Here is a 56,108-nt window from a genome sequence, read left to right on the forward strand (position 1 = left end):
GATGATGATCGCCATCATCGGCACCGGGCGCGGGACGCGCCTGAGTACGCGTACTCGGCTTCGGCGCCGCGGGAAGGTCCCGGGGGTAGGGTGACCGTTCGAGATCTTGGCGGCTTCCGGCGTGACGGGGACGGTAGTGGCGGGACTGGCGCGACGGGTACGGCTGTGGTGGCCGTCGCTGCTGGCCGCACACCCCGCCCGTGCGGTCGTCGTGGCCTTCGCCCTGGTGATCCTCGTCGGCACCGCGCTGCTGACCCTGCCGATCGCCTCGGCGGACGGCGGCGCCACCGGAGTCGAGACCGCGCTGTTCACCGCCACCTCCGCGGTGTGCGTCACGGGCCTGGTCGTCGTGGACACCGGCACCTACTGGAGCGGCTTCGGCGAAGGCGTCATCCTCGCCCTGATCCAGGTCGGCGGCTTCGGCATCATGACCATGGCGTCCCTGCTGGCCCTGCTCGTCTCCGGACGGCTGCGGCTGCGCATGCAGCTGACCGCGCAGGCGGAGACCAAGAGCCTGGGCATCGGAGACGTACGACGCGTCCTGCTCGGCGTCGCCGGCACCACCCTCGTCGTCGAGCTCACCGTCGGCGCCCTGCTGGCCCTGCGGTTCCGCTTCGGATACGACGAGGACATCGGCAGCGCCGTGTATCTCGGCTACTTCCACGCCGTGTCGGCCTTCAACAACGCCGGCTTCGGGCTGCACGCCGACAGCCTCACCCGCTACGCCCAGGACGCCTGGGTCAGCCTGCCGGTCGCGGCCGCCGTGATCCTCGGCGGCATCGGCTTCCCCGTCCTCCTGGAAGTCCTGCGCCACCGCCACCGCAGGCGCACGACCGGGCGCCGCAACTGGACCCTGCACACCAAGCTCACGGTCATCACCACCGCCGTGCTGCTCGGCGCGGGCACGGTCCTGACCTGCCTGCTGGAGTGGTCGAACGCGGGCACGCTCGGCTCGCACACCGTGCCGGAGAAGATCCTCGACGGCTTCTTCCACTCGGCGATGAGCCGCACGGCCGGCTTCAACGCGGTCGATGTCGGCGCGATGCACGCCTCGACGCTCCTGACGACCTGCGTCCTGATGTTCATCGGCGGCGGCAGCGCCGGAACCGCCGGCGGCATCAAGGTGACCACCTTCGCGGTGCTGGCCGCCGCCATGTACGCCGAGGTGCGCGGCGAGCCGACCTCGTCCATGCTGGGCCGCAGGCTCGCCCCGCACACCCTGCGCCAGGCGCTGACCGTGGCCCTGCTCGGCGTCGGCCTGGTCATGGGGGCCACCCTCTTCCTGCTCACCCTCACCGACGAGCCCACGGAGGCGGTGCTGTTCGAGGTCGTCTCCGCCTTCGGGACGGTGGGTCTGTCCACCGGCATCACCGCCGACCTGCCCGCCGCCGGGCATCTGCTGCTGACCCTCCTGATGTTCATCGGCCGCCTCGGCCCGATCACCCTGGTGTCGGCGCTCGCTCTGCGGGAGCGCACGCGCCGCTACGAACTGCCCGAGGAGCGACCCGTCATTGGTTAACTACCTGCACGCACTGCGCCAGCGGCGCCGCAAGCGCCTCGCCGACAGCTTCACCAGGGTCACCGGAGACCAGCGGGTGGCGGTCATCGGCCTCGGCCGCTTCGGCTACTCCCTGGCCAGTGAACTGATGCGGCGCGGCTGGGACGTCCTCGGTCTGGACACCGACGCCCGGCTCGTGCAGAAGTACAGCGACAACCTCACCCATGCCGCCGTCGCCGACTGCACCGACCCGGAGACCCTGCGCCAGCTCGGTGTCCACGAGTTCACCAGCGCCGTGGTCGGCATCGGCAGCTCCGTCGAGGCGAGCATCCTGGTCAGCACCAATCTGCTCGCGGCCGGCGTGCCCAACATCTGGGCCAAGGCGATCAGTAGGCAGCACGGCCAGATCCTGGAACGCCTCGGCGTCCACCACGTCGTCCTGCCCGAGCACGAGATGGGTGAGCGCGTCGCCCACCTCGTCACCGGCCGCATGCTGGACTTCATCGAGTTCGACGACGACTACGCCCTGGTCAAGACCATCGCCCCGGACGTCGCCACCGGCGTGCCTCTGGGCCGCAGCCAGGTCCGCAGCCGGTTCGGCGTCACCGTCGTCGGCATCAAACGTCCCGGCGAGGACTTCACCTACGCCACCGCCGAGACTGTCGTCCAGAAGGGCGACGTCATCGTCGTCACCGGTAAGACGCACGCGGTGGAGTCCTTCGCGGAACTCGCCTGATCGGGATGCTGCTGCCGAGGGCCGACAGGATGCCGCCCTCGATCGGGGTGGAGTCACCACCAGGGTGAGGACCAGCAGGGCGCCGACGACCCGCACGGAGAGGGCGACCGCCAGGCCCGGCACGATCACGAAGAGGAAGGGCAGGGCCCGCACCGGCACCCCGCGGGCCTCGGCGAGGTCCGGATCGGGGCTGCGGGGTGTCGACGGCGACGACCTGGCCGGTCAGCAGGCAGGTACAGCGGCACGGGCCCGGTGACGGCCACGGCCTCGCCGCTGCGCTCCGCCTTGATCCGTCGGCCTCGGCCAGGGCCACCGCGATGCGGTCGGCGACCTTGCCGACGGTGGGGAGGTCGTACCAGACGTGCTCGTTGAGCCTCGCCGCCCGCGGGGGCGGTCGGTCCGAGACCTCGACCGCGTCGATCACCTGGGCGGAGGAGTTGCCGGCGCTCTCGAGCATGCGGTCGACGAAGTCGTCGTATCCGCCGCCGTTGTCCAGGACCACCTCGGCCTTGGAGAGCACCAGCTGGTCGCGGGTGTCAACCTCCTAGGAGTGCGGGTCCTGGTCGGGTCGCCGGCGATCCGCGTGACGATGTCGCCCTACAGGCCCGTGGAGGCGACCACGGTCACCTCGGCGCGGCGGCCGCCTTGCCCGCGGAGTCCGATGAGCTGCCGCAGGCCGCCGGCAGGCGCCGGCCGGCAGCGCCGGAGGGCGGGCCGGGGACGTGGACATGGATCCTCCGGAGTTCGGGTCGCCCCTGGTTGACCGCTGGTCAGCCGGTGGTCGGCGACGACGAAACCCGCAGGGAGGGAGCCGGGCCGGTCGGGAAGCGGGTCCCCGACGGAAGTTCCTCGGGTGCCTCCTCCAGATGCTGCGCGGTGGTGCCGCCCGGTCCGCCGCTCGGCGCGCCCGCTCCGGTGGACAGCCAGGACCACGCCCCGAGCGCGACGGTGATCACAGCGGCTGTGGCGACGACCCGGCCGATCCGCCGAAGCCTCTCCCGGCCGTCCAGATCGCGCCAGGCCGGGCCGGCCCACGGGTCCTCCGGCTGCCAGAGGTCGCCGACCGCGTCCGCCGCGCGGTCGGCCGCCCGCTCGGCGCCGAGCGGCCCGGGACGCCCTTCCTGCGCCCTCTCGCGCGCCGAGGGCTCCCTGGGGGCCGACGTACGGATGGCGTGCTCGCTGTCCGTCAGGAACTTCAGCCACACGTCCTCGGCGCCGGACGGTGTGCCGTCCGGTTCCCCGGGTGTTCGCCCGCCGTCCGGCTGTCGATCGGTCACGGTCCTCACCTTTCCCTCTGCGTCAGGCGCTCCCCGCCGGCGGCTTCGAGGCGGACGAAGGAGACGGCTCGGCCCGCCTCACAGTACGACGCCTCGCCGTTGTCGGTGGGCAGACCCATGAACGCGCACAGCCGACAGGCCGTCCGGGGGTGCCGGCGAGCGTAGTCCGCCATGATCCCGGCGCCCTCGTCGGGTGTCGGAAAGCGGGCCGTGACGGTGTGCCGGCTGTTGCCGCTCTGGATTCAGGGTCTTCGGCTGCGCGCGCAGATTCCGGTACCAGTCGGCCTGCGGCCCGAAAGGGACTTCGCACCCGGCGAGAAGCTCCTGCCGTACACCGACGGCGTCACCGAGGCCCGCGACGAGCACGGCCTCTTCTACCCCGTCGGCGAGCGGGCGCACCTGCTGAAGGATCCCGACGCGCACCGCGCCCTGGAGTCCCTGCGCGCGGACATCGCCCAGCACACCGGCGGTCCGCCGCACGACGACGCGGCGATGCTCCTGCTGCGCTACCACGGTCACGGAGGCGGCACCACGGTCGTGGACAGGGAAGAACCGCTTCCCGGCGGGTGAGTGGGCGCGGGCCCCGGCGCGGTAGAAAGGACACATGCCGGAGCGTGAGACCCCCGCGGGGGCGCTGGACGATGTCGATGCGGTGACCCGTGCCGTGCTGTCCGCGTCCCGCCTGCTGGTCGCGGTCTCGGCCCGCTCCCTCTCCGCGGTCGAGGAGCGGGTGACACTGCCGCAGTTCCGGATGCTGGTGGTGCTGTCCACCCGCGGCACCGCCAAGCTGGTCACGCTCGCCGATCTGCTCCAGGTGGCGCCGTCCACCGCCATGCGGATGGTCGACCGGCTGATCGCGGCCGGACTCGCCGAGCGGCACCTCAACCCCGGCAACCGCCGTGAGACGCTGCTCCAGCTCACGGACGAGGGACGGCGCACGGTCGCCGACGTCACCGCCCGGCGCCGCGCCGAGATCGCCGCGATCGTGGCCAGGCTCGACCCCGCCCAGCGACTGGCCCTGGTCGAGGCCCTGACCGCCTTCAACGGGGCGGGCGGCGAGCCCCCCGCCCCGGCGGCCGACGACGCGGAACCGCACCCGCTGGGCTGGGCGGTCGACGTCCCGGCGTCCCGCGGCACATGATCCCCTGATTCCGTGTCCCGTCCCGTCCGGGCTCATTTGCATTGTGCAAGAATTGAACAGACGGTCATGCGAACACGTGGGGGGACACCGGCACATGGCGGACGCGTTCGGAGAGCGGCGTACGAGATCGGCGGGACCGGGGCTCGGCCCCTGGGACTGCCCGCAGCCTCCGGGGCGCTCGCGGGGGAGGACCGCTCCGGTGGTCGTGCACCAGCCGACCGGCGCGGGTGGCCGGCAGGTGTCCGTCGGGGGGCGGCCGGTGGGCGTGGCACGCAGCGTGGCGGACGTCCTGACCGTGGTACAGCGGGTCGGCATCGACCTCGACCACGAGGAGGCGGGGAGGACCCCGCTGATCGAGTGGCGCGGAGGAGGGCCGGCCGTCTGGCCGCAGCCCTGCGCCGCCACTCCCTGAACGACGTCGACGCGATCGCCGTGGAGCGGTCAGACCGCGACCTCCGACCTGCGGAAGGTCTGCCGGTACGCCGAGGGCGGCACGCCGATCGCGTCGGCCAGGTGCTGCCGCAGTGACGCGGCCGTGCCGAACCCGGAGCGCTCCGCCACCTGGTCGACGGGCAGGTCGGTGCTCTCCAGAAGCCTGCGGGCCTGCTCCACGCGCTGCCGGATCAGCCATTGACCCGGCGTCATGCCCACCTCGTCCCGGAACCGGCGCGAGAAGGTCCGGGTGCTCATCCGGGCCCGCTCGGCGAACTCGGCCAGCGTGATGGGGCGGTGCAGCTCCCTGAGCGCCCACTCGCGGGCCGTGGCCGTGCCGGAGTCCGTGGGCGGGGGCACCGGACGCTCGATGAACTGCGCCTGCCCGCCCTCACGCCACGGCGGGACGACGCACAGGCGCGCCACATGGTTGGCGACCTCGCTGCCGTGGTCACGGCGCACCAGGTGCAGACACAGGTCGATGCCGGCCGCGACACCCGCGGCGGTGAGCACATCGCCGTCGTCGACGAACAGCACATCGGGATCGAGCCCCACCTGCGGGAAACGGGCCCGGAACGCCTCGGCCCCGTGCCAGTGGGTGGTCGCGGGGCGGCCGTCGAGCAGCCCGGCAGCCGCCAGGACGTACGCGGCGGAACAGAACGAGACGATCCGGGCGCCCGGCCGCAGCAGGGCCAGCGCGTCGGCCAGCGGAGCGGGCAGCCAGTCCTGGTCCGCCTCGTCCGGGCCGCAGGTGAACGGCGGGATCACCAGGGTGTCGGCGGTCGCGACGACCTCGGCCGTGTGCTCGACGGCGACCGAGAAGTCGGCGCTGGTACGCACGGCACGCCCGTCGAGGCTGCAGGTGACCACCTCGTACAGCGGCCGGCCGTCGGCGTCGACGGCCGTGTCGAAAATGCGGGCCGGAATGCTCAGTTCGAACGGATAGACGCCTTCGAGCGCCAGAACCACGACACGATGCATGGCGAGATCCTTGCACATGTTGGCGATCCGGACACTCGATGGGGTGACCCGTCCCCGGCAGAGTTGATCACGCAAGCCACTTCAACCAGGCCCTGCTCCAAGGGCTTTGACCTGTCAGGAGACAGACATGCGTGCCATCAGCCAGGACGTGCTCGGCGGACCCGAGGTCCTGAAGGTCGTCGAGGTCGACCGCCCCGAGCCGGGCATCTCGGAGGTCCTGGTCCGGGTCCACGCCGCCGGCGTCAACCCGACCGACTACTGGCACCGCCAGACCGGCGGACTGTACGACCGCCCGATACGGCTGGGCTGGGACGTGTCCGGCGTGGTGGAGGCCGTGGGGCTCGGCGTGACCATGTTCCGGCCCGGCGACGAGGTGTACGGCATGCCGCGACTGCCGCAGCCGGCCGGCACGTACGCCGAGTACGTCGTCTCCCCGGCCCGCCACCTGGCCCGCAAGCCGACGAACCTGACCCACACCGAGGCCGCCGCGGTACCGCTGGTGGCGCTCACGGCATGGCAGTCGCTCGTCGACACCGCCGACGTCCGGCCGGGACAGCGGGTGCTGGTGCACGCGGCGGCGGGCGGCGTGGGGCACCTGGCCGTGCAGATCGCCAAGCAGCGCGGCGCGTATGTGATCGGCACCGCCAGCGCCGCCAAGCACGACTTCGTGACCGGCCTCGGCGCCGACGAGGTCATCGACTACACCCGGGAGGACTTCGCCGAGACCGTCCGCGACATCGACGTGGTCGTCGACACGATCGGCGGTGAGTACGGCCCGCGGTCGCTGCGCACGCTGCGCCCCGGCGGCCTCGTGGTCTCGCTCGCCTCGCCCGAGGAGGCCGCCCTCGCCGAGGCCGCCGAACCGCTGGGCCTGCGCGCCGGCTTCACCATCGTCGAACCGGACCACGGCGCCCTCAAGGAGATCACCGCGCTCATCGAGGCCGGCCGGCTGCGCGCCGTCGTCGACACCGTGCTGCCCCTCGAAGAGGCGGCCAAGGCCCACGAGATCGGCGAGCGGGGACGCACGGCCGGCAAGATCGTGCTGACGGTCGCCGGCTAGGTGCGCCGTCCGGGACGTCGGTGACGGGCGACCCCGCGGCGCCTGCCCGGGCCCGGCGCGCGGGCGCGGGGTACGCCGTGATTGCCGGGAGGCGCCCCGGGTACCCAGGTGGGGCGCCGTCCGGCGGCGTACGCGACGACCCCCGCTGGTGGTGTGGCGATGAAGCTGTCCTTCCTGCAACCCCTGACCGAGCCGGGTCCCTGGGCCGGCGTCTACCTCGACACCTCCCGGGACATCGACGATCCCGACCGGGCGATCGCCCTGCGCTGGCGGCACCAGCGGGACGTCCTGCGCGCCGAGGGCGCCGACCCGGACACCGTCGCCGCCCTGGGGGACGCCGTCGGAGCGGACCGCGAACTGCCCGGCCGGCACGGACAGGCCCTCTTCGCCACCCGCGGGCACCTCGTCCTCGCCGAGCCGCTGCCCGAACCGCCCGAGCGGGACTCCGCCCGGTTCGGCAGCCTGCCCGACGCCCTGCCCCTCGCCGTCCAGCACGCACCCGACATCGCCTACCTGGCCGTGGCCCTCACCCGCGACGACCCCCTCCTGGAGGCCATCGGGGAGAACCGCCCGGTGCACGACATACTGCTCGCCTACGAGCCCGGCCGGTGGCCGATGAGCAGGGTCGCCCCCGGGCAACGCACCACTCACCTGGCACGGCTGGAGGACTGGCAGGAGGCAGCCCGCCGCTTCGCCGGGGAACTCGCGGACGCGGCCGACCGCTGCCGCGCCGAGGCCGTCGTGCTGCGCCGGGACGCGCACGACGCATGGCTGTCCGGCCTGCTGGTCAACCGGCTGCCCCGGCACCTCCAGAACGCCACGGTGGTCGTGGAGGACGAGCAGGACACCGACATCGGCGCCGACACCGGCCGCGGACTGATCGAGGAGCACCTGGCCGGGGTGCTGCACGGGCGGCTGAGCAAGGGCGACCAGCGCGTCGTGGACGCCTTCCTCGCCCAGCGCGCCCGCCACCGCACCCGGTCCGAAGGCGTCCGGGCCGTCGTCACCGCCCTGCAGCGCGGCCAGGCCCAGGCGGTGCTGCTCAGCCTGCCCACCCGGCTCCCGGAGCGGCTGTGGACGGGCTCGGAGGCGGGCCGGCTGGCCCTGTCCGCGGCCGAGCTGGAGGCGTACGGGGCGAGCGCCGTCGCGGAGGAGCCGGCCGGCGCGGTCCTGCTGTCCGCCGTCCTGTCCACCGGGGCCGACCTGGTCGTGCTGCCGCCCGACGAGGCAGCTCTGGCCGACGGGCTGGGCGCCGTGCTGCGCTACCACGACATCGCCGACCTGGCCGCCGTATAGGCCCGCGGCGGCGTGTTCCACCGCCGGGCCGCCGGCGCGGCGCCGCGGTGATCCCGTCCGCGCCGAGCGGTGCCGGAGCCGGTGTGGCGCGGCCCTACCGCTCGGGAGGCGGACCGGGCTCGGTGAACAGCGTGCCGAACTCGTCGGGCAGACAGCTCCGCAGGTCGGCCTCCAGGCTCGTGTCGTCGGCGGTGACCCGGGAGAGCACGATCTGCGACAGGAAGAGAGCCTGCTCCGGCGTCCCGCCCGCGGGACGGGCGACCTCGGCCAGCAGATCGGTCAGCCGCCCGGCGGAACGCTCCGTCGGACCGGCTCCGCCCGACACCAGGGCGATGTGCTCGTGCGTCGGCACGGCCTGGCGCAGATGCTCCCGACGCGGTTCGTCGAGACGGCGGCTCACCGCCGCGAGGACGAGGTGAACGGCCGCGTCGGCGGCCTCCGTGTCGTCCAGTCGCGCCCGCGCCGACACGTCTTCCACCAGTTGCTGATGGCTGATCATGTTGCCTCCCGCTGGTGCGGCCGGAGCGCTGCCCGCGGAGTGCGGACCGCACCGCCGGCCCCCTGGGACTCCGCTGCGCCGAGTGCCCGCCTGCTCGGCACGTACACGGCCCACCGTGGCCCGTACCGTCAGGGAACCCGTCGGCGGCTCAGCGCGGGCTGCCGGCCCGCCCCCGGGTCGCGGACGTCAGCCACGCCGTGACCCGGCTGACGTCGGACTGGGTGACGATGCCGACGAGCCGGCCGTCGGCCGCCAGGACCAGGCCACGGCGGGCGGGACTGGCGTCGAGCTCGGTCACCAGGTCCACCAGCGGGTCCTCGGGGGCGGCGGTCGGAATGTCGTCGAGGGGCGTCATCACCGCCGCGACCGTCGTCACGCCGCGCTCCGACACGGGCACCAGGCCGGCCCGATTGACGCCGACCACCCCCGTGGGGCGGCCCATGGGGTCGATGACCGGGAAGGCCGAGTGCCGGTAGAGCCAGTGGGGGCCGGTCAGGAACTCCTGGACGGTCGCCGTGTCCGGCACCGTCACCGGATCGGCGGTCATCGCCTCCCGGACCGGCACGGAACCGAGCAGCTCCCGCAGCTTGGCCTGCCCGCCCTCGGCGGTCGCCATGGCGATCATGAACCAGCCGATCAGCATGATCCACAGGCCGTCCACGGCCGCGCCGGCGAACACCAGGTACACCCCGGCGGCGACGAGCAGCCAGCCGAAGGCGCGGCCCGCGCCGGTGGCGACCGCGGTGGCGCGCAGCCGGTTCCCGGTCCTCCACCACACGACGGCCCGCAGCAGCCGACCGCCGTCCAGCGGCGCGGCCGGCAGCGCGTTGAACACCGCCAGCAGGATGTTGATGGCGGCCAGCCAGGCGAGCACCTCCACCAGCGGACCCGCCCCGAACGCCTGCCCGAACAGGAAGGTCAGCAGCCCGAACCCCACGCCCAGGAGCAGACTGACCAGCGGCCCGACGCCGGCGATGCGCACTTCGGCCGCCGGGCTCGGCGCCTCGCTCCTGAGCCGGGCCGCGCCGCCCAGCAGCCACAGCGTGATGTCCTCGACGGTCACACCGTTGCGGCGTGCCACGATCGCATGGCTCACCTCGTGGGCCAGCAGCGACAACAGGAACACCACCGCGGCGCCCAGACCCAGCGCCGTGTACAGCCAGGCGGAGCGCCCCGGGTGCGCGTCCGGCAGACGTCCGGCGCCCAGCCCGAAGACGATCAGCGCGAAGATGAACAGCACGCTCCAGTGCACACCGACGCGGATCCCCGCCACACGCCCCAGCGTGAACGTCGCCTTCATCGCGCACACCTCCCGTGCCGACGCCCCGGCGACAGCACCCCGTCACCCGTTCGGCCCCTCGGACTACGGCGAGTACCCGGCCGGCACCCGCCCAAGCTCCGCCTCTCCCTGATCACCGCGGGCGGAAGCGGGGCCGCGGACCTACGGTGGTCGAAGAGACGCAGGACGCCGAGCGGTACGCCGAGGAGGCAGTGATGGACGAGCACTTCGTGTGGGTGACCACGCGCCGCCTGCGGGCGGGCACCCTGGAGGACTTCCGGAGGGCATGGCAGCCGGAGCCCGCCCCCGAGGGCCTGCACCGCGCCTTCGCCTACTGGTCCGAGGACGGGCAGGAGATCACCGGCGTGTCCTTCTGGTCCTCCCGGGAGGACTGCGACGCGTGGCGCACCTCCGAGTCGGAGACCCGCCGGCGTGCGGCCATGGCGCCGTACGTCGTCGAGGAACGGGAGGGCTTCTACCGCGGCCGCGAACTCGGCGTCCCCGGGACCGACCAGTGACGGTGTCCGGCCCCGCGTCGCCGATGTGCGGATACCCTCACATATTGTGATGTGCGTCATAGTGGCTCTACTGTGAAGGCCACAGAGGTTGCCTCCCCGATGGGCCGAACGGCGGCGTGTGACCAGGCAGCCTCCAGGTGAGGGAAGTGGTCCTGGTGTCCGTCGCCTGGGACGACATCGGCGGACTCGTCGATGCTCACGAGCGCTTTCTGGCCGGCGCACGCGTCGAGGCGGATGTCCGTTCCTCGGTGCTCGACTCGTGGAAGCGCTGCCGGTCCGCCGGACTGGAGCCGCACCGCCTGCTGATCCCCTACACCCCGGACGTGACGCTGGGCGACCGGCTGCGCCGCGCCGCCGAACCGGTGCTCAGGAAACTCGCCGACTCCCTCTGCGACGTGAACATGGCCATCGTGCTGTGCGACGCCCGCGGGCGCATGGTCCAGCGGTACGTCGGCGACCGGCGGCTGCGCGACCGTCTGGACGAGGTGCGGTTCGCCCCCGGCTTCGACGCCTCCGAGCAGGCCGTCGGCACCAACGGGGTGGGCACCGCCCTGGCCGGCCGCACCCCGATCTACGTGGTCGGCCGTGAGCACTTCGCCGACTGTCTGCAGCCCTTCGCGTGCGCGGGCGCACCCGTACGCGACCCGCTGAGCGGACGCGTGGAGGCCGTCGTCGACCTCACCTGTCTGCGCGACGAAGGTGACCCCGCGATGCTGCGGCTGGTGCGCGAGGCCGTCCACACCATCGAGGCGCGACTGCTGGAGCACGCCACGGAACGCGAACGGGCGCTGCTCGCCGCGTACCGGCGGGCGAGCGGCGACACGGACGGCACGGCCGCGCACTGGCCGTCCCAGCCCGACCATCCCTCCCTGGACCACTGGTCCGGCTCCGACACCTCCGGCCTGGGCCGGATCGACCTGGCCGTCCTGCGGGAGCGGGCCGAGGAACTCCTCGCCGCACCCCACGGCACCTTCGACGAGGTGCCCCTGTCCAGCGGTCGTACGGCGACGCTGCTGCGCCGCCCGGTCGCCGGCCCCTCGGGCGAGCTGGGCGTCGTCGTCGAGGCGCGCGTCGTCGGTGACCTGCCACCGGCCCCCGTAGCCGTCACGCCCCCGGTGCGGACCGCCCCCACCGCCGCTCCGGCCGTCCCCCGGACAGCCGGGGCACCCCGTCGAGAACCGCGGCCGCCGACCGGCGGGCGCGACGACGCACAGGCCAAGGGCGCCGACGGCTGGCTGCTGCTCGTCGGCGAACCCGGCGTCGGACGGCTGGCCGTCCTGGCCCGCCGACGGCTGGAACTGCTGCACGACGCGAGCGTCCGGATCGGCACCGCCCTGGACGTCCCGCGTACCGCCGACGAGCTGACCGAGGTGACCGTCCCCCGGTTCGCCGACGTCGCCGCCGTCGACCTGCCGGACTCGGTCCTGCGCGGTGAGGAACCGGGCCGGCTCCTCGCCGACACACCGCTGCGCCGGATCGCGCTGCGCACCGTCCACCGGGAACCGTTCCTGTACGAGATCGGCGAGGCCGTCCAGTACGTCCCCGACACCCCGCAGGCCCGCTCCCTGGAATCCGGCCAGGCCGTCCTCGAACCCGTCCTGGCCGAGGCCGCGAGCTGGGTAGCCCAGGACCCGGTGGGCAGCGAGCGGGCCCTCGCGGCGGGCATCCACTCCCTGATCACCGTGCCGCTGCGCGCCCGCGGCGTCACCCTCGGCCTGGTGAGCTTCTACCGCTCCGGACAGCCCGCCCCCTTCGAGGACGACGACCTGTCCCTGGCCCAGGAACTGGCCGGCCGCGCGGCGATCTGCATCGACAACGCGCGCCGCTACACCCGCGAACACCACACGGCACTCGCCCTGCAACGCAGCCTGCTGCCCCGCGGCCGCCCCGAGCAGAGCGCCGTCGAGGTCGCCTGCCGCTACCTGCCCGCGCAGGCCGGAGTGGGCGGCGACTGGTTCGACGTCATCCCGCTGTCCGGCGCCCGTGTCGCCCTGGTCGTCGGCGACGTGGTCGGGCACGGACTGCACGCCGCCGCGACGATGGGCCGGCTGCGCACCGCCGTGCACAACTTCTGCTCCCTCGACCTGGCACCCGACGAGATCCTCACCCACCTCGACGACCTCGTCGGCCGGCTCGACCGGGGCGAGGGCTGGGCGGCGAAGAACGCCCCCGACTCCGGCATCGTCGGAGCCACCTGCCTGTACGCCGTCTACGACCCGGTCTCCCGGCACTGCACCCTCGCCCGAGCCGGGCACCTGCTGCCCGCCGTCGTCGGCCCCGACGGCACCGCGGACTTCGTGCAGCTGCCGTCGGGACCGCCCCTGGGACTCGGCGGCATGCCCTTCGAGACGGCCGAGCTGGAGCTCGCCGAGGGCAGCCAACTGGTGCTGTACACCGATGGGTTGATCGAGGACCGGCACCGGGACATCGACTCCGGCCTGGCCCGGCTGCGCGCCGTCCTGGCCCGCGCCGGCCGCCCGCCCGAGGACACCTGCGAGGCGGTACTCGAAGCACTCCTGCCGGCCCGGCCCAGCGACGACGTGGCTCTGCTCGTCGCCCGCACCCGCGCCCTGGGACCGGACCGGGTCGCCCAGTGGGACCTGCCCACCGACCCGGCGGTCGTCTCCGGTGTCCGCTCGGCGGTCACCGACCGGCTCGCCGACTGGGGCCTGGACGACCTGGCCTTCACCACCGAACTCGTCGTCAGCGAACTGGTCACCAACGCCATCCGCTACGCCTCCGGCCCCATCCAGCTGCGCCTGCTGCGCGACCGCGCCCTGATCTGCGAGGTCGGCGACGGCAGCGGCACCTCACCCCGGCTGCGCCGCGCCCGCACCGAGGACGAGGGCGGCCGCGGCCTCTTCCTCGTCGCCCAGCTCACCGAACGCTGGGGCACCCGTTACACCCCCCACGGCAAGATCATCTGGACCGAACAGCCCCTGCCCTGACCCGAACAGCCACTGCCCTGACCCGAACAGCCCCTGCCCTGAGACGACCGCTCCCGCCGCACGTCACGTCTGCTCGTCCGACTCGCCACGCGCCTTCGCCACCCGCCGCAGCCGGTGGTGACGCGCCGGACCCTGCCGGGTGACCACGTCCCCGACCATCGTCCGTACGACGTCCTGCAGCCCGTGCCACGGGTGGTGCCGGGCGGGCCCCGCACCCGGATCCTCCCGCAGCTCCTTCAGCAGCGACCAGCACAGCACCAGCATGACGGCCACGAACGGCAGCGCCACGAGGATCGTCGCCGTCTGCAGCGAGCTGAGCCCGCCCACCACCAGCAGCACCGCCGCCACCGACGCCATCAGCACGCCCCACATCACCACGAGCCACGACGGCGGGTGCAGCGAGCCCCGGCTGGTCAGCGAACCCATCACCAGCGACGCCGAGTCGGCACTGGTGACGAAGTAGGTCATGACCAGGACCATCGCCACGAACGACGTGACCGTGCCGATGGGCAGCGCGTCCAGCATCGTGAACAGCGACGCCTCCGCGCCCTCCTCCACCGCGCTCGCGAGATCCGCCTGCCCGGTCGACTGCAGCCGCAGCGCCGAGCCGCCCATCACACAGAACCAGACGACGGTCGCCCCGCTCGGCACCAGCAGCACACCGATGAGGAACTCGCGGATGGACCGGCCGTGCGAGATGCGCGCGATGAACGTCCCTACGAACGGCGCCCACGACAGCCACCAGGCCCAGTAGAAGATCGTCCAGGCGCCCAGCCAGTCATGGTCGGAGAAGGCACCGGTGCGGGTGGCCATCGGCAGCAGGTTCTGCAGATAGCCACCGACGGACGCCGGGATCGTGTCCAGGATGTAGACGGTCGGACCGAACAGGAAGACGAACACCATCAGACCCGCCGCGAGCACGATGTTCAGCGTCGACAGCCACTTGATGCCCCGGTGCAGCCCGGAGAAGGCGGAGACGACGAACGCCGCCGACAGGGCCGCGATGATGACCAGCTCCGTGTTGCGGGTGGCGTCCACCCCCACCGTGAGGTCCAGCCCCTTCGCGACCTGGAGCGCACCCAGTCCCAGACTCGTCGCCGTACCGAAGACGGTCGCGAAGACCGCGAGCAGATCGATCACCTTGCCCTGCCACGACGCGGCCCGCCGGGCCCCGATGAGCGGCACGAAGGCGGCGCTGAGCCGATTGCCGCGCCCCTTTCGGAAACCCGCGTACGCCAGGGCGAGGCCCGCGATCCCGTAGATCGCCCACGGGGTGAGCGTCCAGTGGAAGAACGAGTACTCCATCGCCGTACGCGCGGCCCCGGGCGACCGGGCCTCGGCACCGCTCGCCGGGGGCGGCGACAGATAGTGCGTGAGCGGCTCACCGACGCCGTAGAACATCAGACCGATACCCATGCCCGCGCTGAACATCATCGCGATCCAGGCGAGGTTGCCGAACTCCGGCTCGGCATCGTCCTTGCCCAGCCTGATCCGGCCGAACCGGCTGAACGCGATCACCAGGCACAGCACCAGGAACACGTCCGCCGCGACCACGAACAGCCAGCCGAAGTTGTTCAGGGCCCACGACAGACTCGTGGCGGACACGCTGTCGAAGTTGTCCTCGCCCAGCCAGGCCCACAGGACCACGGCCACGACGGCGGCCATCCCGACACCGACGAGGGCGTGGTCGGGTCCGCCCGCCACAGGAGCGCCGGTCGGTTCCGCCGGCTGAGGCTGTTCAATCGGTTCCCTGCTCATGAGGCCCCACTATGGTGGGAAATATCGTCGCAACTGGGCGTGGCGCGCCGCCTGACGCCCCGTAACCGGCCGTTCTGCGAGACCCGGGTACCGGACACCCGACGAGGTAATCCTGACGTACCGTCAGAGCCCGCGGCGGACACCGCGGCCGGGCTAGCCTCGGCACATGTTATTTAGTCGCAGTCATGACAAGGCTGACGCCCTGCCGCGGGACCCCCGAGCCGACGCCTACCCGATGCCGCCCGTGCCCCACGGGTGGTACGCCCTGCTCCGCAGCGCCGAGTTGAGACCGGGAAGGGTCGTCAGCCTGCACTACTTCGGGCGCGCCCTCATCGCCTTCCGCGGAACCGACGGCCGGCCGACCGTGCGGGACGCGCACTGCCCGCACTACGGCGCCCACCTCGGCGTCGGCGGCGCAGTCGTCGACGGCACCGTCCAATGCCCGTTCCACGGCTGGCGGTTCGGCACGGACGGCCGGTGCGTCGAGGCCCCGTTCGCCACCCGGACTCCGAAAGTGTCCCTCGGCGGCTTCCCGGTCCGCGAGCACAGCGGCCTCGTCTTCGCCTACGCCGGACCGGGCGAGCCGTCCTGGGAGGTGCCGGAGATCCCGGAGACCATGTCCCGGGACTTCGCCAGGCCGATCGACGACACCCGCCGAGCGCGCATCCACATCCAGGAGATGCGCGAGAACATCGTGGACGAGTCCCACTTCCACTTCATCCACGGCCAGAGCCAACCCCCCGTCCAGAACCTCGTCCCCGACGGTCCCTTCGCCGAGGTCCGCGGCCGGATCCGCCGCCGGGTCCTCGGCTGGGACATCGACAACACGTTCGACGCTTTCATGTATGGACCGGGCGTCATGGTGGTCCGTGCCCACGGCCCCGTCCTCTCGGTGACCGCCGTCGCCCTCACCACGCCCGTCGACGACCGCACCAGCGAGCTGCGGATGCTCTTCTACGTCCGCAAGCACTCCCGACTGCCGTTCCTCACCCCGGCCCTCAAGCTCGTCTTCCGCGCCGAAGCCCTGGGCGAGGTCCGCGAGGAGGTCCGTATCTGGGACCACAAGATCCACCAGCCGCGCCCGGTCCTGCTCCCGCACGAGAAGGGCATCAAGGCGCTGCGCCGCTGGTACGCCCAGTTCTATCCGTCCCACACGCCGGCCGAGCAGCCGCTGGAACTGCCGACGCACCAGGGAAGACCGGCGTGAAGCACTCCGGTCCCGACGTGCTCGCCCTCGCCGACGCACTCACCGGCGCGCAGTGAGATCGACGGCTTGGTCACGGGCCGGCTCACCCAGGCACCGTTCCGCACCGACCGCGCGTACGGCAAGGTGCTACGGCGGCTCTGCGCGGACCGGGTGAACGAACTCCTGGTCGGCGCCTTCGAGGTCGACGAGCCGGTGGACCAACAGCGGACTACTGCCGTCCCCGAGGGAGGCGGTCACCCCGACCGTCTCCCGGTGGATGCTGCCTCCCCGTGCCCCGCGCACGGACTGGGACCCCGCCTCCGACCACCAAGATCACCGCGTGCAGAATGACCGTATGCCGATATCGAACACGCCGATGACGACGACGATCGACGACGCACCCCTGCTCAGCGGCATCCTGGCCCGAGCCTTCGACGACGACCCGATGATGCGCTGGTTCTTCCCCGACGACGCGTCGCGCGAGGCGGCGCTGGGCCGCTACTTCGCCACGATCTTCGCCCGTCAGTACGTCCACCACGGTGTGTGCGAGCGCACCGAGGCGGCCGCCGCGTTCTGGGTGGCCCCGGAGGCACAGGCGAAGGCCGTACCCGACGCGGAAACCGTCCAGCAACTCCAGAACATCCTCGGCGACCGGGCCCCGCTGTTCGGGGCCGCCGTCGAGACGGCCGCCCGGCACACACCGCAGGAACCGCACTGGTACCTGGCCGTGATCGGCGCCGACCCGGCCGCCCAGGGCCAGGGACAGGGCGCGGCCCTGCTGCGCTCGGGACTGGCCAAGGCCGACGCGGCGGGCCGACCCGTCTATCTGGAGTCCTCCAAGCCCTCCAATGTGCCCTTCTACGAGCACTTCGGCTTCACCGTGCGCGAGGAACTACGGCTACCGGGGGAAGGGCCCACGCTGTGGGCCATGTGGCGCGAACCCGGGCAACGCGCCTAGCGACGCGGTGACGAGCCGGTCGGCGACCCACCGCGCCACACCGGCGCGGTGGGGGACCGGCAGAGCGAGGGCAAGGGCTCCTGCTCGCCGTCGGGACGGTCAGCGGCGCCGCAGCGACGGGTCGAGCAGCGCGGGCGGAGTGTCGTACTTCTCGTGCGCGGCCAGGTCGGTGCCGGGAGCGACGATGTCGTCGATCGCGTCGAGGACGTCGGCGGAGAGCACCGTGTCCGCGGCGGCGAGCTGGGCGTGCAGATGGTCCGTCGTGCGGGGGCCTATGAGCGCGCTGGTCACGCCGGGATGCGCGGTCACGAAACCGAGCGCTAGCTGAATCAGCGTCAGCCCGGCCTCGTCGGCGACCCCGGCCAGCCGCTCGACGGCGTCGAGCCTGGCCCGGTTGGCGGGCAGGGTGGTGTCGAAGCGTTCCGGCATGAACGCCGAGCGGCTGGTGGTGATGGCCCGGCCCTCGCGGACCGCCCCCGACAGCCAGCCGGACGCCAGCGGACTCCAGACGAGCACACCGAGCCCGTACTGCTCGGTCACCGGCAGGACATGAGCCTCGATCCCGCGCTGGAGGATCGAGTAGCTGGGCTGTTCGGTGACATAACGACCCAGGTGATGCTCACGGGCCGCCCACTGGGCCTGCACGATGCGGTAGGCGGGGAAGGTCGAGGAGCCGAAGTACCGGATCTTCCCGGCGCGTTGCAGATCGGTCAGGGCCGACAGCGTCTCCTCGTCACTCGTGTTCGGGTCCCACCGGTGGATCTGGTAGAGATCGATGTGGTCCACGCCGAGCCGGCGCAGACTGTCGTCCAGCGCGGTGACCAGCCAGCGGCGCGAACTGCCCCGGTGGTTGCGCTCGTCGCCCATCGGCATGTTCGCCTTCGTGGCCAGCACGATGTCGTCACGGCGTCCGGCGACGGCCTTGCCGACCATCTCCTCCGACTCACCGTCGCTGTACATGTCCGCGGTGTCGATGACGTTGATCCCGGCCTCAAGGGCGGCGTCCACGATGGCGGTCGCCTCCTCCTGGCTGGTGCGCCCGATCCGGCCGAAGTTCATCGCGCCGAGCGCGAGGGAGCTGACCTGCACACCGGTGCGGCCCAAGGTGCGGTACTGCATGACCGTGTTCCTCCGAAGTGGCTGAAGCGAGGGTGGCGACGCATGGTTGGTGACGGGTCCCGGCTCTGGCATCATGAGCAAACGGAACCTCGTTCCGTTTCGACGATACGGAACGGCGTTCCGCTTTGGCAAGCTCGGCACAGGCTCGGCACGAGCTCGGCACCAGAAGGAGTCGCACGGTGAGTGACAGCGGCGAGGGCGCGGGGCGCGCGACCCCGTCCCGGCGCAAGGACGCCCGGCGCAACAAGGAGGCCCTGCTCGACGCGGCGGCCACGGTCTTCGTCACATCGGGCGTGGACGCGCCGGTACGCGACATCGCGGCCGAGGCCGGCGTCGGAGTGGGCACGATCTACCGCCACTTCCCGACACGCGCGGATCTCATCATCGCCGTCTACCGGCACCAGGTCGACGCCTGCGCCGAGGCCGGCCCGGCCCTGCTCGCGAGCGCCGCCACCCCGTACGCCGCTCTGACGCAATGGATCGACCTCTTCGTCGACTTCCTCGTCACCAAGCACGGACTCGCCGGCGTCCTGCAGTCCGACAACGCCGGTTTCGACGCCCTGCACGCCTACTTCCTCGACCGCCTCGTGCCCGTCTGCGCCCAGCTGCTCGACGCCGCGTCCGCCGCCGGCGAGATCGGCTCCGGCATCGGCGCCTACGAACTCATGCGCGGCGTCGGCAACCTCTGCATCGGCGCGGACACCGACCCCCGCTACGACGCACGCCGACTGGTCGAACTCCTCGTCGCGGGGCTGAGCCGCCCCCACTAGGCCGTGACGCCCAAGTCACAAGCCCAGACAGACATCACGGGCGGCACTACCCACGGTCGGTAAAGTCCACGTCGAGGAACAGCAGCGGCCGACGCCCGTTGTCAGACACTCGTGTCATCCTCGGATCATGGCGCATTCAGACACGGTCGAAGAGCGGTACGAGGACGAGGAGTCGACCTCCACCCCGGCACCCACCACCCCCGCCGAGTGGGACCGCCTGATCGAGGAGTGGGACGGGATCCGGCACGGCTACTCCTACGGCGATGCGCCGAGCACGGTCATGGCATGCGCCCGCAATCTGCGGGCGAGCGTGGCGAACGGCGGACCGGACACCGCCCTGTGGACGCTCGGGCTGGTGCTGATAGGCCCGTACGTGATGTACGCCCGCCCGGACGCGGCGGCCGAGGCCCGCGTGCTGGAGGCGATGGGCGCGGTCGTAGGGGCGCTGGGGGATCAGCCCTGCGCCCATGCGGCCCACCCGTGCGACGACATGCCGCTCGACATGGAGCTGGACAACTTCCGTCATGTCCTGGAGATGCTGGCCCACCCGGAGCGGGACGCAGCGCATGAAGCGGACCTGGCCGATGACGACCTGTGGCCCGAGGAGGACTCGCAGCCCTGGTACGAAGCGCTGATGACGCGCGAGATATGGGCGTGCCCGCGGAATCTCGCCGGCTTCGCCCGCGCCTTCACCGAGTGAGGGGCGACCGGGTCACCGGCTCGCGGACCATGAACACGTCCACCGGACCCTCCGCCTCGACCCTGAATCGGTACCGCTCGTACAGCCGCTGGGCCGCACTGCCCTGCAGGCCGGGGTCCAGGTAGAAGTGCTCCGGACCTGCGGTCGGAAGTCGCGCGGCTCAGGAGCCCCCGGCTGATCCTGGTGATGCTGCTCGGCGCGCTGGTGAACGCGGCGACCTTCGGCAGCTTCACCTTCCTCGCCCCCGTCGTCACCGACACCGCCGGGCTGGACGAACTGTGGGTCCCCGGGGGCCCTGGTGCTGTTCGGCGCCGGTTCCCTCGCCGGTGTCACCGTCGCCGGACGTCTGTCCGACCAGCGGCCCGGCCTCGTGGTCGCAGCCGGCGGTCCGCTGCTGCTGATCGGCTGGCCGGCCCTGGCCGTCCTGGCCGGCGAGCCGGTCGCTCTGCTCGCCCTCGCCTTCGCGCAGGGCGCGCTGTCGTTCGCCCTGGGCAGCACCTTGATCAGGCGGGTCCTGTACGAGGCCGCGGGCGCCCCCACCCTGGCCGGCTCGTACGCCACCGCGGCCCTCAACCTCGGCGCCGCCATCGGACCGCTCGTCGCCGCGGCCACCCTCGACACGGCACTCGGGAACCTGGGCCCGCTCTGGACGAGCGGACTCCTCGTCCTGGCGGCACTGCTGGTCGCGCTCACCTTCCGAGAGGCTCTGACCGCTGCCGGTGTGTGATCGTCCGACGTGGCGGCGGCCGCTTCAGTGGCCCGGCTCGGCGTGCGCGCCGTGGTCGCCGAGCTGGGCCTCGAACCAGTCGTGCAGAGCGTCGACCAGTGCGGGATCGGTGGTGCTGTAGGTCAAGGTGGCGCCGTCGGCCCGGTCCGCGTAGCGCACCTGGACACGGTCGTATCCGTCCCGGAGTTCGGTGAGGCCCGGCATCTCGTCACCGTGGATCCGGGCGGGATCGCCGAAGTCCCCCCGGCCGAACGCCGCCGCCTCCTCACGCAGGTGAGCGCGTATCAGGCCGATCTGCTCGGTGTCACCGCGTCGGTCGGCCACGACATCCTGCACGCCGCCCGTCGCGGTGGGCGTGAAGCGGTGGGTGGTCTCCTCCAGGTCGAACGGCATCACGGTCCTGCCCCGCTCGGCCACCAGGTCCTGCCGCGCCGTCCCGCCTTCTCGAGGATCCGTGCGACCCCCGCCGACCGCCAGCACGACGGCGGTCACCGCCCCGACGGTCATCAGTCCCGCACCCGCCAGCAGAACCCGGCGCCTTCCCCTACTCATCCAATGCCTCCACCATCACGTCGAGGGCGTGCAGTACGCCCGCTCTCTCATGGGCCGGGATCGCGTCGAGCAGCCGGGAGAACCGCTCCCGTCGCGCTTCGGCGAGACCGCGCGCCGCCTGCCGCCCCGACGGGGTGAGTCGCAGCACGACGCCGCGTCCGTCGCCGGGAGCCGGGGCGCGCTCCAGCCAGCCGCGGGCCGACAGCTGTCCGACGAGCCGGCTCACGGTGCTCTTCTGCAACCGCAGTCGACGGGCGAGTTCGACCTGCCGCAGTTCCTCCTCCTGCGCCAGCTCGCTCAACGCATGCGCCTCGGACACCGAGATCGGCCGGCCGCACGGGGTTGTCTCCGGCTGATGCAAACCGAAGGCACGCACAAAACTCCCCAGCGCCTGCTGGAGCGCGACCGGGTCATCGGCCCTCTGATCCCTGGACATGGTTCGACAGTACAACCAGATGGTTCGATATCGCAACCATTTTCCAGGAGGGGAAACCGATTCACCCGGCGACTCGTCATGAAGAACGATGACGAGCGGATGGGGAGCCAGGTGGAGCGGGCGGGCAGTGGCGTGACGTCGGCGGTGCCCGCGAGGGCGCGCCTCCGGCCCGAACGGTGGCGCCCGGGCCGGCGGGGGACGGACGGTGCGAGGCGCCGGTGGATGAGGACGCGGGGGCGTGCGCTCGCCGCGATCGCGGTGCTGACGGGCGGGCTGCTCGCGTTCCCTCGGGCGGTGCCCAACTCCGTGGGCCGCCTGGGCAGCCTGCTGGAGGCGTTTCTGCCGTGGCTCGGCCTGGTGATCCCGGTCCTGCTCGGCCTGGCGCTGCTGCGCCGGTCGGTCACCGCCCTGCTGGCGCTGCTCCTGCCGGTGGCGGCCTGGACGCACGAGTTCGGTGGGCTGCTGCTGCCCGGGCCGCAGCCAGGCCCCCGGGACCTGGTCGTGGTGCAGCACAACGTCAGCGACGAGAACACCGACCCGACGGGCACCGCCCGCGCCCTGGCCGACGCCCGGCCCGATCTCATCTCCCTGCAGGAGCTGGTGCCCGCCGCACTGCCGGCCTACGAGAAGGCCCTCGCCCCCGACTACCCGCACCACGCGGTCCACGGCACCGTCGGCCTCTGGTCGAAGCACCCTCTCACCGATGCCCGCCCGCTGGACATCAAACCCGAAGGGATCCCCGGGCCCTGGAGCCGGGCGCTGCGCACCGTGGTCCGCACGCCGCACGGCGATATCGCGGCGTACGTCGCGCACCTGCCGTCCATCCGCATCCGGGCGAGCGGCCTCGCATCCGCCTGGCGCGACGAGAGCGCCCACCTGCTGGGCCAGGCCGTCGCCGACGAGCAGGCGAGCACGGTGATCCTGCTCGGCGACCTCAACGGCACCGTCGACGACCGCGGGCTGACCCCGCTCACCTCCCGGATGAACACGCCCGAGCGGGGCTTCGCCTTCAGCTTCCCCGCCGCCCTCCCGCTGGCCCGTATCGACCAGGTCATGGCCCGCTCGGCGACCGTCACCCACATCCACACCCTCCCCGCCACCGGCAGCGACCACCTGCCGGTCCAGGCCCGCATCGCCCTGCGCTGAGGGAGCGCCTCACCGGCACTCCACACGTCTCCCGCAGCAACGCAGGCCGCCCGCTCCACGGGATTCAGCCGCTCCAGGACCAGCAGCACGGCCAGCTCCAGCACCTCGCCGTGCTCCGCGCCGCTCTGCGGATCGCAACCGTGTCCACGGGCTACGACAGCCACGGCCCCACGTACGCCTCACGCCCCACCCGCGCCGACTGCGACACATTGACGACCAGACGCGTGGTGATCCTCGCCGGGAACGCCCCGCCGTCCAGCACCGCACTCCGGCCGGCGAAGAGCTGGGGACGCACCCACTGGAACGCGTCCGCCGCCCCGGTCAGCGAGTCGTCGGTGGGCGGCCGCCCGCTCAGTAGTTGCGCCACTCGTCCAGCACGTAGTCCAGCACCGCGGGATCCATCAGGGTGCTCGGCCGTACGTCCTGACGGCGCCGGTCGACGGGGAACACCGTCGCCGCCCTCAGCACCGCCTCGTCCAGGTACCGCAGCCGCGGCGCGTCCGGCGCCAGCCGCAGCGGCGGGGGAGTGCCGCCCGGCGCGGCCAGGACGAAACCCCAGTTGCCGAAGCTCGGCACATCGACCTGGAACTGGGTCGTCGCGTACCCCCCGGCCTCGATGGTCGCCGCGATCGACCAGTACGTCTTCGGGGCGAAGAACGGCGACCCGCTCTGCACCATCACCTTGCTCTGCGGCGTGAGCACCTGGCCGAGCAGATGGTAGAACTCCACCGAGTACAGCTTGGCCAGAGCCGCCGTGTCCGGGTCCGGGAAGTCGATGACCACCGCGTCGTACCGCTCCCGGGCGTCCCGCAGCCAGGTGAAGGCGTCCGCGTTCACCACCCGCACCCTCGGGTCGTCCAGCGCCTCGCCGTTGAGCTCCCGCAGCGGTCCGAAGCCGCGCGCCAGCCGGGTCATCGCCGGATCCAGCTCCACCAGCGTCACCTGCCGCACATCGTCGTAGCGCAGCACCTCACGCAGCGCGAGCCCGTCACCGCCGCCCATGATCAGCACACTGTCCCGGCGGCCCGACAGCGCGGGATGGACGAGCGACTCGTGGTAGCGGTACTCGTCGACGGAACTGAACTGCAGGTCGCCGTTGAGGAAGAGCCGCATGTCCGGGTCGCCGGTGAAGGCGGTGGAACGGGTGACGACGATCTCCTGGTACGGGCTGGTCTCGGCGTGGATGATCGGATCCCGGTACATCTGCTGCCGGGCGGTGACCTCCAGGTCGTCCGCCAGTACGTACGCCGTCCCGAGCACCGCCAGCACCGCCGTCACACCGGCCAGCAGGCCGCCCTGGACCCAACGCCGGGTCTGCCGACGGAAGATGAACAGCACCACGAGGACACCGGCCACCGCGTTGACCGCGCCGACCACCAGCGCGCCCTTCAACTGGCCGAACGTCGGCAGGAGCAGCAGTGGGAAGCACAGCCCGCCCACCAGCGCACCGATGTAGTCGACGGCGAACATGTCGGCGACGGCGCTGCCCGCCTCCTGACGCCGGATCCGCTGCAGCAGCGTCATCAGCAGCGGAATCTCCGCCCCGATCAGCAGACCGACCGCCAACGCGACCACGACCATCGCCGGCGTGTACAGCCGCAGCCAGGCGAACGCCGCGTACAGCATCAGCACCGACAGGCCGCCGACCAGCGCCAGCGCCCCCTCCACCAGCGCGAACGCCCCGACCGGACGGCGGCGCAGCGGCTTCGCGGCCAGCGAGCCGAGACCCATCGCGAACACCATCACGGAGATGACCACGGAGGTCTGCAACACGGAGTTGCCGATGAGATAGCTGCCCAGCGCGGTGAGGGCCAGCTCGTACACGAGCCCGCAGGCCGCGCACAGGAAGACCGAGAACAGCAGAAGGAAACGCGCCCCCCGGGTGTGCCGGACGGCCGGGGGGCGGGCGGGTGCCGCGGTGTCGCGGCCGGGCAGGACGGGTGTACTCATGAGGGGGGACGGGACGAACCGCTACGAGAGCGCCGCGCCGACCATGAACCCGGTGCCCAGGTACATGCCGGCCTGGACCCAGGCGGCGGGGTGCGGACGGCCGTCGCTGTCGTCGAGGACGACCGCGCCCATCTGGCCAGGGGTGAGCGCGCCGATCACGATGCCCACCAGGGTCATCACCAGCACCCCGGCGAGCCCGTACAGCAGCGTGCTCATCAGGCCGTGGCCCAGGCCCTTTTCGGACTCGCTCGCCCGGATGGCCTCCATGATGACCAGGCCCACCGCGATCGACTGGCTGCCCAGCAGCACGGCCGCGCCGCGGTTGCGGTCGGTCCACACCACATGGAAGAGCTTGCCGGGCGTGACGAGGTCGAGGGCGATGAAGCCGACGGCCATCACGGCGAGGCCCACGACTCCGTACAGCAGGGCCTGGCCGGTCGACTCGAAGATCTCGGTCACTGCGTTGCCTTTCTTCAGGGCGTGGTCGGGGGCGGGGTCAGCGCGGTCGGGGTGTCGTCAACGCGGGCACGTGGCCGTCCACGGCCGGTCACTTGCCCTCGCCGGGGCCGCCGCCGCGGAAGCTCTGGCTGTCCGGGTTGGGCCAGTGGCCGAGATGCTGGTGATGGCGGCGGTAGCCGTTGCGGTAGTCCTCGATCTCGATGAGGCTGCCGCTCCGGTACGGCGAGACGGTGACCATGTCGTCGCCGTACCGCAGGAACTGCGTGCGTCCGCCGGTGGCGCGGTCGAGCGCCCCGCGGTGGTCGTGGATCGCGTCGGCGACCGCGCTGGGGGAGCTGTCGGGGTCGAGCCAACCCGCCCCGCCCGAGGTGTACGTCTTGTTGATCCAGCCGCGCGGGACCGCGTTGTCCGAGTCGCTGGAGCAGGCCGTCAGCAGAACCACGGCCAAGGCCGGCGCCACCGCCGCACGGATGAGTCGGGTGCTCTTCATCGGGCCTCCAGCCGGGTGTGCGTCGATACGATCTGGCCGTTCTGCGGATACGTGTGCCAGGTGCGCCAGACCAGTCCGCCGCCGGGCGGCCCGCCGGCGACGAGCACCGCCGTCAGCGCCTCCGGGGAGCCCGGGAAGATCCCGCACAGGCTCTCCTCGTGGCCGGCGACCCGGCCGAGGATCCGCGCCACCCGTGCGCTGAACTCCGCGGCCGGCAGCCGGCGCGTGGTGGCGGTGAAGTCGTAGGTCCAGCCCGGCAGTTGCCGGGTGTGCGCGGCCGGCAGACCCTTGACCGCGCCCCGCAGGCACGCCACGGTCTCGCGTACGGGCCCGGCGAAGACCTGGTGCGACGCGCCGAGCAACCGCAGCCGCACGGCGAGCCCGCGCACGGTCACCTCACGCTCGGCGAGCGCCGGCCGCTCGCCGAGATCCAGCGAGAGGCAGAGCTGGTCCGCGTCCGTGTCCAGGTAGGGGGCGTCCAGGGAAATGGCGTGCACCCGGCTTCCCCCCGACTGGATTTGTGCTATGAGCGGCGCCGAGTATGACACATGTGGCGCGTGTGTTCTAAGCGGCGGGGTGGCGGAAGGCGCCTGGGCGGAGCGACCGGTGGTGACGACCTTGACCGACGCGAACCGAGGAGCACATCGTGCCCTGCGGAGCTCCACCCCTGGGCCACTGCTCGGGCGACGTTTCCGCTGCCGGGTAGTCCTACGTACGGGTGCTACGACCGCCCACGTTCCGGTGCTTCGACGCCCTGGTGCCCCGGTGGCTGTCCGGCGGCGGCGCCGCACCGGTTCCCGCCGAACCGGACGTCCACTTCGACCGGGTGGAACTCGACCAGCTCCCACGCATGGACGTGCCCTACTTCGTCCGCTCGCTGGACGGCGGGCCGGTACTGCGGGTCGAGCCGCCTCCCCGGCCGTTCGCCACGGCCCGGGTCGCGGCACGGCCGCAGCCCGAGGGCGGCTGGCCCCCGCTGCCGGCACTGCTCCAGGGCGAGAACCTCGAACTCGCCGGTCTGGGCGTGGCACTCCGGGACGTGGTGGAGCACGTGTTCGACGACGTGACCGAGCACATCGTCACCAATCCCGCGCTGGGCGTACGGCTGCATCTGCAGAGTCCGGCCGAGGGCCAGGTCGGCTTCGACTGGCCGGAGGCGGGCAGGCGCATCACGTACATGTGGAACCGTGAGAAGACACGACGCCGGCCCGGACGGGCAGCTGTCCGGCGAGCTGCCCACGGCCCTCGCCGATGCCGTGGACGCGTTCGCCCGGTGCCTGGACCCGGACTCGTTCACCGACCGGGCCACCGCTCTCGCCCTGCGGGTCAGGACGGCCGGCGGATTCTGGCCGACCCGGCCGCCCGCCGAACCCGGCCCCGCTCGACGACGACACCCCCGTCCACGCCTGCGCACGCCTCCTCGCCGCGCCCGGCGACGGCGCCCGCAGATACGCCGCGAACGGCAACGCCTCCGCCGGCCCGGCGGGTGTCGCGGCGCTCGCGGTGCTGGCCCGGCTGGAGGCGGGCGAGGTGGTGCGCGTCGGTGAACTGCCCGTGCCCCAGCGCGCGGAGGTCCGTCACCTGCTGCAGGAACTGGAGAGCTTCCGTGCCGTCACCCGCTCCGTCACCCAGTGACCGGATCCCGGCCCACCGGGAGAGGGCCGCGAGGACCGTCGCCGAGATCGCCGACCGGCTGGCGGAGCCCGACCGGGTCGCCGAGATCGCGAGCGCGCCCGACAACCTCATGCGCTACCCCGGCGACCCGCAACCGGTGTGGGATCCGCTGCTGCTCTCCGACGGCCACCCCGGAGTCGCCCTGCTGTTCGCCGAGCCGGCCACGGGCGCGCCGCAGGCGCGTGGCCGGGCACACGCGCACCTGTCCGCGGCGCTCGGCAGCGGGATCCGGCTGCTGCCGCAGTCGCTGTACGGCGGCATGGTGGCCCTCGCGTTCGCCGGACACACCGCGGCCACCGGATTCGGCGGCTACGCCACCATGCTCGCCGGACTGGACCGGCACATCACCGGCCAGGTACGCGACCGCGCACGAGCCGACCGGGAGCGGCTGCGCGCCGGAGAGCCGGTCGCCGCGTGGGACCGCTACGACGTCCTCGGCGGCACCGCCGGAATCGGCCGCTACCTGCTGGCCCGCTGCGAGGCGGCGGCCGACGAGGCCGCGGCGGACGCGCTGACCGACGTCCTCGAATCGCTGGTGACCGCCGCGACCGCGGACGAGATCACGCGCCACGGCACCCCGCTGCCCGCCTGGTGGATCACCGAAGGTCTCGACCACGGGCTGTCCGAACACGTCAACCTCGGCCTCGCACATGGCGTCTGCGGGCCGCTCGCGCTGCTCTCCGTCGCCTGGCGGGCCGGTTTCCGGGTGGACCGGCAGGACGAGGCCATCGAAGGGATCATGGCGCTGCTGACCCGCTGGCGCACCACCGACGAGGCCGGCCCGCGCTGGCCGCACCTGGTGACACGGTCCCACCTGGACAGCGGACCAACGCCGGAACGCGGACGGGACTCCTGGTGCTACGGCGCCGCCGGCACCGCCCGTGCCGTGTACCTGGCCGGCGCCGCACTCGACCGGGCGGACTGGCGCGCCGACGCCCATGCCGCGCTGCGCGGTGCACTGACCGCGGCGAGCGACGATCTCATCCTCGACTCCGCGCTCTGCCACGGCTGGGCCGGACTGCTGCAGATCGTGCTGCGCATGGCCCACGACAGCGCCGACCCGCACTACGACACCCACGCCGACCGGCTGGCGGCCCGAGTGCTGGCCGGCTTCGACGCCGAGGCCCCGTTCGGCTTCCGCTACCGTCACTCCCTCGCCCCCCGTCCCCTGGACCGCCCCGGCTTCCTGGAAGGAGCCGCGGGCAGGTCATGGGACAGCGCACTGCTGCTGACCTGACAGGCGTTTTCCGGATGCGGCATGCCGCCGCCCCGTGGTGGGATGCGCCGCATGACCGACTCGCTGCGCGCTCGGATCGAGCAGTACTACGCCACCGTGCCCCTGCTGTTCGCCGACGCCGAGGAACACGGCCCGCTGCGCCTGTTCGTACGCAAGGAACCGGGAACCCCGTACTACGGCGGCCCCAGCCACGCTCAACCCACCACCGAGAGCAGCGGGTACGTCACCGGGGCCGACATCGCCCGGGTGCGTGCCCGGCAACGCGAACTCGGTGTGCCGGAGGCATTCGAGTGGCTCGCCGAGACCGCCCCGACCCTGCGCGCCCGCATTGAAGCCGCCGGCCTCCCGGTGGCGCGGCGCCCGCTGATGGTCCTCGACCCGCACTGCCACATTCCTGCGCAGCCCCTGCCTGCAGGAGTCACGATCCGCGCCCTGACAGCCGACGACCCCGCCCTCCCCGCGGCCCTCGCCCTGCCCCGCCTGGCGTTCGCCGAGCAGAGCACCGCAGGCCGCGCGCAACTCTCCGCGGCGGCTGCGCGGATCACCGCGGAGGGGGCGGTCGAGACCGTCCGCCCCTGCATCCGCGCGGGACACAAGCAACTCGTCGCCGCCCTCACAGCGGACGGCACCCCGCTCGCCGTCGGCCACTACCACCCGGCCGGCGCCACCACCGAGATCGGCGGCGTCGGCACCCTCCCGACCGCCCGCCGCCGGGGCCTGGCCGCCGCGGTCACGGCGGCCCTGGCCGCCCACGCCCGCGACCACGGGGTGCGCACCCTCTTCCTCGCCTACGCGGACGACCACGTCGCCCGCATCTACTCCCGCCTGGGCTTCCGCCCGGCCGACACCACCCTGCTGATCGCGAACCAGCCCGCACGGTCGTGATGCGGCCGACGCTCTCGGCCGCAGTCCAGAAAAGACCGCTCGAAGGCCCGGCCATCACCTCTCGCCCCGCTCCCGGATCGCGTAGCGGACCAAGTGGCTTGCCCTGGAAGGGCGCCTTGGCTCTGGTGCGCTTGGCCGGCGGCTGTGGGCGGGCCGCTTGCCTGGCCGGACCAGGGCTGCCACCGACCGTGCAGCGCTGTCCGGTGCGCCCCCCACATGCCGGCGGCACCGGTTGGGTCTCCGGCCCCTGCGGCGACATGCCCTACATCGCAGACACCACCGTGTGCCGACTCAGGGCACCTCACGCAGCTGACCGAACTCTTCGGGGCCACCTGGGCCGACACCGATCCCACGCCTCCGGACAGCACCCCAGGCAGGTATCGCCGCAGGAAGCCGCCGTGATCCAGTCGTCGCATCTCACGGACGGCGGACAGCGCCCTCGGGCCCCGGGCGGTTAGGAAGCCGGCTCTTCACAGTTGAGGGAGTACGCATTGTGACGTCGATCCGGGCAGCCGAGGTCGGCGCGTCGAGGGCCGCGCAGAGGTCGAGGTCTCCCAGGGCGCCCCGAGCGACTGCGGCAGCAGTTCGAGGGCGTGATCTGGCGGTTCAAGACGGGGCGGGCAGCGGCGGGGGATGCCGACGGAGTTCGGCGCCTGGTCGACCGTCCACAACCGCTTCCGGCAGTGGCGTGACGCCGGCGTCTTCGAGGCCCTACTGCAGGGCCTGATCACGGAAGCCGCGAAGCGGGGTGAGGTGGACCTGTCCCTGGTCAGCATCGACTCCACCACCGCCCGAGCCCACCACGACGCGGCCGGGATGCACCTCGACGAGGACGTCGTCACCTCCCTGGAGAAAGCCGCGGCCGAGGAGGAGAAGGTCAGGTCAGAGGGGGCGGCCTCGAAGAGCAAAACGGGCAAGAGGTCGAAAGTGATCCCGCGCTGGACGAACGACGACGCATCCGGCGTCGGCGGAAACTCCGGCTGAAGGCCGCCCTGCTCGGACGTTCCAGAGGCGGGCAGACCAGCAAGGTCCACCTCGCCGCCGACCGCAAGTGCCGCCCGCTGGCGTTCATCCTGACCACAGGCCACGCAGCGGACAGCCCGCAGTTCATCCCCGTCCTGAAGAAGGTACGGGTACGCGGGCCCGTCGGCCGACCCCGCATCCGGCCGGACGCGGTCGCCGGGGACCAGGCGTACTCGTCCCGCGGAAACCGCGCCCACCTGCGCAAACGCCGTATCAAGGCGACCACCCGATGACGCGCTGAGGTGCCGCACGCCAAGGGTGGGCAGGGGTTGGGTCAACGGTCGACCAGCCGTGGGCGCGGGGCCTCACCCGTGGATTCCGCGTCGGTGTCGTCGGTGCCGACCGGGCCGCGGGGAAGCATCCGGTCCAGCCACTTCGGCAGCCACCAGTTGGTCCGGCCGAGGAGTGTCATGGTCGCCGGTACCAGCACCATGCGTACGACCGTGGCATCGATGAGGATCGCGGTGGCCAGGCCGAGCCCGAACATTTTGGTGGAGGGGTCCTCGGCGACGGCGAAGGACAGGAAGACCGCCACCATGATGAGGGCGGCCGAGGTGATGATCCGGGCGGTGCCCGAGACGCCCTCAACGATCGCCGTGCCGTTGTCGCCGGTGCGCACGTACTCCTCGCGTACGCGGGAGAGGAGGAACACCTCGTAGTCCATCGACAGGCCGAACAGGATGGCGAAGAGGAACATCGGGATGAACGACACGATCGGAACCGTCGCTTCCAGCCCGATGAGTGCGCCTCCCCAGCCCCACTGGAAGACCGCGACCATGATGCCGTAGGCCGCGCCGATGCTCAGCAGATTCAGCAGTACCGCCTTGAGCGGTACGAGTATCGAGCGGAAGACCAGCATCAGCAGCAGGAACGACATCGCCAGCACGGCGGCGACGAACACCGGCAGGCGCCTGCTGGTGCGTTGGCCCACATCGGACAGGCTCGCGGCGGCGCCGCCGACGTGGGCCCTGGCCGGGCCGTGCCCGATCGCCGTGGGCAGTACGTCGGTGCGCAGCCGGGCGATGGTGTCGGCCGTGGCCTTGTCCTGCGGGCTGGTGGTCGGGAACACCACGAGGGTCGCGATGCCGGTGGCCCGATCGATGTGCGTCGGCGCAACGGATGCGATGCCAGGATCCGCCGCGACCGCCCCGACGAGTCGGTCCAGCACTCCCGGATCACCGGTGGGGTCCGCGGCGATGACGAGGGGACCGTTGGTGCCCGGGCCGAACCCCTCGGCGACGAGGTCGTAGGCCCGACGCTCGGTACGGCTGTGGGGCAGTGAGCCGTCGTCGGGCAGGCCGACGCGCAGGCCGAGCACGGGCAGCGTCGCGGTCAGCAGCAGCCCCGCCGCGCCGACCGCGTACGGCACCGGGTGCCGGCTGACGTGCCCGATCCAGCGACGCCACCCGGCGGCGTGGGCGGCGCCTGCCGCCGGGTCCCGCCGCCGTGCGAGTAGACCCAGCTTCCTGGTCTGCAGAGCCCGGCCGATCCGGCCGACCCGGGCCAGGCGTGGGCCGGCGGCGCCGAGGAAGGCCGGCAGCAGCGTCACCGACGCGAGAACCATGGTCAGAACGACGATCGAGACGGCGAGCCCGCCCACCGTCATGAACGGCACGTTCGCGACCGCCAGGCCGAGGATCGACACGACGACGGTGCCGCCGGCGAAGACCACCGGCCGCCCCGCCGTGGCCACCGCTCGTCCGGCCGCCTCGCGGGGATCGAGCCCGCGCGCGAGGTACTCCCGGTGCCTGGCGAGCACGAACAACGCGTAGTCGATGCCCACTCCGAGCCCGACCATGCTGCCCAGGACCGGTGCGAAGGTGGGGACGTCCGTGACCCCCGCCAGTACCGTCATCGTGGCGACCCCGACGGTCAGTCCGAAGACCGCCATGCCGATCGGCAGCGCGGCGGCGACGAGCGAACCGAACGCCAGGAACAGGATCGCGGCCGCGGCGAGGAGGCCGATCAACTCGCTCACGCCGCCGTCGGGGTCGGAGAAGGCGTAGAAGAGGTCCCCGCCCATCTCGATGCGCAGGGGCAGCTCGGCACGCAGCCGGTCGCCGAGATCGACGAGGGCGTCGAGGTCTTCGGCCGACAGCCGGCTCTGGTCGGGGTACTGCACCCGGACGACCGCGATCCGCCCGTCGGCCGAGACGAGGCCGCCGCGCACGGCGGTGTCCCCGCCTGCGTCGAGTGCCCCCGCCGGGTCGCTCGTGCCGAGCACGTGCGGCAGCCGCTTCACCTCGGTCTGCAGCCGCGTGAGAGCGGTGCGCGCGCTGTCGTGGTCGAAGAATGTCGCAGCACCGTCGAGGGGGGTGACGACCACTTGGGCGGTCATCCCCTCCTGGCCGGTGCCGGCCCGCTCGATCAGTTCCGCGGCCCGCTGGGAGTCCAGTCCCGGAGCGGTGATCGAATCCGCATTCCGCCCGCCGAAGGCGACGGCGGCGAGGACGGCGAGCGTGACGGCGACCAGCCATGCCGCGATCACCCGCACGGGATGGCGGGCGGCGCTTGCGCCCAGGCGCAACAGGGCTTTCGAGAGCATCGGGTCCTCCAACCACCTCGTCGGCCGTCCTTGTACGGCCGCCGATGCGTAAGGCTCGTCGCCACGGCGCTCTGCGGCATCGGCTCGCGGGCCACGGATCCGTCGGCCCCAAGTCGGAGTGACGGCCCGTCCTTTCGGCCGATGCGCGGCACGGCGCGGTCCCTACGCTGAGAACCGTGCTGCGAGACGACCTGCGAACCCTGTGGACCGAACCCCGGCCGCGCGACGCGCCTGCCCGGGTGTGGCGGGACTGGGCGCTGCTCGCCGTGGGCCTGGGCGGTGTGGTGCTGGAGGCCACCCTGCGCGAGAACGTCGTGTGGCGGCCGGTGGCGGTGGGTTTCACCGTATGGCTGTTCCTGCTGCCCCTGTGGCGCCGGACCCGCCCGCTGGCGATGGTCACGCTGGCGTTCGGCTCGGTGCTGCTGCTGCAGGTGGCCTCGCTCGTCGCCGCATCGCGCGAGCCCGTCGGCCTGGACACCGGCGCGGTCGTGCTCGTGCTGGTGTACGCGCTGCCCCGGTGGGGATCGGGACGGGAGATCGTGCTGGGCGGCGCGGTGATCGTCGCGGTCGGCGCGCTGTGTGTCGTCATGGTCGAGAGCCCGGTCGTCGAAAAGGTCGTGGGCTTGGTCTTCCTGCTGCTGCCCGGCGTGGTCGGGGCTGCCGTGCGGTTCCGGGTGACCGCTCGCGAGCGGCAGTTGGAGCAGGTGCGCTCACGCGAGCGCGAGCAGCTCGCCCGGGAACTGCACGACACGGTGGCCCACCACGTGTCGGCCATGGTGATCATCGCCCAGGCGGGCCGGGTGCTCGCGGGCACCGACCCGTCCGCCGCCGTCGAGGCGCTGGAGGGGGTCGAGGAGGAAGGGGCGCGCACGCTGGAGGAAATGCGCGCCATGGTCGCCGCGCTGCGCGACCGCGGGGTCGGCGCCGAGCTGGCGCCGCCTGCCGGCGTCGCGGATCTGGAGCGCCTGGTGCGCACGCCGGGTGATCGCCTCAAGGTCGACCTGGGACTCGACGGCGAACTGGACGCGCTGCCACCGGCCTTGGACGCGGCCGTCTACCGCATCGTGCAGGAGTCGGTGACCAACGCGCTGCGCCATGCGGTCGACGCTACCGAGCTCGTCGTCCGGGTCGCCGCGGGACGGCACACGGTACGGGTGAGCGTGCGCGACAACGGCCGGCGCACCGGCCGGGGTCGCGACGGATACGGACTTACCGGACTGCGCGAGCGCGCGACCCTGCTCGGCGGCACACTACGAGCCGGCCCGGGTACCGACCGGGGCTGGCATGTCGAAGCCGAACTGCCGAGAGCGAGGAGCGAGAGCGGTGTCCATTCGCGTTCTCGTCGCTGACGACCAGACGATCATCCGCACCGGGTTACGGATCATGCTGAACGCCCAGCCCGGAATCGAGGTGGTCGGCGAGGCCGCCGACGGACACGAAGCGGTACGTCTGGCCCGCGAACTGCGCCCCGACGTCTGCCTGTTCGACATCCGCATGCCCGTGCTCGACGGGCTCGAGGCCACCCGGCTGATCGCCGGTCCGGGCGTCGCCGACCCGCTGGCCGTGGTCGTCATCACCACGTTCGACCTCGACGAGTACGTCTACGGCTCACTGCGTGCCGGCGCACGCGGATTCCTCCTCAAGGACACGGGACCGGACCTTCTGGCCCAGGCCGTACGGTCGGCGTCCGACGGTGAGGCGCTCATCGCGCCCAGCGTCACCGTCCGTCTGCTCCAGGCGTTCGCGGACCTGCCCGCCGGCCGGCCCGCGGCCCAGCCGGTCTCCCCCGTCACCGCCCGCGAGGAGCAGGTGCTCCTCGCCGTCGCCCGCGGGCTGACCAACACCGAGATCGCCGACGCGCTGCACATCAGCCTCAGCACGGTGAAGACGCATCTGGCGAGCCTGATGGCCAAACTCGGCGCCCGCAACCGGGTCGAGATCGCGATGTGGGCCTACGAGACGCGCCGTATCCTCCCCGGAACCTGAGCCGGGTGCCGGGCCATGTCCCATGAGTCCCCGCCCGGACATCAGTGCACCGGTCGGCTCACGTCGGCTCCACGTGCCTCACCCGCCCCAGAGCATGACGTACCAGGAGGCCGGAACTGGGACGGTGAGACACCCGATACGACGAGACTCCCGACAGCTACCTCGCCAGTCTCCACCTGCACGCCTCGATGATCTGGATCAAAAGACCTCACCAGGACCACCCGATGATCACGACTCGATACGCGCCCCAGACCGCACTGTCCTGGCCTGCCGCGTGGTCGGGCCCGACGCGTGGTGCCGCCGCTGCGGGAGCGAGCGATCGCGGCGCGACACCGTGCCCCGACAGTTGGCGCACGAACCGTTCGGTTGGCGCCCCACGACGACGATCCCGACAGGTTCGACGGCGTCAAGGTCCTCGGGGTCGATAGGGGTTCTCGGATCATCTGGGCCGGCCCCCGGATGGGAGGGTCCAGGCCGCGGGGCAGGGCGGCAGTGGTGCTCTGTCCGCCCTGCGTCATGAGGGTGAGCAGGCGCAGTTCACTGCGCACGGGAACGGCACCGGCCGAGCCCTCGAGGACGCGGGCAATGCACGGCAGTTGGGCATGCGGCGGCTTGAAGTCGGTGACCAGCGCCACTCCCTCGGCGGTGTCGCCGATCGGTGCCACCCGCCAGAAGCCGTTGTCCCGCGTGTCCGGCAGTGCGGCCAGGCATGACTCCGAGTCGAAGCGGGGGAGGCACAGCCAGTCGACCGGGCTTTTGACGGTATCCGCACCGATCATTGCCGGATCACCGGCGCCAAGGTGGACATGTGTCGTACACGCGCACGATGCTCCTCGCGGTCGGCGCGTTTCCAGGGCTGGGCGGCCCCGATGACCGGCGGGGTGGTGAGCCGGTGCCCGAAGTAGTCGACGGGTCCCGGGTCGGTCCCGAACAGCGAGCGCAGGTCGAGTCCGGCATGGGGGCAACGCGGCACGATCGCAGCCGCGTTCGCGGGCGAGGTGATGTCGGGCAGCGCGCCGCCGCTCAGGCACGGGTCGGCGCTCGTCCCCGACGCCCTTGTCCCGACGCGTTCCTGGCCGGTTGCCTCCCGCCACGCCGCCAGGCTCCGGTATTCGGCGTCGGGCCACCTCACTGTCCACGAACCGGTGGCATGGTACTGGTTGCCCTGGAACACGATTCGGTCGGTGGTGGCGGCCTCGGAGGTGACCAGCGGATATCCGTCCGAGACCAGGATGTTGTTGCGAATACTGACCCCGTGGATCCTGGAGTGCACGAGCATCACGGTCCCCGGGCCCGCCGGTGACGTACGCATGACCACGGTGTTGTTGTGGACGGTCAAGTCGCGCACGTCGATGCCGTAGACGGTCAGGGCCCCGTGGTGGGGCAGTTTCCGCCCGTCGTTGCTGCTGATGTTGTACCTGATGGTGTTGTTCCGGTGCCGGCCGTTGCGGTCGTGCTGGAACACGTAGTAGCCCGGTCCGTCGTTGTGGAAGGACAGGTTGTACTGGACTGTCGAGTCGGACGTGTTGGAGTCCAGGCCGAAGCCGCTGCCGTCCAGGTTGTTGCCGGTGTGATTGCGGTAGGCGGCGCTGTGCTCGATGAGCACGCCCGTGGAGTCGTAGGCCCACAGTCCCGCGGGCCCGACGGGGGCTCGCGGGCCTGAGCGGCGGCCGTTGTCGTACGCCCTGCTCTCGCGCACCGTGGCACCGCGTACGCCACCGATGATGATGCCGCTACCGGTGTGCCGGTTGTTGACGGAGGGATCGCCGGCGTTGTCGAACGCGTCGACCCGTTCCAGGGCGACGTTCTCATGGGCGTAGGCGGGGCGTGCGGCATCGAGGCGGGGCCCGTAGGTGAGCAGCCCGGCATCCCGGTTGCCGTGCAGCTGTGCGCGGCGGACTGTGACGTCCCGGAAGCCGGAGCCGACCACACTCGATCCGACGGCGACGCCGACCCGGAAACCGGAGACGTTGACGTCGGTGACGAGGACGTGACGCTTACGCTCGCCGCCCGCAGCGTCGTTGTACAGGTTGACGCCTGCCTGGTCGCTCTCGGCCGTCCCGGGTCCCACCACGGTGAGATCGCGGATCTCGACGCCCGCCGTGTTGTGCACGGAGACACCGGGGCTGGACCCGGCCGAGACGGTCGCCCGGCCTTCGCCGTAGGAGCCGACAACCACCGGCCGGTCGGCGTCGCCCGCCTCGTCCGCGCCGATCGTCAGGGTGCCGGCGAAGCGGGTCCCCCCGCGCAGCAGGAGCCGGTCACCCGGTTCCAGCGCCGTCCTGTCGGCTCGGGCCAGCGTCCGCCACGCCCGGTCGGGCGAGGTGCCCGCCGCCGAGTCGTCGCCGTCCGCACTGACGTAGTACGTCCTGACCGACGGCGCGTAGTGGGGCAGGGACACGCAGCCGGCGGTGACACCTGCGAGGAGTGCTCCCGCCAGGGCCACGGCGGCACGGCCGGCCATCGGTATCAGACCTCGACGGATTCGGCCGCGCCAGGGAAGACAGGTGCCGGCAACCGTGTGAACCAGTCCGCGGTGCGGCGCAGTCCCGTCTCCAGAGGGACCTCGGGCGCCCAGCCCAGCAGGGCGTGGGCCCGGCTGATGTCAGGTCGCCGACGGGCGGGATCGTCGACGGGCAGGCGACGGTGGACCACGGCCGACGGCGACCCGGTCACCGCCAGCACGAGTTCGGCCAGTCGGCGGACGGTGTACTCGGACGGGTTGCCGAGGTTGATGGGGCCGGCGTGGGGGGAGTCGAGCATGGCCGTCAGACCGCGGACCAGATCGTCGACGTAACAGAAGCTGCGGGTCTGACTGCCGTCGCCGTACACCGTCAGCGGCGCGCCCGCCAGCGCCTGCCGCAGGAAGGTCGACACCACCCGCCCGTCATGGGGGCGCATGTGCGGCCCGTAGGTGTTGAAGATCCGCACGATGCCCGTGTCGACGCCCAGGTTCTCGCGGTAGGCCGTGGTGAGGGCCTCGGCGTACCGCTTGGCCTCGTCGTACACGCTGCGCGGCCCCACCGGATTGACGTTGCCCCAGTAGCCCTCGCGCTGCGGGTGCACGGCCGGATCGCCGTACACCTCGCTGGTGGAGGCGAGCAGGAACCGCGCCCCCCAGCGCAGCGCGAGCAGCAGGGCGTTCTCCGTGCCGTGGCTGCCCGCGGACAGCGTCTCCAGCGGCATCCGCCGGTAGTCCGGCGGCGCGGCGGGGCTGGCGAGGTGGACCACCGCGTCCACCGGCTCCGCCACGTCGAACGGGGCGGTCACGTCCGTGCGGACCAGGGTGAACCTCGGATGCCCGAGCAGGTGGGACACGTTCCGCGCCTCGCTGGTGCAGTGGTTGTCCAGGCACCGGACCGTGTCTCCTCGGCGCAGGAGCGCCTCGCACAGATGCGAGCCGAGGAACCCGCTGCCGCCCGTCACCACAACCTTCATGACACTCTCCCTCCGGACACCCGGCCCAGCGCGTGGACGGTCCAGCCGGCCGTGCGCCACGACTCCTCGTCGAGCGCGTTGCGGGCGTCCAGCAGCTGCGGTCGGCACACCACCGCGGCCAGGGCCGCGGGGTCGACCGCGCGGTACTCCGGCCAGTGCGTCAGATGCAGGACCAGATCGGCCTCCTCGCACGCCTTGGGTACGTCCAGCACACAGGTCAGTTCGGGGAAGGCCGCGCGTGCGTTGTCCAGGGCCTGCGGGTCGTGGACGCGGACGGCGGCGCCCTGGGCCTGGACAGCCGCCGCCACGGCCAGCGCGGGCGAGTCGCGCACGTCGTCGCTGCCCGGTTTGAAGGCGGCGCCCAGCACCCCGACGCGGCGGTCCCTGAAGGAGCCGCCCACCAGTCGCCTGGCCAGGTCGACCGTACGTTGCCGCTGCCGTGTGTTGATCCGGTCCACCTCGCGCAGGAACGCCACCGCCGCGCCGGCCCCGAGTTCCTCGGCGCGGGCGGTGAAGGCGCGGATGTCCTTGGGGAAGCAGCTGCCCCCGTAGCCGAGGCCGGGTTCGAGGAACAGCGGGCCGATGCGCGAGTCGGCGCCGATGGCCCGGGCCAGGAGCAGCGGGTCGGCGCCCGCCGTCTCGCACACCTCCGACATCGCGTTGATGAAGGAGATCTTCGTGGCGAGGAAGGAGTTCGCCGCCACCTTCACCAGTTCCGCGGTGGCCGGGTCGGTGCTGAAGTACGGCACGCCTGCTTGCAGCATGGGACGGTAGAGCGCTCGCAGAACCGCGTCGGCACGCTTCGAGGACACACCCACGACCAGCCGCTCCGGGTACATGGTGTCGTGCACCGCCGAACCCTCGCGCAGGAACTCCGGATTCCAGGCGACCTCACAGTCGGGCGCGGCCCGCATGACGCGTCGGCCGAGCCGGGCGGCGGTGCCGACCGGCACCGTCGACTTGCCGACGACCAGGCTGCCGGGGCGCAGGTGCGGAATCAGTCCGTCGACGACGGCGTCGATGTGGCGCAGGTCTGCCGCCCAGCTGTCCGGCCGCTGCGGTGTGCCCACACACACGAAGTGGATCCTGGCGAAGCGCGCGCCGTGGGCCAGCGACGTCGTGAAGCGCAACCGTCCCGACGCGACCGCACGCGTGAGCAGTCCGTCCAGTCCCTCTTCGTGCACCGGAGGGCGCCCTGACGCCAGGGAGGCGACGCGGTCCTGGTCGATGTCGATGCCGAGGACGTCGTGGCCGAGGTCCGCCATGCAGGCGGCGTGCACGGTTCCCACGTATCCGGTGCCAATGACTGTCATCCGCATGACGTCACTCCTTGGGTTCTGGGCCGACGGGCGGGCGCCACGTACCCGTCAGGGTTCAGCTGCTGGAAGCGCCAGGTGTCCCGGCACATCGCGGTGAGGTCCCGCGAAGGGCGCCAGCGCCAGGCGCGGGCGACCGCGCTCGCGTCCGCGACCAGTTCGGGGACGTCACCCGAGCGGCGTCCGACGATCTCGTACGGGATCTGCCGGCCACACGCCGCCGCGAACTCGGCGACCAGGTCCAGGACCGAACTGCCGGTGCCGGTGCCGAGGTTGAACACGCGCATACCGGGTTCGTCGGCCAGGTGGCCGAGTGCCACGCGATGGGCCTCGACGGCGTCCATGACGTGGAGGTAGTCGCGGATCGCGGTGCCGTCGGGGGTGGGGTAGTCGCCGCCGAAGATCCGCAGTCGCTCCCGACGTCCGACGGCGACCTGCGCCACGTACGGCATGAGGTTGTCGGGTGTGCCGCACGGGTCCTCACCCAGGAGTCCGCTGGGGTGGGCTCCGGTGGGGTTGAAATAGCGCAGGCACAGGACCGCCAGCTCCGGCCAGTGCCGGCAGGCGTCCGACAGGATCTGCTCGCACAGCCACTTGGAGTTCGCGTACGGGTTGGTGGGCCGGGCCGGAGCGGACTCGTCGAGCGGGCCTCGGCTCGCGTCGCCGTAGATGGAGCAGGACGACGAGAACACCAACTGGTGGACGTCGTGTTCCCGCATCGCCGACAGCAGGGCGGTCATACCGCCGACGTTGGTGTCGTAGTACTCGACGGGCATCCGTGCCGACTCGCCCACGGCCTTGAGGGCGGCGAAGTGCACCACCGCGTCCACAGCGTGCCGGGCGAAGACGGCCGAGAGGGCCCGCCGGTCCCGGATGTCCAGCTCGTAGACCGCGCCGCCGGAGCGCCCGGCGATCCGTTCCACCCGGGTGAGAACCTGGGGCTTGCTGTGGGAGTAGTTGTCGACCACGATCACTTCGTGGCCGTGGTCCAGCAGGTCCACGCAGGCGTGGCTGCCGATGAAGCCCGCCCCGCCGGTGACGAGGACCGTCGACGGTGTGCTCATGGTCCGAGACCTTTCGAACGGCGGTATGGCGTCCATCGCCCTCACCAGCCCAGGACGGTCGCCGCGTACTGCGGGTACAGCACCACGGCGGCCGCGGCGGGGAGCGTGGAGAACAGACCGAGGGCCAGCGGCACGCGGGCCGTCGGCAGTACGGCGGTCAGCGGCCGATGGGCTCCGCGGGCCGCCTCCCGCAGGTGCAGCAGCGGTACGGCGACCGCGACGGCGGCGTAGGTCGTCGCCGCGAGCAGGCAGAGGAAGACATAGCCGACGGACGGGCCGGCCTGCTCGCCGTAGAGGGCTACTGCGGAGAGGGACACGGAGAGTGCCGCGAACGGGGCCACCAGCCGCGCCGGCAGCTGTCTGGGGGCCTTGGCTCCCTTGGGAGTGACCTTGAACGTGATCGGTCGGGGCCGCATCCGCTGTACGAGGGCGCTGACGACCCCCCAGATCACGAACGGCCAGCGCGTCAGCGCGAAAAGCCAGACCTCCCAGCTGATCGGCGGGGCGTCGGCCGGTCGCAGCAGTCCGTGCCGCCGCAGAACGAGCAGCGTCAGTATCAGCCAGACAGGCATCAACCAGAAGTGGGCCAGGAAGTCGAAGTAGTTGAGACGCATCCAGGGCAGTTGGCAGAGCACGGCCACCGGAGGCAGCACCAGTCCGGCGACGATCATCATGCCGAGGAGGGGGTAGTAGGCCAGCGCGTACGTGAACCTCAGCCGCAGCAGGAACGGAAGCCGACGCAGATGCCGGGGCAGCAGGTCCAGGAGCATGGTCGTCAGGCTTCGCGCCCACTGGTACTCCTGCGTCGCCATGTCGGCGAAGGTCAGTGGACCGTCGCCGTGCGCCTCGGCGTCGATGGCGAACGCACCGTGCCAGCCCGCCGAGTTGAGCAGGTAGGTGGTGGAGAAGTCCTCGGCCAGCTCCGGCCCCAGACCGCCGATGTCACGCAGGGCCCTGGTGCGCACCGCGTAGTGCGATCCGATGCACATGGGGGCGAGGCCGTCGCAGTGGCCCAGTTGGACGGCGCCGTGCCACACCGCCTCGCGGTGCAGTCGTCCCCGGGCAGACCAGGACACACCGGCGTTCGCGTCGCACATGCTCGGCGCGGCGACGTAGCCGATGGCCGGGTCGGCGAAGGGGCGCACCATCCCGGCGAGATACGTGGGAGCAGGCACATGGTCGCAGTCGAGCTGTGCCACGACGTCGTACCACTCGTAGCCCCAGTGATCGTAGAAGTAGGCGAGGTTTCCCTCCTTGCAGCGCGTACGGCGCGGCCAGTACCGGCGGTGGTAGGCATCCACCCCCTGCCGGGTGGACAGGCGGACGCGGTGGGTCCGGCACCACCGTTCCGCCTCCTCCGTCGGCACCTCGTCGCACAGCCACACGTCGTAGGGGTGCGGATAGTCCTGGGCGAGCATCGCCTCCAGCGTGCGCCGGGTGGTCTGCCACGGCTCGGAGGGCGCCCGGGTCACGGCGAAGGCGACCCGCACCGGGGGAACGGCCAGCGCCGGGTTGATCCGGCGCACCCTCAGCGCCGTGACGAAGAAGTAGGCGGGCAGCGCGGTGAGGTAGAGGAGCAGCGCGCTGTTGATCAGGAGACCGGCCCAGCTCGCCCTGTGCTGGGGCTCCAGCCACCAGGACCAGAACCAGACGAAGCTTGCGGCCCAGCACAGCGTGATCAGGGAGAGGAGGACCCTCCCCCTGAGTGGGAGGGCGAGTACGAACGTCTTCGCGTCCACCGTGCGGCGCGGGGAGGGGCTGCCGAAGACCGGGCCCATCTGCGTCGCCCGGACGACGTTCCCGCTGGAGATGCGGGCCAGGTGGCGCTCGATGGTCACCAGGTCCGCTGGCCCGTCGGCGGGTGCACTGCGCGTCATGCCGGCTCCTGAAGCGACAGACAGTGTACGTTTACGACGTTTCCTCGGAACATGGACATTTCCGTATATGTACGTCGTATACGTACACTGTCCTACGGGGAGTACCCAGAGTCAACACGAACGACCGGAACGCGCGGCGACCCGACGTCTGGAGGACAGCATGGCCAAGAAGCAGACCGGGGCACGGAGCAAGGACAAGGGAGCCGACGCCGGCCCCGCACGTCGCGCGAGTGATCGCGGCCACTACGGCCGGCTCAGCCGGGAACGCGTGATGGCCAGCGCGCTGGCGCTGGTGGACCAGGAGGGCCTGTCGGCCCTGAGCATGCGGCGCCTCGGCGCCGAGCTCGGCGTGGAGGCGATGGCGCTCTACCGGTACGCGTCGAGCAAGGACGCGCTGCTGGACGGTCTGGTCGAGGCTCTCTACCTGGAACTGGAGGAGCGCCTGGCCGCCGATGCCGCGCCCGCCGCGCCGACGGGGGCCGTTCCACGCGCGTGGCGCACCGAGCTTCATCGCATCGCGCGGGCGACGTACGACGTCTGCCTCGCCCACCCTCAGGTGGTGCCGCTGCTCGCCACCCGCATGCTGGCGGTCCCGCTCGCGCGGCGACCGGCCGCGGTGCTGCGTGACCACGAACGGGTGCTCCGGCTGCTTCGGGAGGCAGGGCTCGGCGATACCCGGGTGTCCGACGTCTTCCGGGCCTTCACCGCCTGGCTGCTCGGCTACGTCTCCGTTGAGCTGAGCCCCACGGCGGACAACCCGGACGAGCCTGACCCCGCCTTCCGTCTCGGCCTGCACCGCCTGTCGGCGCAGGAACTGCCCACCCTCCGAGAGACGGCCGCCACGCTGGCCACGCGAGGCGGGCCGGAGGGCCTGGCGGCCGGGCTGGATGCACTGCTCGACCGGTTCACGAGCGAGTAGCCGCTCAATGGCGCGGACACAGTGTGCAGCCCGTGGTCGGTGGGTTCCAGAACCACCCGAGATGGGTGACCGGCCGGCTGACGGCTCACCACCAGCCGAACAGGCCGCTGCCAACGCCAGAACAAGTCATGGACTCGATCCCACAGCAACGGCTCAAGCCGGGCCCACTGCCCATCGTCAGCTCCCCACGTCCCACAAGACGTGATCACCAACAAAACAAGATCCACTTTCGCAACGGGCCTGGGCTCTTGTTCGTTTGGATCACTTCCGCCGGCCGAGGTCACCGTGGATGATGTCCGTGTGACTCACCGCATCAGCGCTCTGATCTCGGCCTTCGGCGTCCTTGCCAGCGTGATGCTGCTCGTTCTTGCCGTTCCTGAGTACCGCTCCGGGGCGTCGGTCCTCTGGCTCGTGGCTGGAGCCGTGATCTTCCTCAGCGCTTCGCACACCCTCGTGAGGGACGTGCGGCGGCTCCGCACTGGTCAGACCGTCTGAGGACGGTCTGGACAGACCACACGACTTCCGGCCGTGAATCCCTCTGGACGGAGTCGCGGGTGATCGACATGATGGGAGCGCTCCCACTCCTTTCACTGTCCGCCTTCGGACCATCCGAAAGTGTGCCTCTATGGAAAGTCAGACCAAGCGCCGTCTGTCCCCGGGCGAGCTCGACGCCCTGCTGCGCGCATCCACTGGAATCGGCTGCCGTCTGGAGTCCGAACTGACCGACGGCTGGTTCAACACCGCCTACCGCGTCGTTCTTGACGACGGCCGGCCGGCCGTCGTCAAACTCGCCCCGCCGGCTGATGTCGCGGTCCTTCGCTACGAACTCGGCATCATGTCCACGGAGGCGATGGTCTACCGGCGCATCGAGGCGCTTCCCGGAGACAGGGTGCCGACGCCCGCCCTGTTGTACGCGGGTGAGGAGTTCCTGGCCGTGTCCGTTCTGGAGGGCACCCCGTGGGACAAGGCGGCGGACCGCGTGTCGCCGGCTGTGCAGGCGGCGCTGCGCCGCGAACTCGGTGCGATCACCGCACAGCTGCACACCCTGGCGCCGGAGGACGGCCGGTTCGGCTATCCGGCGGCCGAGTCCGGGCTGTCCGCATCCGACTGGCGTACGGCCTTCAGCGCCATGGTGCATGCGCTCCTCGACGACGCCGAGCGCTGGCAGTCCCCGCTCGGTGTGCCGCCCGCCGAGATACTGACCCTGGTGGCCGAAGGGGGCTACGCGCTCGACGAGGTCACCGAGCCCCGGCTGGTCCACTTCGATCTGTGGCCCGGCAACATCTTCGTCGACGTCGCCAGGGACGGGGCACAACCCCGGGTCACGGGACTCATCGACCACGAGCGGGCGTTCTGGGGCGACCCGGCCGCCGAGCTGGTCTCCCTGGCCTTCGGCGGCGACGCCGGCCCGGACAGCGACCTCGTCGCCGGATACAGCGACGCCGGCGGCAGATTTGACTTCACGCCTGCCTTCCGGCACCGGCTGGCCCTCTACCGCCTCTACTTGGGCCTGTTGCTCGTCGTGGAATGCGGCCCTCGCGGATACGGTGCCGACCACCTGGCGTTCTGCAAACACTCCCTTGCCGAGGCCATCACCCAACTCCGGGCGCTGGAGTAGGTCCAAGGGAGGAACACCGCAACCGGGGCACCGGGGAGCTCGCCTTCGGAGGGGCACGTGGCGGTGGCCGCCGGTGCCGATGCGGATCCAGGCCCCGTCATAGCGGCGCAGGCCCTTCGCGCCGCCTTCGGCACTGTGTCGGTGCCGTGCTTGCTCCAAGCGGGTGCGGATCGACCACGGTCGCCTGCGGTGTCGTTCGTCGTCGCCTACGCTTCGATCGCCTGGCTGCTGAAGTTCATCGCCAAGCACTCCTTCCATGCCCTTCGTCGTCTACCCGATCGTCAGCGGCGTGCTGTTGCTCGGCAGGCTGGGCACCGGCCTGGTCCACGCATGACCCGCCCTCACCGCCCGCCCCACAGCCTGGCTGCCCCGTGTCCCCGCCGCGCCGGAAAACGGCGGGGGCGGCCTCCAGCGTCGCCGCCCCCGTTCGCACCGTGCATCGCCCGCCCGTGCGCTGACCCACCGTCAGGAGCCTTCTGCCCATGCCCACCTGGCTCGACCCCGACTACCTGATCTCGACCTTCGGCCTGGCCGGCATCCTCGCCATCGTCTTCGCCGAGTCCGGGCTGCTGATCGGCTTCTTCCTCCCGGGCGACTCGCTGCTGTTCACCACCGGACTGCTGGTGGCCGGGCACCAGTACCTCACCCAGCCGCTGTGGCTGGTGTGCCTGCTGGTGGTGCTGGCGGCGATCGTGGGCGACCAGGTCGGCTACCTCTTCGGTCGGAAGGTCGGCCCCGCGCTGTTCCGCCGCCCCGACTCGCGGCTGTTCAAGCAGGAGAACGTGGCCAAAGCGTATGAGTTCTTCGAGAAGTACGGGCCGCGCTCGATCGTGCTCGCCCGCTTCGTGCCCATCGTGCGCACCTTCACCCCGATCATCGCTGGGGTGAGCCGCATGAACTACCGCACCTTCGTGATGTTCAACATCATCGGCGGCGCACTGTGGGGTGCCGGGGTGACCGTGCTCGGCTATTTCCTCGGCCACGTCGCCTTCGTCAAGGCCCATATCGAGCTCATCCTCGTCGGCATCGTCGCCCTGTCCGTCATCCCCATCGCCATCGAGTTCCTGCGCGCCCGCCGCAACAACACCAAGAACGCCACGACCGGGCGGCGCGGCAGCGGCCGGAGGAGGCGCCGGGCCGCCTCCCGCTGATCGCCCGTCGGCGCTGCCTGAAAGCGTCGGCTCCGCGCGCCACAGCACACGGACCGCCGTGACACGGTGGTGTGTCGCGGCGTGGGGGACGGGGAAGCGCCCGAGTGTTCGTTCGGTGGCCGTTCAGTGGCCCAGGACGGTGAGGAATCAGCCCGCGAAGTCGTACGTGGCGTCCGCCGCAGCCAGCACCGCGCCCGCCGTCGGCAGCATCGCCGTCGCGACCCCCGTCCGCCGCTCCGACAGCGCGGCATGCCCCAGCGCGCGCATCCGGCGCAGCACTGCTCCCTCGTGGAAGGCCGGCACGCCCGGCGGCGGGCCCGCGCCGCCAGCGGCCGGCTGGCGACGTTCCGCCGCCGCGATGGAGCCGAGGGCGCACAGCACGTGGTGGCGGTGGTGAAGGTCGCCGGGCCGCCGCCGAACGGACGTCTCCCAGACGCCATCGTCTACGCGAACCGGACCGAGACCCCGGGCATATACCTCTGCTCGACTACCGCGACGGCTGGCGGTGAGAAAGACGACGCCGCCCGCCGCGCTGCCCAGCACACTCTGGCCGAGCACCTGCGCCTCACCGCCGCAGGACGCGTCGACGAATGGGTGGAGCTGTTCGCCGGGTCCTTCGGGAAGTCGGCCGGCAGGCAGGCGGCCCGTCGATCTCGGCCAGGGCCCGGCCGGATCAGGGTGCCGCACACGCGGCGGTATCGGGACGGTACCCGTTGCGGAAGAACTCTTCCCGAAGGGGTCGTTCCACGCTGCTCGGTTCCGGGCGCAGAAGGCGCGCACAGCCGCCGGCACACCATGGGTGAGCTCGCGCCTCAGGGGAGTGGGAAATCGGCGAGGAGCCCGCGTGTGAAGAGGGAGACACATCGGGGCGCGCGATCACTGCGCACGCCCCCTCCGCAGTACTTTCACCTCTCCTTCACCTCTCCTTTGCCCTTTGAAACAGTGGCCCCCCGATCGGTGATGTGTAACTCTCTGATTGCCCGGACTGGCCTGATGCCATCGGATTCCGTCGGGAGTTCCAATAGGGCATCCATGTAAAAGGGATTGGGGGCTAGACCAGCAGGCGGAGTCGGCTCGTGTATCCGAGGTGCGGTGGTTCGGCAGTCTGGGGGAGCCCGGCGATGTGACCGGTTCTTCGTCGTCACAGCAGCTCCTAGACGCAGCAGTTCGAGCCGCACCACTGACTCCGTACTGTTCAGCAGTTCCTGCATCACGGGGACATGCCTCGTTGCTACAGACAGTCGGCGGGAGTAGCCGACCCACGTCAGCGAATCGGACGTCGGCCTCCGCTTTCTGGTGTTCCGGTGATGCCACTCCACCAGCACCATGCGCCTCGACGTTTCCCGGGAACAACGGGGAAGCGGCGAGCCGCAATGGTTTCTTCGCTGGCGGCCCGCCATGCCCCAGCACCGTCTGATCGCCGATCCAGGTACAGAGAAGGAAAGAGATGCACCTGAAAGTCCGTGGAAATCGCACGGGGGGACCGGGTCGAATCCTGAGCGCCCTGATGACGGTCGCGATGGCCGTCGGAATGACCGCTCTCGTGCCGTTCACCGCACACGCCGCTCCCAGTCGTGGCTTCGCCTACGTGTGGGCGAACCAGGCGTCCGCGCCGCTCAACACGCCCTACACACCGTCCGGTTCCTACAGTCGCAACTCGACCGGCGCCGTGAACTCGGTCGTCCGTACGGGCACCGGCCAGTACACCGTACGCATGCCCAGGCTGGGGATGCTCGGCGGCACCGTGCACGTCACCGCCTATGGAGCGACATCGAACTCCTGCAACGTCGCCTACTGGTCACCCGTCGGTGACCGGCTCGACGTGCACGTGCGGTGCTTCACCCCGGCCGGTTCCCGTGCCAACACCCGATTCACCGTCAGTTTCGTCAACACCGCCTATCTCGGCGGCAGGTTCGGGTACGTATGGGCCGACCAGCCGACCGCGAGCTCGTACACGCCGTCGACGACGTACCAGTTCAACTCGGCCGGAGCGACCAACACCATCACCCGGGCCGGCGTGGGCCAATACACGGTGCGGCTCCCCGCCATCGGTTCCGCGGCAGGACATGTGCAGGTGACGGCGTACGGCGATGTGTTGGCGCGCTGCAAGGTCGTCAACTGGTACCCGTCGGGAACCGCCCAGCTCGTCAATGTCCGCTGCTTCACCCTTGGTGGCGCCCTGCGCGACACACGGTTCAGCCTCACCTACGTCCGGGACAACGGCATTCTGCGCACCACGCCCGCCGCGTACGCCTGGGCGAACCAGCCGACTGCGGGCTCGTACACGCCGTCGACCGCGTACCAGTACAACTCCGCCGGTTACACCAACCGGATCACGCGCCTCGGTGTCGGCATCTACCGCGTCTGGACCCCTGGAATGCCCCTGGGCTACGGCAATGTGCAGGTGACCGCCTACGGCTCCAGCTCCGCGCACTGCAACGTGGACTACTGGACCCCAAGCACCGGCATCCAGGTGCGCTGCTACACCGCCTCCGGCACACCGGTCGACACCTATTACGACGTGTCGTTCACGCGGTAGGCAAGGCTCAAGGGCCATACGGCGAAAGTCCTGTGCCGGCCTTGCGGTCCCAGCCATGGGTGGGACCGCAAGGCCCCTGGCGTGCTCCCCCTGGAGTGGCTCGGCGCCACCACTCCAGGACTGCAGTCAGTGCGTCAGCTGAGCTGGTCATGCGGCGGTTGCTTCGGGGTCTCGTGGTTCGTAGAAGGTGCCGTCGCGGAGCATGGTGAAGAGCACGCTGATGCGGTGGCGGGCGAGGCGGAGGAGGGCTTGCGTGTGGGTCTTTCCCCGGTCCCGGCATTTGTCGTAGTAGGTGCGGGACGCGGGGTCGTGCAGGGCAGCGAAGGCGGAGAGGAACATGGCCCGTTCGAGTTGCCGGTTTCCGCCTCGGGGTGCGTGTTCGCCGTGGATCGAGGTCCCGGAGGACTTCGTTGTCGGTGCGAGTCCGGCATAGGAGGCAAGGTGGGCGGCGTTGGGGAAGCCGGTGCCGTCGCCGTCGCCGTCGCCGTCGCCGTCGCCGTCGCCGACCAGCAGAACTGCGGCGGTCCTGACCGCGACCCCCGGCATCGAGGTCAGGACCTTGGAAAGAGGGTGCTCCTCCAGCAGGGCTTTGATCCGGGCTTCCAGAGCCCGGCGCTGTTCGTGGACGGCGGCCAGGGAGCGGGCCAGGACGGGATGACGACGTCGAGGGTGCCGGTCCCGGGAACGACCACGGTCTGTTCGTCGAGCGCGTCGAAGACCTCGTCGAGCAGCCGGGCGGCCATGCGTGGGGCTTTGGGCCGGATCGCTTCGACGAGTCTGCGGCGGCCGGCTTTCCGCAGGGCGGCCGGGGAGCCGTAGCGTTCCAGCGGCCAGGTGACGGCGGGGTGGTCCAGGCGGGGGCCGAGGACGCGTTCCAGCGAGGGGTGGAACTGGGTGAGCAGGCCGCGTATCCGGTTGGAGGTGCGGGTGGCCTCGGCCGCGAGGTCCTGGTCGAAGCCGACCAGCACGGTCAGTTCGGCGGTGATCTCGTCCGTGAGCTCGAGCGAGCGCAGCGTGTGCGGCATCGTCCGGGCGGCGTCGGCGATGACCGCGGCGTCCTTGGCGTCGGTCTTCGCCTCGCCCGTAGAGATCGGCGATCCGGCGCATGGCGAGTCCGGGCAGGTAGGCGACCTGGCAGCCGGCGTCCCGTGCGACGGTGAGCGGGAGGGTGCCGATGGAGGCGGGCTGGTCGACGATGACGAGCACGGTGCCGAACTTCGCGGCCAGCTTGTCGAAGACGGCCCGCAGCTTCGGCTCGCTGTTGGGCAGCTGCTTGTCGAAGACCTTCTTGCCGGCCGGGGTCAGTCCGTGGCCATGGTGAGCGGTCTTGCCGACGTCCAGGCCGAGGAACACGCCCACCGGCGTCTGGCCCGCGAGTACGACCACCGGCCCGACAACTCCGCCTCACGCGTCTCCTGGGCCTCCACCGCGAACATGACCCGCCGCCTCACCACGCCCACCCCAACCTGGCGCGACACCCTCCAGGCGGTCGCGTGAACAGCACCGAGCTCCTGGCCGCCCTCCAGGCCCAGCAGGACGACGCCACCGCCCGGGCCGTCGAACTACGCGACCAGATCGAACACCTCACCGCCGCTCTCACCGAGACCGAAGCACGTCTCGCGGAGCTGACCACCGCCCGGAAGGTCATCTCCGAACTCGCGCCGGCCGGAGCCGAACCCGATCCGCCCGAACAGGCCACCGCCTACCAGTCCATCGTGAACGCCTTCAACCAGCACCCCGACCAGCCGTTCCGGGTCCGCGAACTGCACGAACTCCTCGGCATGGCTACCGACGATCCGGCCCTGAACGTCACCCGAAGCCGCCTTGGACGCCTCACCCGCCAAGGCTTCCTCACCCAACCCGGACGAGGCCGCTACAAGAAACGGACCTTAACGCCGCTCTTCGCGGGCTGGAATCGGCACAACCGACGGCCGCCACTCTCGCTTGATCAACCCGAACACCCACGAGTCGGAAACCTCGCCGTTCACGACGCAGTCCTCCCGCAACGTCCCTTCACGCACGAATCCGAGCTTCTCGAGGACCCGGGCAGATGCCATGTTGCGCGTATCCGTCTCGGCCTGCACGCGATTCAGGTCCAGTGTGTCGAACGCCCACCGCAGCAAGGCGTGCGCGGCCTCCGGCGCGTAGCCGTGGCCCCACATCGCTTCGCCGAGGACGTAGCCCAACGACGCGCTGCGGTAGTCCGGGTTCCATCCGGTCAGACCGCACCAGCCGACGAAGGCCCCATCAGAAGCACGGTCGATGGCCACCCGCGCCCCGGTGCCTTCGTCCTCCATCTTCCGGCACATCGCGATGAACCGCTCGGCGCGGGCCCGTTCGGTCCACGGCGGGGAGTCCCAATAGCGCAGCACATAGGCGCTGCTGTGCAGCGCGAAGAGGGGGTCCGCGTCGGCGTCGGTGAAAGGGCGCAGTCGCAGGCGAGCGGTGTGCAGTACGGGGGTGCCCAAAGTCATGCGCACCATCTTGTGTCCTCATGGGGCGGGCAGAACACCGAATATCCGATCCAGGTCCGGCCCTCATGACGAAGGCACCGCCTACCAGGAGGTCCTTCATGCCTTCAACCAGCACCCCGACCAGGCATTCAGGGTCTGCAAGCGGCACGACTATTCGGCCTGCCCACCGATGGCCCAGACACGAACGTCGCCCGCGGCCGCCTCGGGCGCCGAGGCTTCCTCACCCAACCCGGACCAGGCCACTACTAGAAACGGACTTGACGACCTCTAAGAGGCCGCTGCGCGGATGTCTGCGGTGATGACTCGCCCACGAGAGGGAGCGAGTAGCTTGCCCAGCCAGCCGTCTTCTTGTGGCGAGAGTGCCTCGATCATCGTGCGGGCTGCACAGCGTGCTTCGGCGTTGTTGTCAACACACGGGCCTCGCACGAGGCAGAGTGCCGGGGCCGGGGACCGGGGAGAGCGCGACGGACAGCTGAGCGGAGGTAAAGGGGTGGCGAAGTGTGGTCTATTTCAACAACCCCTGTCCCGGTAGCCTCACCTGTGGCCAGTAGCGCACCATCCCCCCACCCCCCAGGTTTGCGTGCCGGCGTGGACTACACCCACCTATCTCTGCCCCTAGCAGCCGGGTGACCTCGCCCGTTCGCCGCCTCTAGGAGGATCACGGTGAAAGTTCGCACCAGAAGCTCGGCGATCATCGGCGCCCTCTGCCTCGTCGCTTCCCTCGCTTTGACCACGGCGTCTGCCGACGAGCTCAGCGCCCCAGGTCAGGCGGCGAAGGTCGTGCTCAAGAAAGTGGCCACGGCCCGGAATCCATCCGCCGGCACCGCCGGTCCCGGTGGCACGGTCTGGGTAGCCGAACGCGCAGGCACGGTAAGGGCCTTGAACGATGAGGGGCTCAGCGAGCCCGTCCTCGACATATCCAGCGAGACCACCACCAACGGCGAACGCGGCCTGCTGGGCATCGCGTTCGACAAGGAGTTCGCGCACTTCTACATCTCGTTCACGAACCTCCAAGGCACCAGCACAGTGGACGAGTTCGCGGTGCGGGACGGCAAGATCCAGCCGGACACCCGGCGCACCGTCCTCACCCAGACACAGCCCTACGCCAACCACAACGGCGGCGACATCGCGTTCGGCCCCGACGGCTACCTCTACATCGCGTTCGGCGACGGCGGCTCGGGCGGCGACCCGCACGGCAACGGGCAGAAACTCGACACGCTGCTCGGCAAGCTACTGCGGATCGACCCGAGCGGCGGCAAGCCGTACGCGATCCCGCCGGACAACCCGTTCGTGGACGACCCGAACGCGAGGGATGAGATCTGGGCGTACGGATTGCGCAATCCGTGGCGGTTCTCCTTCGACGCAGGCACGGGCGACCTGCTGATCGGGGACGTCGGCCAGAGCGCCTGGGAGGAGATCGACTGGGCCCCGGCAGCCAGCAACGGTGGTGAGAACTACGGCTGGTCCCAGATGGAGGGCAACCATCCCTTCCGGGGCGGCACGGAGCCCGTGAATCACGTACCGCCGGTCTACGAGTACGACCGCAGCGGGCCTGGCTGCTCGGTGACCGGCGGATACGTCTACCGAGGCGAGGCGATCCCGGACCTCAAGGGTCAGTACGTGTTCAGCGACTTCTGCGACGGCACCGTCCGCGCTCTGCAGTTGGAGAACGGCGAGGTGACCGGCGTGAGCGACCTCGGAGTCGACGGCGGCCGGGTCGTCTCGTTCGTGCAGGGAGGCAATGGCGAGCTGTACGTCCTCGACCTGGGTGGCAGCGTCTCCCGCATCGACCCGGCGTAACGACTCGGGGATGAAGAAGGCGCTGAGCAGCGAGTGTCACCCAGGTTGGCTGGATCACCTCCGGGATCTCCGGCCCGCTTGAGGCAGCCGCCGCCCCGGCCCGAGAACCTTGACGTCCTTCGGGTGCAGACCCTGCGGTTCGGTCACGTTTGCCGGACGACGCTGAGTCAGTGGTGTGCCTTGGGGGCCATATTCGGGTCGGGGCTCTCCGTGGCAGCCGCCCAGGCCGCTGTCGACGCGCCGCCCGGGCCGGTCCCGGTTCTTCAGACGGAAGGTGAAGGACACCGACGGACGTGAGCGGCCGATGTGGCGCACCTGCTGGACGGCTTCGTCCACCTGGTCCGGTGATGCCACGCGCCCGCCCGTCCTGTTGGTGTTCAACAACGCCGTTCCCGCCGCGTCCTGGCTCAGCTCTCGGCCGCGTTTACGGCGCGGTCTTCACTCGTGCGGGCTATTCAGCGGCTTCAGCTGCGTCTTTGACCATGTGTGATGCCTAGCCTTGCAGTGACGGCGAGTGGTCAGCAGCGAGTGGCACCGTCTACGAGCCCGGGGGGTGCGGTGAAGGTCAGGGGTGTACGTCACGCGTACGGTCGTCGTGCGGTTCTGCGTGGCTTGGACCTTGATCTGCGGCCTGGTGTGCTGGCCGGGATCGTAGGGGAGAACGGCGCAGGCAAGTCCACACTGTTGAGGATTCTTTCTGGTGAGCTGCGCCCGCAGCATGGCACGGTCCGTCATGAAGGCCACTTCGGCTACTGCCCGCAGGACGTGGTCGTCAACGATGCCCTGACAGTGCGTCAGCACTTGGAGTTTTTCCGCGTCGCGCGGGGACTGCCGGATCTGCGGCATGCCGGGGAGGTCATGGAGGTGCTGAGCCTGACGGAGTACGCCGATGAGCGTGCCGGCCTGCTCAGTGGCGGGACCCGTCAGAAGCTGAACCTGACCTTGGCGCTGATGCACGACCCGCGGGTGCTGCTGCTGGACGAGCCCTACCAGGGTTTCGACTGGGACACCTACCAGCGCTTTTGGGACTTGGCCGCACGATTACGCGATGCGGACCGCTCTGTCCTTGTCGTCTCGCACCTGGCCTACGACGCCGAACGCCTGGACGAGTTGTGGCGGCTTCAGGATGGCGTCCTGCACCCCGCAAAGGCGGTGCCGGCGTGAGTCGACACCTGCGTCTGTACCTCACAGCAACCCGCTTCGACCTGGTCGAGCACGCCCGCAACAGGCTCGCCATGATCTTGGTCGCCCTGTTCATCCCCTCCTGGATCAGCCTGGCCTACGCCATCATCCCCAGCAGGACCGTGACGTTCAGGCTGCGCGCGACCGGCCGACTCCTGGCACCGGCAGGCAACCAGATCACGCAGATCACCGGCGCCATCAACGCCGTCACCCTCATCACCGCGTTCATGATGTTCGCCGTCACGTTCAACGGCGGACGCTTCGACCGCCGCCTGGCCATGGCCGGCTACCCCCGCATCCATCTCATCCTGGCCAAGACCACCTCCCTGACCATGGCTTCCGGCACCATCGCCGTCTATGCCACCGCGGTGATCTGCACCGCCTGGAGTCCGCGCCAGCCCGTGCAGCTCGCCGCGGCACTGTTCTGCGGAGCCATGACTTACGGTTCACTCGGCGTCGTCTTCGGCTCCCTGCTGCGCCGTGAAGTGGAGGGCATGTTCGCCCTGGTCATGACCAGCCTCGTCGATGTCGGCCTGCAAAGCCCTCTGGCCGGCGGTGGCACCACAAGCGCGGCCGTGCAGCTCCTGCCCACTTACGGCACCATGCAGGCCGCCACCGCCGCGGGCTTCACCCACCAATCCCTGCCCGGCGATCTGGCCGTCCAGATGCTCTGGTTCGCCGGTGCCGCGCTCCTGGGCCTGTTCGCCTTTCACCGCCGTACCAAAGACGCCCTGACCGCACGGCCATCCTTCCGTCTGCCTTGGCCACCCAGGGACCGGCAACCTGCGCGCCCGGCCCGGGCTACGTCGACGCCCCGCTGAACAAGTGTCCTGGGTGCGAGGGCTCACAAGGCGCCCTACGGGGACGCTCGCACCCGCATCGCCGAGGGAAGTCCTGGCCCCGGAAGGGAGCCGGTTGAGCAGAAAGGGCCCACAGATGCTGGTAAGGCGATGGCTGGACGCTGCGGGGATCACTGATTCCGTCCTTCGGCACTGCTACACAGTGTGCGTGCGCGAGTTGGCCGGCACCGACGGAGGGACCGCCCGCTGGCAGGGCCTGCGCAGCGCTCCCGCAGCTGCTCGGCCTCATACCGCGGCACTGCTCGCACACGGGTGTCGTGCTGATCTCTGCGTGGACAGCGGTCCGGTGGAAGACCGCCAGCGCCGCTTCACCCAATTTGTTGAGGCCACCCGGGCAGCCTTCGCCGCCGGTGGCTCCCATGACCCCGTGCTGCACGCCACGGTCCACACCTACCGGACCTTCGGTCTGCCGCTGTCGGTGGTTGAGGACATGTTCACAGCGATGCAGCGGGACCTCGACTTCCGCGACTTCGCCACCTTCACAGAACTGCGCCGATGGTGCATGCAGATGACCGGTGGCCCGATGGCCATGATCTTCCGGATGACGGGCGCCGCGACCGAACCCGCCCATGAGCTGCTGGTACGCGAGTTCTCCGTCTTCGCA

50 protein-coding genes and 10 pseudogenes (1 of these 60 running past the window's edge) are annotated in these 56,108 nt (G+C 71.2%); 32 read left to right on the forward strand and 28 right to left on the reverse strand.

Annotation, left to right across the window (positions count from 1 at the left end; genetic code table 11):
• Positions 1–121 precede the first annotated feature (121 nt).
• Together ACH5AC_RS34575 and ACH5AC_RS34580 are read left to right on the forward strand one after the other, a co-directional pair.
• A complete protein-coding gene (locus tag ACH5AC_RS34575; protein ID WP_398866271.1) occupies positions 122–1,519 on the forward strand; it encodes a TrkH family potassium uptake protein in 1,398 nt (465 codons plus the stop codon).
• On the forward strand, positions 1,512–2,234 hold the full coding sequence (locus ACH5AC_RS34580) for a potassium channel family protein (RefSeq protein ID WP_398866272.1): 723 nt from the start codon (positions 1,512–1,514) through the stop codon (positions 2,232–2,234). Before ACH5AC_RS34575 ends, ACH5AC_RS34580 begins: the two co-directional genes overlap by 8 nt.
• Here ACH5AC_RS34580 and ACH5AC_RS34585 read toward each other — a convergent pair.
• From ACH5AC_RS34585 to ACH5AC_RS34600, 4 genes and pseudogenes are all read right to left on the reverse strand, one after another.
• Positions 2,233–2,441: pseudogene (locus ACH5AC_RS34585) on the reverse strand (metal ABC transporter permease); the annotation flags it as partial. The gene ACH5AC_RS34580 and the pseudogene ACH5AC_RS34585 sit on opposite strands and share 2 nt — an antisense overlap.
• 133 nt (positions 2,442–2,574) lie before the next feature.
• Positions 2,575–2,754 (reverse strand): annotated as a pseudogene (locus ACH5AC_RS34590) (ABC transporter substrate-binding protein); the annotation flags it as partial.
• Positions 2,755–3,004: 250 nt separating this feature from the next.
• A complete protein-coding gene (locus ACH5AC_RS34595; protein WP_398866273.1) occupies positions 3,005–3,511 on the reverse strand; it encodes a hypothetical protein in 507 nt (168 codons plus the stop codon).
• A 5-nt stretch (positions 3,512–3,516) separates the two neighbouring features.
• Positions 3,517–3,808, reverse strand: a pseudogene (locus tag ACH5AC_RS34600) (nitroreductase family deazaflavin-dependent oxidoreductase); the annotation flags it as partial.
• Between the two features lie 6 nt (positions 3,809–3,814).
• Between ACH5AC_RS34600 and ACH5AC_RS34605 the strand changes: the two are divergent.
• The 3 genes and pseudogenes from ACH5AC_RS34605 to ACH5AC_RS34615 form a co-directional block, all read left to right on the forward strand.
• Positions 3,815–4,081, forward strand: a pseudogene (locus ACH5AC_RS34605) (SpoIIE family protein phosphatase); the annotation flags it as partial.
• A gap of 34 nt (positions 4,082–4,115) precedes the next feature.
• Positions 4,116–4,652: a MarR family winged helix-turn-helix transcriptional regulator gene (locus tag ACH5AC_RS34610; RefSeq protein ID WP_398866274.1), complete on the forward strand. Its 537-nt coding sequence runs from the start codon at positions 4,116–4,118 to the stop codon at positions 4,650–4,652.
• 199 nt (positions 4,653–4,851) lie between these two features.
• Entirely contained in the window at positions 4,852–5,064 is a 213-nt protein-coding gene (locus ACH5AC_RS34615; protein ID WP_398866275.1) for a hypothetical protein, read from the forward strand.
• Between the two features lie 29 nt (positions 5,065–5,093).
• On the opposite strand, the gene ACH5AC_RS34620 is transcribed toward ACH5AC_RS34615, so the two are convergent.
• Positions 5,094–6,065 (reverse strand): GlxA family transcriptional regulator, encoded by a 972-nt coding sequence (locus tag ACH5AC_RS34620; protein WP_398866276.1) that lies wholly within the window; start codon positions 6,063–6,065, stop codon positions 5,094–5,096.
• Positions 6,066–6,192: 127 nt separating this feature from the next.
• On the opposite strand from ACH5AC_RS34620, the gene ACH5AC_RS34625 reads away from it, so the two are divergent.
• Positions 6,193–7,125: an NADP-dependent oxidoreductase gene (locus ACH5AC_RS34625; RefSeq protein ID WP_398866277.1), complete on the forward strand. Its 933-nt coding sequence runs from the start codon at positions 6,193–6,195 to the stop codon at positions 7,123–7,125.
• Between the two features lie 159 nt (positions 7,126–7,284).
• Positions 7,285–8,421: a hypothetical protein gene (locus ACH5AC_RS34630; RefSeq protein ID WP_398866278.1), complete on the forward strand. Its 1,137-nt coding sequence runs from the start codon at positions 7,285–7,287 to the stop codon at positions 8,419–8,421.
• Between the two features lie 94 nt (positions 8,422–8,515).
• Here ACH5AC_RS34630 and ACH5AC_RS34635 read toward each other — a convergent pair whose 3' ends face one another.
• Complete coding sequence (locus ACH5AC_RS34635) at positions 8,516–8,920, reverse strand: DUF2267 domain-containing protein (protein WP_398866279.1); 405 nt, start codon at positions 8,918–8,920, stop codon at positions 8,516–8,518.
• Positions 8,921–9,068: 148 nt separating this feature from the next.
• Positions 9,069–10,220 (reverse strand): site-2 protease family protein, encoded by a 1,152-nt coding sequence (locus ACH5AC_RS34640; RefSeq protein ID WP_398866280.1) that lies wholly within the window; start codon positions 10,218–10,220, stop codon positions 9,069–9,071.
• A 146-nt stretch (positions 10,221–10,366) separates the two neighbouring features.
• On the opposite strand from ACH5AC_RS34640, the gene ACH5AC_RS34645 reads away from it, so the two are divergent.
• Together ACH5AC_RS34645 and ACH5AC_RS34650 are read left to right on the forward strand one after the other, a co-directional pair.
• The gene (locus ACH5AC_RS34645; protein ID WP_398866281.1) at positions 10,367–10,717 is read left to right on the forward strand and encodes a hypothetical protein; all 351 of its coding nucleotides are present in this window, start codon (positions 10,367–10,369) and stop codon (positions 10,715–10,717) included.
• A gap of 146 nt (positions 10,718–10,863) precedes the next feature.
• Entirely contained in the window at positions 10,864–13,665 is a 2,802-nt protein-coding gene (locus tag ACH5AC_RS34650) for a SpoIIE family protein phosphatase (protein WP_398866326.1), read from the forward strand.
• 63 nt (positions 13,666–13,728) lie between these two features.
• On the opposite strand, the gene ACH5AC_RS34655 is transcribed toward ACH5AC_RS34650, so the two are convergent.
• Complete coding sequence (locus tag ACH5AC_RS34655; protein ID WP_398866282.1) at positions 13,729–15,423, reverse strand: BCCT family transporter; 1,695 nt, start codon at positions 15,421–15,423, stop codon at positions 13,729–13,731.
• Positions 15,424–15,658: 235 nt separating this feature from the next.
• On the opposite strand from ACH5AC_RS34655, the gene ACH5AC_RS34660 reads away from it, so the two are divergent.
• Positions 15,659–16,630, forward strand: coding sequence for a Rieske 2Fe-2S domain-containing protein (locus tag ACH5AC_RS34660; protein WP_398866283.1), 972 nt, complete (start codon positions 15,659–15,661; stop codon positions 16,628–16,630).
• Between the two features lie 126 nt (positions 16,631–16,756).
• On the opposite strand, the gene ACH5AC_RS34665 is transcribed toward ACH5AC_RS34660, so the two are convergent.
• Entirely contained in the window at positions 16,757–16,912 is a 156-nt protein-coding gene (locus tag ACH5AC_RS34665) for a hypothetical protein (RefSeq protein WP_398866284.1), read from the reverse strand.
• Positions 16,913–16,964: 52 nt separating this feature from the next.
• On the opposite strand from ACH5AC_RS34665, the gene ACH5AC_RS34670 reads away from it, so the two are divergent.
• Entirely contained in the window at positions 16,965–17,567 is a 603-nt protein-coding gene (locus tag ACH5AC_RS34670) for a GNAT family N-acetyltransferase (protein ID WP_398866285.1), read from the forward strand.
• Between the two features lie 99 nt (positions 17,568–17,666).
• Here ACH5AC_RS34670 and ACH5AC_RS34675 read toward each other — a convergent pair whose 3' ends face one another.
• Positions 17,667–18,686 carry an aldo/keto reductase gene (locus tag ACH5AC_RS34675; RefSeq protein ID WP_398866286.1) on the reverse strand — a complete coding sequence of 340 codons (1,020 nt, stop codon included), beginning with the start codon at positions 18,684–18,686 and terminating at the stop codon, positions 17,667–17,669.
• A 179-nt stretch (positions 18,687–18,865) separates the two neighbouring features.
• Between ACH5AC_RS34675 and ACH5AC_RS34680 the strand changes: the two genes are divergently transcribed.
• The 3 genes and pseudogenes from ACH5AC_RS34680 to ACH5AC_RS34690 all read left to right on the forward strand — a co-directional run.
• The gene (locus tag ACH5AC_RS34680) at positions 18,866–19,456 is read left to right on the forward strand and encodes a TetR/AcrR family transcriptional regulator (protein WP_398866287.1); all 591 of its coding nucleotides are present in this window, start codon (positions 18,866–18,868) and stop codon (positions 19,454–19,456) included.
• Between the two features lie 127 nt (positions 19,457–19,583).
• A complete protein-coding gene (locus ACH5AC_RS34685; protein WP_398866288.1) occupies positions 19,584–20,156 on the forward strand; it encodes a hypothetical protein in 573 nt (190 codons plus the stop codon).
• 102 nt (positions 20,157–20,258) lie between these two features.
• Positions 20,259–20,883: pseudogene (locus ACH5AC_RS34690) on the forward strand (Cmx/CmrA family chloramphenicol efflux MFS transporter); the annotation flags it as partial.
• Between the two features lie 24 nt (positions 20,884–20,907).
• Here the strand turns inward: ACH5AC_RS34690 and ACH5AC_RS34695 are convergent.
• Positions 20,908–21,435 carry an aspartate carbamoyltransferase gene (locus tag ACH5AC_RS34695; RefSeq protein WP_398866289.1) on the reverse strand — a complete coding sequence of 176 codons (528 nt, stop codon included), beginning with the start codon at positions 21,433–21,435 and terminating at the stop codon, positions 20,908–20,910.
• Complete coding sequence (locus tag ACH5AC_RS34700; RefSeq protein WP_398866290.1) at positions 21,428–21,871, reverse strand: MarR family winged helix-turn-helix transcriptional regulator; 444 nt, start codon at positions 21,869–21,871, stop codon at positions 21,428–21,430. Before ACH5AC_RS34700 ends, ACH5AC_RS34695 begins: the two co-directional genes overlap by 8 nt.
• A 222-nt stretch (positions 21,872–22,093) precedes the next feature.
• On the opposite strand from ACH5AC_RS34700, the gene ACH5AC_RS34705 reads away from it, so the two are divergent.
• A complete protein-coding gene (locus ACH5AC_RS34705) occupies positions 22,094–23,017 on the forward strand; it encodes an endonuclease/exonuclease/phosphatase family protein (RefSeq protein ID WP_398866291.1) in 924 nt (307 codons plus the stop codon).
• 38 nt (positions 23,018–23,055) lie between these two features.
• On the opposite strand, the pseudogene ACH5AC_RS34710 reads toward ACH5AC_RS34705, so the two are convergent.
• The 6 genes and pseudogenes from ACH5AC_RS34710 to ACH5AC_RS34735 all read right to left on the reverse strand — a co-directional run.
• Positions 23,056–23,312: pseudogene (locus ACH5AC_RS34710) on the reverse strand (RNA polymerase subunit sigma-24); the annotation flags it as partial.
• Positions 23,313–23,368: 56 nt separating this feature from the next.
• Complete coding sequence (locus tag ACH5AC_RS34715) at positions 23,369–24,967, reverse strand: polyamine aminopropyltransferase (protein WP_398866292.1); 1,599 nt, start codon at positions 24,965–24,967, stop codon at positions 23,369–23,371.
• Positions 24,968–24,988: 21 nt separating this feature from the next.
• Entirely contained in the window at positions 24,989–25,426 is a 438-nt protein-coding gene (locus tag ACH5AC_RS34720) for a DUF350 domain-containing protein (RefSeq protein WP_398866293.1), read from the reverse strand.
• An 88-nt stretch (positions 25,427–25,514) separates the two neighbouring features.
• Positions 25,515–25,916: a DUF4247 domain-containing protein gene (locus ACH5AC_RS34725; RefSeq protein ID WP_398866294.1), complete on the reverse strand. Its 402-nt coding sequence runs from the start codon at positions 25,914–25,916 to the stop codon at positions 25,515–25,517.
• Positions 25,913–26,413, reverse strand: a complete 501-nt coding sequence (locus ACH5AC_RS34730; protein WP_398866295.1) for a DUF2617 family protein — start codon at positions 26,411–26,413, stop codon at positions 25,913–25,915. The genes ACH5AC_RS34725 and ACH5AC_RS34730 overlap by 4 nt, the downstream gene beginning before the upstream one ends.
• A 224-nt stretch (positions 26,414–26,637) precedes the next feature.
• Positions 26,638–27,027 carry a hypothetical protein gene (locus ACH5AC_RS34735; protein ID WP_398866296.1) on the reverse strand — a complete coding sequence of 130 codons (390 nt, stop codon included), beginning with the start codon at positions 27,025–27,027 and terminating at the stop codon, positions 26,638–26,640.
• A gap of 140 nt (positions 27,028–27,167) precedes the next feature.
• Between ACH5AC_RS34735 and ACH5AC_RS34740 the strand changes: the two genes are divergently transcribed.
• From ACH5AC_RS34740 to ACH5AC_RS34755, 4 genes and pseudogenes are all read left to right on the forward strand, one after another.
• A complete protein-coding gene (locus ACH5AC_RS34740) occupies positions 27,168–27,551 on the forward strand; it encodes a hypothetical protein (RefSeq protein ID WP_398866297.1) in 384 nt (127 codons plus the stop codon).
• Complete coding sequence (locus tag ACH5AC_RS34745; protein ID WP_398866298.1) at positions 27,523–28,827, forward strand: lanthionine synthetase C family protein; 1,305 nt, start codon at positions 27,523–27,525, stop codon at positions 28,825–28,827. Before ACH5AC_RS34740 ends, ACH5AC_RS34745 begins: the two co-directional genes overlap by 29 nt.
• A 42-nt stretch (positions 28,828–28,869) precedes the next feature.
• Positions 28,870–29,712 (forward strand): GNAT family N-acetyltransferase, encoded by an 843-nt coding sequence (locus tag ACH5AC_RS34750; protein WP_398866299.1) that lies wholly within the window; start codon positions 28,870–28,872, stop codon positions 29,710–29,712.
• Between the two features lie 563 nt (positions 29,713–30,275).
• Positions 30,276–30,956: pseudogene (locus ACH5AC_RS34755) on the forward strand (transposase); the annotation flags it as partial.
• A 53-nt stretch (positions 30,957–31,009) separates the two neighbouring features.
• Here the strand turns inward: ACH5AC_RS34755 and ACH5AC_RS34760 are convergent.
• Positions 31,010–33,280, reverse strand: coding sequence for an MMPL family transporter (locus ACH5AC_RS34760; RefSeq protein WP_398866300.1), 2,271 nt, complete (start codon positions 33,278–33,280; stop codon positions 31,010–31,012).
• Between the two features lie 176 nt (positions 33,281–33,456).
• Here ACH5AC_RS34760 and ACH5AC_RS34765 point away from each other — a divergent pair, with 176 nt between their 5' ends.
• From ACH5AC_RS34765 to ACH5AC_RS34775, 3 genes and pseudogenes are all read left to right on the forward strand, one after another.
• Entirely contained in the window at positions 33,457–34,629 is a 1,173-nt protein-coding gene (locus ACH5AC_RS34765; protein ID WP_398866301.1) for a sensor histidine kinase, read from the forward strand.
• Positions 34,604–35,266, forward strand: a complete 663-nt coding sequence (locus ACH5AC_RS34770; RefSeq protein ID WP_376485678.1) for a response regulator — start codon at positions 34,604–34,606, stop codon at positions 35,264–35,266. The genes ACH5AC_RS34765 and ACH5AC_RS34770 overlap by 26 nt, the downstream gene beginning before the upstream one ends.
• Before the next feature lie 247 nt (positions 35,267–35,513).
• Positions 35,514–35,648, forward strand: a pseudogene (locus ACH5AC_RS34775) (ISL3 family transposase); the annotation flags it as partial.
• Positions 35,649–36,041: 393 nt separating this feature from the next.
• Here ACH5AC_RS34775 and ACH5AC_RS34780 read toward each other — a convergent pair.
• The 5 genes from ACH5AC_RS34780 to ACH5AC_RS34800 are packed head-to-tail and all read right to left on the reverse strand — an operon-like array spanning position 36,042 to position 42,961.
• Positions 36,042–37,730 carry a right-handed parallel beta-helix repeat-containing protein gene (locus ACH5AC_RS34780; protein WP_398866302.1) on the reverse strand — a complete coding sequence of 563 codons (1,689 nt, stop codon included), beginning with the start codon at positions 37,728–37,730 and terminating at the stop codon, positions 36,042–36,044.
• A 5-nt stretch (positions 37,731–37,735) separates the two neighbouring features.
• A complete protein-coding gene (locus ACH5AC_RS34785) occupies positions 37,736–38,704 on the reverse strand; it encodes a UDP-glucuronic acid decarboxylase family protein (RefSeq protein ID WP_398866303.1) in 969 nt (322 codons plus the stop codon).
• Positions 38,701–40,023: a UDP-glucose dehydrogenase family protein gene (locus ACH5AC_RS34790; protein ID WP_398866304.1), complete on the reverse strand. Its 1,323-nt coding sequence runs from the start codon at positions 40,021–40,023 to the stop codon at positions 38,701–38,703. Before ACH5AC_RS34790 ends, ACH5AC_RS34785 begins: the two co-directional genes overlap by 4 nt.
• A complete protein-coding gene (gene galE / locus ACH5AC_RS34795) occupies positions 40,014–41,084 on the reverse strand; it encodes a UDP-glucose 4-epimerase GalE (protein WP_398866305.1) in 1,071 nt (356 codons plus the stop codon). The genes ACH5AC_RS34790 and galE overlap by 10 nt, the downstream gene beginning before the upstream one ends.
• A gap of 41 nt (positions 41,085–41,125) precedes the next feature.
• Positions 41,126–42,961, reverse strand: coding sequence for a glycosyltransferase family 2 protein (locus tag ACH5AC_RS34800; protein ID WP_398866306.1), 1,836 nt, complete (start codon positions 42,959–42,961; stop codon positions 41,126–41,128).
• Between the two features lie 160 nt (positions 42,962–43,121).
• On the opposite strand from ACH5AC_RS34800, the gene ACH5AC_RS34805 reads away from it, so the two are divergent.
• The 5 genes and pseudogenes from ACH5AC_RS34805 (at position 43,122) to ACH5AC_RS34825 (ending at position 46,649) form a co-directional block, all read left to right on the forward strand.
• A complete protein-coding gene (locus ACH5AC_RS34805) occupies positions 43,122–43,880 on the forward strand; it encodes a TetR/AcrR family transcriptional regulator (protein ID WP_398866307.1) in 759 nt (252 codons plus the stop codon).
• A gap of 300 nt (positions 43,881–44,180) precedes the next feature.
• Complete coding sequence (locus tag ACH5AC_RS34810; RefSeq protein WP_398866308.1) at positions 44,181–44,375, forward strand: hypothetical protein; 195 nt, start codon at positions 44,181–44,183, stop codon at positions 44,373–44,375.
• A 130-nt stretch (positions 44,376–44,505) separates the two neighbouring features.
• On the forward strand, positions 44,506–45,498 hold the full coding sequence (locus tag ACH5AC_RS34815) for a phosphotransferase family protein (protein WP_398866309.1): 993 nt from the start codon (positions 44,506–44,508) through the stop codon (positions 45,496–45,498).
• A gap of 114 nt (positions 45,499–45,612) precedes the next feature.
• Positions 45,613–45,832: pseudogene (locus ACH5AC_RS34820) on the forward strand (undecaprenyl-diphosphate phosphatase); the annotation flags it as partial.
• Between the two features lie 148 nt (positions 45,833–45,980).
• Positions 45,981–46,649: a DedA family protein gene (locus ACH5AC_RS34825; protein WP_398866310.1), complete on the forward strand. Its 669-nt coding sequence runs from the start codon at positions 45,981–45,983 to the stop codon at positions 46,647–46,649.
• 147 nt (positions 46,650–46,796) lie between these two features.
• Here ACH5AC_RS34825 and ACH5AC_RS34830 read toward each other — a convergent pair whose 3' ends face one another.
• Positions 46,797–47,030: a hypothetical protein gene (locus tag ACH5AC_RS34830; RefSeq protein WP_398866311.1), complete on the reverse strand. Its 234-nt coding sequence runs from the start codon at positions 47,028–47,030 to the stop codon at positions 46,797–46,799.
• A 1,126-nt stretch (positions 47,031–48,156) separates the two neighbouring features.
• Here ACH5AC_RS34830 and ACH5AC_RS34835 point away from each other — a divergent pair.
• Positions 48,157–49,188 (forward strand): hypothetical protein, encoded by a 1,032-nt coding sequence (locus ACH5AC_RS34835; protein ID WP_398866312.1) that lies wholly within the window; start codon positions 48,157–48,159, stop codon positions 49,186–49,188.
• Between the two features lie 147 nt (positions 49,189–49,335).
• On the opposite strand, the pseudogene ACH5AC_RS34840 reads toward ACH5AC_RS34835, so the two are convergent.
• The 3 genes and pseudogenes from ACH5AC_RS34840 to ACH5AC_RS34850 all read right to left on the reverse strand — a co-directional run bounded on the left by ACH5AC_RS34840 (position 49,336) and on the right by ACH5AC_RS34850 (position 51,662).
• A pseudogene (locus ACH5AC_RS34840) lies at positions 49,336–50,574 on the reverse strand (IS110 family transposase).
• A 176-nt stretch (positions 50,575–50,750) separates the two neighbouring features.
• A complete protein-coding gene (locus ACH5AC_RS34845; protein ID WP_398866313.1) occupies positions 50,751–51,047 on the reverse strand; it encodes a hypothetical protein in 297 nt (98 codons plus the stop codon).
• Between the two features lie 30 nt (positions 51,048–51,077).
• Positions 51,078–51,662: a GNAT family N-acetyltransferase gene (locus ACH5AC_RS34850; protein ID WP_398866314.1), complete on the reverse strand. Its 585-nt coding sequence runs from the start codon at positions 51,660–51,662 to the stop codon at positions 51,078–51,080.
• A gap of 663 nt (positions 51,663–52,325) precedes the next feature.
• Here ACH5AC_RS34850 and ACH5AC_RS34855 point away from each other — a divergent pair.
• The 4 genes from ACH5AC_RS34855 to ACH5AC_RS34870 form a co-directional block, all read left to right on the forward strand.
• Positions 52,326–53,462, forward strand: coding sequence for a PQQ-dependent sugar dehydrogenase (locus tag ACH5AC_RS34855; RefSeq protein ID WP_398866315.1), 1,137 nt, complete (start codon positions 52,326–52,328; stop codon positions 53,460–53,462).
• 558 nt (positions 53,463–54,020) lie between these two features.
• A complete protein-coding gene (locus tag ACH5AC_RS34860; RefSeq protein WP_398866316.1) occupies positions 54,021–54,626 on the forward strand; it encodes an ABC transporter ATP-binding protein in 606 nt (201 codons plus the stop codon).
• Positions 54,623–55,465, forward strand: a complete 843-nt coding sequence (locus ACH5AC_RS34865) for an ABC transporter permease (RefSeq protein ID WP_398866317.1) — start codon at positions 54,623–54,625, stop codon at positions 55,463–55,465. Before ACH5AC_RS34860 ends, ACH5AC_RS34865 begins: the two co-directional genes overlap by 4 nt.
• Before the next feature lie 187 nt (positions 55,466–55,652).
• On the forward strand, positions 55,653–56,108 hold the 5' portion of the coding sequence (locus tag ACH5AC_RS34870; protein ID WP_398866318.1) for a phytoene/squalene synthase family protein. It continues 366 nt past the right edge of the window; only the first 456 of its 822 coding nucleotides appear in the window; its start codon is at positions 55,653–55,655; its stop codon lies off the right edge, out of view.

This window comes from Streptomyces sp. NPDC018693 (genome assembly GCF_044391385.1).
Lineage (GTDB): Bacteria > Actinomycetota > Actinomycetes > Streptomycetales > Streptomycetaceae > Streptomyces.

Bases quoted from the DNA above. Each gene is read 5' to 3' on its own strand.
- ACH5AC_RS34610 (WP_398866274.1), top strand. From the start codon at position 4,116: ATGCCGGAGCGTGAGACCCCCGCGGGGGCGCTGGACGATGTCGATGCG.
- ACH5AC_RS34620 (WP_398866276.1), bottom strand. From the start codon at position 6,065: ATGCATCGTGTCGTGGTTCTGGCGCTCGAAGGCGTCTATCCGTTCGAA.
- ACH5AC_RS34625 (WP_398866277.1), top strand. From the start codon at position 6,193: ATGCGTGCCATCAGCCAGGACGTGCTCGGCGGACCCGAGGTCCTGAAG.
- ACH5AC_RS34630 (WP_398866278.1), top strand. From the start codon at position 7,285: ATGAAGCTGTCCTTCCTGCAACCCCTGACCGAGCCGGGTCCCTGGGCC.
- ACH5AC_RS34635 (WP_398866279.1), bottom strand. From the start codon at position 8,920: ATGATCAGCCATCAGCAACTGGTGGAAGACGTGTCGGCGCGGGCGCGA.
- ACH5AC_RS34640 (WP_398866280.1), bottom strand. From the start codon at position 10,220: ATGAAGGCGACGTTCACGCTGGGGCGTGTGGCGGGGATCCGCGTCGGT.
- ACH5AC_RS34655 (WP_398866282.1), bottom strand. From the start codon at position 15,423: ATGAGCAGGGAACCGATTGAACAGCCTCAGCCGGCGGAACCGACCGGC.
- ACH5AC_RS34660 (WP_398866283.1), top strand. From the start codon at position 15,659: ATGCCGCCCGTGCCCCACGGGTGGTACGCCCTGCTCCGCAGCGCCGAG.
- ACH5AC_RS34670 (WP_398866285.1), top strand. From the start codon at position 16,965: ATGCCGATATCGAACACGCCGATGACGACGACGATCGACGACGCACCC.
- ACH5AC_RS34675 (WP_398866286.1), bottom strand. From the start codon at position 18,686: ATGCAGTACCGCACCTTGGGCCGCACCGGTGTGCAGGTCAGCTCCCTC.
- ACH5AC_RS34685 (WP_398866288.1), top strand. From the start codon at position 19,584: ATGGCGCATTCAGACACGGTCGAAGAGCGGTACGAGGACGAGGAGTCG.
- ACH5AC_RS34695 (WP_398866289.1), bottom strand. From the start codon at position 21,435: ATGAGTAGGGGAAGGCGCCGGGTTCTGCTGGCGGGTGCGGGACTGATG.
- ACH5AC_RS34700 (WP_398866290.1), bottom strand. From the start codon at position 21,871: ATGTCCAGGGATCAGAGGGCCGATGACCCGGTCGCGCTCCAGCAGGCG.
- ACH5AC_RS34705 (WP_398866291.1), top strand. From the start codon at position 22,094: ATGAGGACGCGGGGGCGTGCGCTCGCCGCGATCGCGGTGCTGACGGGC.
- ACH5AC_RS34715 (WP_398866292.1), bottom strand. From the start codon at position 24,967: ATGAGTACACCCGTCCTGCCCGGCCGCGACACCGCGGCACCCGCCCGC.
- ACH5AC_RS34725 (WP_398866294.1), bottom strand. From the start codon at position 25,916: ATGAAGAGCACCCGACTCATCCGTGCGGCGGTGGCGCCGGCCTTGGCC.
- ACH5AC_RS34735 (WP_398866296.1), bottom strand. From the start codon at position 27,027: ATGCAGCCGTACGCCCAGCGCGGGATTGGTGACGATGTGCTCGGTCAC.
- ACH5AC_RS34740 (WP_398866297.1), top strand. From the start codon at position 27,168: ATGCCGTGGACGCGTTCGCCCGGTGCCTGGACCCGGACTCGTTCACCG.
- ACH5AC_RS34750 (WP_398866299.1), top strand. From the start codon at position 28,870: ATGCGCCGCATGACCGACTCGCTGCGCGCTCGGATCGAGCAGTACTAC.
- ACH5AC_RS34760 (WP_398866300.1), bottom strand. From the start codon at position 33,280: ATGCTCTCGAAAGCCCTGTTGCGCCTGGGCGCAAGCGCCGCCCGCCAT.
- ACH5AC_RS34780 (WP_398866302.1), bottom strand. From the start codon at position 37,730: ATGGCCGGCCGTGCCGCCGTGGCCCTGGCGGGAGCACTCCTCGCAGGT.
- ACH5AC_RS34785 (WP_398866303.1), bottom strand. From the start codon at position 38,704: ATGAAGGTTGTGGTGACGGGCGGCAGCGGGTTCCTCGGCTCGCATCTG.
- ACH5AC_RS34790 (WP_398866304.1), bottom strand. From the start codon at position 40,023: ATGCGGATGACAGTCATTGGCACCGGATACGTGGGAACCGTGCACGCC.
- galE (WP_398866305.1), bottom strand. From the start codon at position 41,084: ATGAGCACACCGTCGACGGTCCTCGTCACCGGCGGGGCGGGCTTCATC.
- ACH5AC_RS34800 (WP_398866306.1), bottom strand. From the start codon at position 42,961: ATGACGCGCAGTGCACCCGCCGACGGGCCAGCGGACCTGGTGACCATC.
- ACH5AC_RS34805 (WP_398866307.1), top strand. From the start codon at position 43,122: ATGGCCAAGAAGCAGACCGGGGCACGGAGCAAGGACAAGGGAGCCGAC.
- ACH5AC_RS34815 (WP_398866309.1), top strand. From the start codon at position 44,506: ATGGAAAGTCAGACCAAGCGCCGTCTGTCCCCGGGCGAGCTCGACGCC.
- ACH5AC_RS34825 (WP_398866310.1), top strand. From the start codon at position 45,981: ATGCCCACCTGGCTCGACCCCGACTACCTGATCTCGACCTTCGGCCTG.
- ACH5AC_RS34835 (WP_398866312.1), top strand. From the start codon at position 48,157: ATGACGGTCGCGATGGCCGTCGGAATGACCGCTCTCGTGCCGTTCACC.
- ACH5AC_RS34850 (WP_398866314.1), bottom strand. From the start codon at position 51,662: ATGACTTTGGGCACCCCCGTACTGCACACCGCTCGCCTGCGACTGCGC.